Source organism: Candidatus Merdisoma sp. JLR.KK006, assembly GCF_036941035.1.
In the GTDB taxonomy this organism is placed as follows: domain Bacteria; phylum Bacillota; class Clostridia; order Lachnospirales; family Lachnospiraceae; genus Laedolimicola.
In genome coordinates this window covers 1-57,671 of the sequence record NZ_JAYMNS010000023.1, presented here as the reverse complement: position 1 = coordinate 57,671, position 57,671 = coordinate 1, and the positions used below count along the sequence as shown (strand labels likewise).

Sequence of the window (57,671 nt, the reverse complement as noted above, 5' to 3'; positions counted from 1 at the left end):
GTTTCGGAAACTTCTCCTACGATCCTGCTTCCCCGGTCTACTGCCTGAATGGAATTCTCAATCATCTCCTTGGTGGCCTTAGCCGCCTGATCGGACTGGGTAGCCAGACTGCGCACCTCACTGGATACTACGGCAAAGCCCTTTCCTGCCGCTCCTGCCCGGGCTGCTTCCACTGCCGCATTCAGAGCCAAAATATTGGTCTGGAACGCTATATTTTCAATCGTAGCTATAATCTTGCCGATCTCCTGGGACGCAGCGGAAATATCATTCATAGCCGCTACCATCTCTTCCATCTGCTGGCTGCTGACCGTCACCTGCTCTCCCGTAAGCCGGGCATTTTCCTGGGCATCAAAGGCTGCCTTAACATTTCCGGAAGCGCTCTTAGACAACTCCTCCAGAGTAGCATAAAGCTCTTCCACCGCACTTGCCTGCTGTGTAGCTCCCTGGGCCAGGGCCTGAGCGCCGCTGGAAAGCTGTGCCGCATCTCCGGATACCTTCTGCTCTGCCTGATTGATATTGAAGAGAGCCGATGACATGGTAGTCGTAAAGCTGGAAAGGGATTCCTCAATGGAGCGGAAATCGCCGATGTAAGGCTCCGAAACCTGAACATCAAAGTTCCCTGCAGACAACTGGCTCATCATGCGGTTAATATCATTCACATAACTGCTGATCCGTCCCATGGAACGCTCCAGTGTCTCCGCCAACTCGCCCAGCTCATCCTTTGCATGATAATCTATCTCCAAGTCAAGAAGACCCTCCTGAAGAGGTTTACTCTTGTTCGTAATCAAAACAAGGGGTTTTATAATCTTTCCAAGCACATAGAACACTAAGCTTAAGAGGGCAATCAGTGAAATGGAAAGTCCTATAATGGAGGTTGCGTGCATCATCACAAGGGTTTGCTCCATCTGTTCCTTGCTTTCCTCGTTCAGCGCCGTTCCCCTCTCTACCACCTCATCCAAAATTCCTACCAATGTAGTTAAATTGGATTGAATGGTTTCCTGATAATAAGCCTGTGCCTGCTGCGGATTCGTCTCCAAAAGCTCTAATACATATGTAGCCGACTCATGCAGCTCTTTGTGCAGGGGCTCCAGCTGTGATCGCAGAGCGATGATCTCTTTATCTTCCGTGCCTGCATCTCCATAAAGCCACTGACCCAGAACACAGGTAGTGGGATCGATGCTCCCGGTAAATTCTGTTCCTGCATACAATGCGTTGCTTAGGTTACTGGACCACTTATAGTGTGCCGTTTCCGCTCTCTGGGCTTTGTCAAGCAAAGCGTTCGCCTGAGCGCTGGCAGTCTGAGTGCGATCAACACGGAGAATGTTCACCGTCATCATTACACTGAACAGGAGTACGGCGACAAGTGCACAGATCACCCGGATTCCTACCATCATTTTGATGCTTTTGCGCATGAGTATGTACCTTCCTTTTTTGTATTCTTTGCGATAAAATATTATAGAAATACTATCTTGGCTCAACAAGAGCTCACCCAATGGCTCTTGTCAATTGAGCGTATGAGTATAGTGTAACATAGAACCGGATCCTTTTTCAACATTTTCTTCTTATAATTATTAGAAATAACTATCATTCGTTACCGTTCACTCCCATGGTGTTCACAGTAACGAATCCGGCCTATTTAAAGTTGCCTTGCGGCAAGAGGCCTGATTCCGACCCCGGTACTGTTCTGGCCTGTGACCGTGCAGCGCAGTGCACGGTCCAGGAGTGAACAGTAACCATCATTCTTATTATTGTACACATCTTGTTTTAAAAATGCATCTGTCATTATAAAGAATGCTGTTATGAATCACAAAAATGCTCTCTCAACAGGGCAATCTCTTTTGTCCAGCCCTGGTCATCATTGGGAGTTTCCAGAATAAAAGGAAGCTCTCGAAGGGCCGGGTGATTGATAATTCTCACGAAAGCCTCAAGGCCGATGGTTCCCTCTCCGATACGGGCATGGCGATCCTTATGGCTTCCTTGCAGGTTCATGCTGTCATTGATATGAATGGCCTTAAGCCGGGACATTCCGAGGGTCTTATCAAATTTCTCCAACACGCCTTCTAAATCTTCTGCAATATCATAACCGGCATCCCACACATGACAGGTATCCAGGCAAACGCCCATTTTTTCTGAAAGCTCTACCTGCTCCAAAATCTTTTGAAGTTCTTCAAAACTTCGTCCAATCTCACTGCCTTTTCCAGCCATTGTCTCCAAAAGAACAACGGTTGTCTGCTTTGGCTTTAAGCACTCATTGAGCATTTTGGCAATCAGACGGATACCTTCCTCTGCCCCCTGCCCCACATGACTGCCCGGATGAAAATTGTAATAATTCCCGGGAATATATTCCATTCGCTCCAAATCGTCGGAAAAGGTCTCTTTTGCAAAACGACGAACCTCTGGCTTGTCTGAGCAGGCATTCAGAGTATAGGGGGCATGCGCCACAATCTGTCCATATCCCTTCTCCTGCCAGAGCATTTGATAACGCTTTACATCCTCAGGGACAATTTCCTTTGCGCTCCCGCCTCTGGGATTTCTGGTAAAAAACGCAAACGTATTGGCTCCCAGCTTCAAAGCCTGCTTTCCCATAGCCTCATACCCTTTGGAGGAAGAAATATGGCTTCCAACTTTCAACATGAATAAAAACTCCTTTTTCTTTTTATAACACGCAAATCCTACAGAGCCTGTTCCTTTAAAGTAACCGTTACCCAGCCGTTTTCATAATTGAATCCTGCTTCCAGGCCTACTGGTGTATAGAAAAATACCGCCCGTCTGGAATCCTTCAAGATCTCCACAAGTTCTTCCCCTGTCAGATTCTGCACATACTCCACCCCGTCATTCTGAAGCTTATCCTGGGACTGGAAACGCATGGCTAAATCCAGATCAATCTCGGTCATTTCCTCCGGCATAATCTCTTCCCCTGTATCAATCCGGAAGGTGCGTGCCGCAAGGCTTACCTCTGTTACATTGTTTTTATAAAAATTGTGCTTAAATACTATACTAATCTTCTCCTCATCCATAAGCGTTACGTATCCGAAGGTTGACATGCCGCTGTCATATTCCTTGTACGATGCCCGGTAAGCAATGGCCTCCTGACGAATCTTCTCATTGATGGAATCAAATTCATTGGAGTCCCCTTTCTCCAGAATCGGATATGTAGTATAATAAGTACAATCATCATCTGAATCATCCGGATCCACGGATTCTACCGCCCACTGAATGCTATAATCTAAGTCTGTGCGCGTATAGTCTACAATCTCCTGATAATAGGGATCATCCTCATCCGGCTCGTAGTAGCCATAATCATATTCATCATCATATCCGTCGTAATAATCGTCGTAGAAATCATCATAGCTGTCTCTGGAGCGCCGCTCCCCACTGCGTATTGTGTCCCGTGTGGAGTTTGCCACAGAGACAAACACCGCAATCAAAAGCCCCAATACAAGAAACACGGCAGCCGTCACAGCGATTACAATGGCTGCTGTATGACTTTTCTGCTTTACAGGTGAAGCATACACATAAGTCGGCATAGTGCCCGGTCCTCCGGATACGCCTCCCTGTCCGTTTGGCATGCCGGTGCCTCCGGACATCTGTACAGGACCCTGAGGATTCTGCATATGATAGCTGTCAGAAGTCTGGGGCGGTCTCTGAATACCGCGGCCGCAGCTCTGGCACACACCGTTTTGCATCAAAGCCCCGCAACGGGGACAAAAATCAAAATCTCGTTTCTCGCTCATGCTTCTCCTCCTGTCAGTTCATCCAAATTTTTTCCATAAGCATCCATAAAATAGTCTAAAAACAGATTTGTTTCGGGCAGCTCCATCTGCCGGATATGCTTAAGAGTCTGCTTCTTTGCCCGGACAAATTCCAGATTGCCTGTCTGCTCTTCCTCTACACATTTGATATAAGCTGACAGCTTATCGGCTGCTTTTACCAGTCTCCATAGATAAGCGTCCTCCTGCTGCTTTTCAAAAATCTCCCGGTAGGAATCCTGCATTTCTTCCGGAAGCATTCCAAGAAGTGTTCTGGAAGCCTGGTGCTCAATGTCCTTATAAGTGTTCTTAATCTCTGTGTTATAATATTTTACCGGGGTGGGCATATCCCCCGTAATAATTTCCGTGGCATCATGGTAAAGTCCCAGTACAGCGGCTTTTCCTGCATCCAGCTCTTTTCCAAGGCTGGTATTGCCAATCACCGCAAGAGCGTGGGCAATCATAGATACCTCCAAACTGTGCTCGCTTAAGTTCTCATTTCTTGAATTGCGCATCAGGGCCCAGCGGTCAATGTATTTCATCCGGGACATCATGGCAAAAAAACTGTTCATTTCTCTTTCCTCTTTTTCTTCTTCGCCTGAATCCGGCAGATATTGCTGGTAAGGCAGGTACTGTGTTTCTTCACATATTTCTGATATTCCGCCCAGGAAAGGTAGTATTCCTTTCCCCAGGATGAGATCTGCAGGTAGCCGTCCATCATACCTGTCACCACCACGAAATGGGCCTTCGTCTCAACTGCAGGCAGGTATTCACCGTTCTCCTTCCGGTAAAGGGCAACCTTGTGCCTGCCCCAGACAAAAGGAAAATTGGGTCCGATAGACAAAATCACCGGCATATCCTGACGAAGCATCTCTTCAATTCTGGGAAGAATCTTTCCCGTCCGGACACACCAGCTTGCGCGCAGATCAATCCGGTAATGGCGGAAATAACGATTCATAGCCAAAGGAAGAAAAAACCCGGGAACCCCAAAGCCGGGAATAACAGAAAGGTATCTGCGGCGCATCTTCATCAGATAACGCTCATATCTGGGATAAGACAAAAATCCATCCTCACGCAGCATCCCATAGAGCAGATCCGTCTCACAGGAGGTCTGGTGAAGCCCCATATACAGCAGTACATCCGCCATTCCCACCACCCCGCAGCCATACTTCCTCATAATACGGCTGGAAGACCAGGTCTGACTTCCCCCAAAGGAATGATCCGTTTGTGTCTTTATCGAAAAATATGGATGCCTAAGACCATAACGCTTTGTTTCCATATGGTTTCTCCTTTATCTTCATGCCTATTTTACCAGTATACCACAAAAAAAGACGGATGTCATCATACCGCCCCTTTGGAAAGTGTTAATTTTTCATTACAGATTAGCCATGCAGAAAGATAGAGGCAGGCTGTCTGGGGTAGCTGGCTCACCCAGGCGGCCTGCATCTATCTTTCTATAGGGCGAAGCCCTTGAAGCTTGAATCCGCTTCTTTTCAGCGGATTCAAGCTTGCATGGCATCCGGGGCCCCCCGTCTCCCCATAAAATTCACTCTGACGCCCCCTGCGCCTGCTCCACAACCTCCTGAAAGCCCGCTATCACTGCCCCCGAAGTAATCGTAGCCCCGCTCACAGCATCCAAATGAGTACTCACCTCATCAATATAAGCATCCGAAAGCTCCGAAAAAACCGTCTCATTATACTGCGTAATCGCCTTCTGCCCAACAGTAGGCGTCTCAGACTCTCCCTGAGCCGTAAGTTCTCTTATCCGTTCATCTTCAATGGTCAGGCTTATCACCACATCCCCGCCATACCCCTGATTAACAGCTGTATAAGTAATCCCATCCCCCTTACCCGATAACACCCGATAAATGGGATTGGACAAAGCAGTCACAAGAATCATTAAAACAATAATTACAGCAAGAGAAATAATGCCTCGTTTATTAGGTTCTGCCTGTATTGCCATGCTATGCCTCCTTAGAAAAATATCTTCCGTTCCTCTCTAAGTCAGCATACCCCATTTTCCTCTTTTTTAATCCGAAATCAGCAGACCATATATAACAGCACTATTTTAAAACGCCTATACTAGTGTTCCCATATAGTAAAAGCCCTTGCACACCTCCAGCTTTACCTTACGGATCCTTCCAATCAGGGATACATCCCCCGGAAAATGCACCAGAAGATTGTTGCTCATCCGCCCGGTTAAAAGAGAAGGATCGTGCTCATTAACCTCTTCAATCAACACCTCCTGCACTGTACCTGCAAAACGGGCAGTCTGGGATCTGGCATTTTCCTGTACCAGATTCAGCAGGCGGTCAAACCGGGATTTTACCTCTGCTTCCGGCACCTGATTTTCCATAGCGGCAGCAGGCGTTCCTGTTCGCTTAGAATAGATAAAGGTGTAGGCATTGTCATAGCAGACTTTTTTCACCACATCCATAGTCTCCAGAAAATCTTCCTCCGTCTCTCCCGGAAAGCCTACAATGATATCGGTAGTCAGAGAAATATCCGGAATCTCCCTTCGTATCTTACCGGCCAGCTCCAAATACTGCTCCTTCGTATATTTTCGGTTCATAGCCTTCAGAATCCGAGTACTTCCCGATTGAAGCGGCAGATGCAGATGACGGCAGACCTTCTTTGACTCTTTCATTACCTGAATCAGCTCGTCCGACAGATCCTTGGGATGTGAGGTCATAAATCGGATCCTGGCAATGCCATCTATCTTTTCCACTCTGCGAAGAAGCTCTCCAAAGGAAATGGAATCCTTCAAGGTCTTTCCATAGGAATTGACATTTTGTCCCAGAAGCATAACCTCCGACACACCATCCGCCGCCAGAGTCTCAATTTCCCGAATGATATCTTCCGGCCTGCGGCTGCGCTCTCTTCCCCGCACGTAAGGCACAATGCAGTAGCTGCAGAAATTGTTGCAACCGAACATAATGTTGACCCCCGACTTGAAAGAATATTTTCGTTCTACAGGGAGATCCTCCACAATCTGCTCTGTGCCTTCCCAGATATCGATAATCTGCTCTTTGCTGTTCAGGGTTTGATACAAAAGCTCTGCAAATTTAAAAATATTGTGGGTTCCGAAAACCAGATCTACAAAACGATAGCTTTTTTTCAGCTTCTCCACTACCCCCGGCTCCTGCATCATGCAGCCGCAGAGGGCAATCCGCATGCAGGGATTGCTCTTTTTTTCATGCTTTAAAAGCCCCAGATGGCCGTAAACCTTCTGGTTTGCATTCTCTCGCACCGTGCAGGTATTGTAGATCACAAAGTCCGCATGCTCATTCTGGGTTTCTATGAATCCTGCCTGCTCCAGAATTCCGGTAAGTTTTTCGGAGTCCCGGGCATTCATCTGGCAGCCGAAGGTTTGAGTAAACGCAGTCGGACGGCGGCCGTTTTTCTGCTCAAATTCCCGAACCCATTCCCGACATTTTGCCATGAAGTAGTACTGTCTGGCAGGTTCTTCTGCGGGAGGCTCTGCATTCATATCTATTTTATCTAAATCAATTTCTGGATTCATGTTTTATCACCTGCTCCTATTACCGTTTATTTATCATTTGTACATTATAGCGAAGCTTAAAAAGAACTTCAATCTTTTTTATCGCAGCTGGCCTTTTTGCTGCAAAATAAAGGATTCCCCTCCGTCCTCCGTAACATAGATATTTTTCTTATATTGATTGGCTTCCATATCACTGTAAATACCCGCAATTGTTCCGTGGCTTTCATCCTGAAAAGTTATCTCTGCATCTCCGTACAGAGAATCTCCAAAAGGTGTCTCATTTACCAGCGTCCAGCTTTTACCGCCGTCTATGCTTTTGATTAAAATGTAATCATAATTCCCCATAACATAATCAGCCGCTGCCAGCCGATAGTGAATGTCTTCTCCCTCCAAAATAGATTCCGCCGCATAGTCGCCTTCATAATTGTCAATCCATTCCTTCATGACCCTGTCATGGGCTTCTTTTTCTTTCAGAGCTTCCTCACGGGCTCTTTCCTCTTCCAACGCTTTCGGCCTTGGATCATACGGAAATGCCTTGGCATATTCCTTTCTCATCAACTCCGTTAGTTCTTCTGTAAATCGTAAGCCGGGTTTAATCGAACCCCATATTTCAGAAGAATCTATCCAAAAGGCTTTTTTGCCTATCCGCACTTCAAACTGTGAAAAAGAAGCTCTGACAGCATTGGACTTGGTATAATTCCAAAAGTACCTGCTATCCTCTAAGCAATCGTCTATCCATTCACTTATCTTCTCTGCGCAGGCATCCAGATCCTCCCAAGAGTCACAGGAAATGCTTAAATAGATGGGGATTTCCAATTGATATGCTTCCATCCCCTGCTCCAGCGTATAGACTGTGCCTTCATGATTTACAAAATGAGCGTCCCTATCTTCTGTCTCCCAAAATGTCAGCGTATCCCTTTTCATCATCTGTTCTATAAAATTGTTCTCCCATGGATCTTTTCTATCCACCCAGAACAGAACAGGCTCCTCTGGCTCCTGCCGGCTGTAGGCACGGTAAATATACTTGTCTTCATAAGAATTAACAAATTCCGTTTTTTTCCCAAAATAAACTTTCATTTCAGAATCCAAACGCTTTTCTTCCCAAAGAAAACTTCCCAAAAAGAAGATTCCCAGAAGGACCGCCCCTCCAATATTCAAACCAATCAGGAGACGGAACAATTGTTTTTCATTATTCTGCACTTGTTTTTTGTGCAGAAAGGGATACCCAGAGGGTATTTCTTTCATATGATTTATTCCTTTCAAACCAAGTATATTTATAGGCCGGCATTTGTACCTGATTAATCCTTGCTGCTGCAACTACTGTTTTCTCCTGAAGCATTACAAACAGTTCCTCTGCTTTTAGTGCATCCAGTGCCGTCTGCTTTGTGGGATAAATTCCCCGAACCCAGCCTGTGGTCACGGTTCCCTGTTCTTCCTGTTCCAAAATGTTCTCATAGATCCTGGTTATATGTAAGATATCTTGAATGGTTCCTTTTCGAATTATAGGCATCGGTATTCTTTCCCCTTATTTTAATATATCCTTTATTTTAACACATCTATTGGCGCCTGAAAATAAAGACTTTCCCCTTTTCGGCTCCCATGCTATAATTCAATTACCATACTTAAAGGAGGCTCTTATGATACGACATGCAGAAGCCGGTGATTTACCAAGAATATCAGATATTTACAAACATGCAAGACAATTTATGGCGGAGCACAACAACCCTACCCAATGGAACAATAACTTTCCCTCAGAAGAACTGCTGAGAGAATGCCTCCATGACAGACGGCTCTATGCAGTCACAGAGCAGGGTATCATTCATGGAGTCTTTGCCTTTGCCATCGGGGAGGATGCCACCTATCAGGTCATTTATCAGGGCGCCTGGCTCTCTGATGCTCCCTACGGCGCTATCCACATGGTAGCCAGTGACGGAGAAACCCATGGACTGCTGGGCAGGATTGTGGCTTACTGCGAACAGCAGATTGCTCATCTTCGCATAGATACTCATGGGGATAATCATATTATGCAGCATCTCATTGAGAAGCATGGTTTTCAAAAATGCGGCATTATAAATGCTCAGGACGGCACGCCCCGGATTGCTTATGAAAAGCTATAGCCTCTACATTTTTTGTGGCTATAATGTCCACTCCGGTATTGGCTGCATCTGCCAGAATCACATCGCCCATGCGGACGGGAGCCGGAACCTCTATTGTCTTTAATTCCCGGACACAGGCCAGAATCTTTTCCTTGGGAACGGCTTCCCTTGTCTTTACGGACACCACGGGAAGGCTTCCCCCTGTGACCTTCACAGTGGAAGTTACCATCCGGACGGGGGCTGTCACTTCTTTCCCTGCATAAGTCTCTCCTCGTCTGCAGGTATTTCCTTTTACGGAAATAATGGTTTCTCCGTTCATCTCAACCGTAAGGGCACATCCCATGGGACAATTGATACAGATTAGATTTCTTGTTTCCATTTCTGTCACCCCTCCTCAATCATTACGGTTATCTGCTTTAAATCGGGATATTTCAGAAGTTCTTCCTTTACAAGCTTCACTTCTTCCATCTCACCTGGGGCTGCGATTTGGCGTTTCCGATGATGCACTCTCTCGCTGTCAAAGAATACACTGATATAACAGTTTTTGTATACATTGCTGACCCGGAAACGCAGGGTCAGAGTCTCATTCATATAGGCCGGATGAATGATTTCCGGAACAGTGTAGCGCACTCCCTGTCCCGGCTTCAGCAGAATCTCCCATCCAAGCTTCTTTTTCAGGCCCCCTGCTTTCACGTAAGCTGCCGCATTTCGTCCCGCTGCTGCCGCTTCTTCTGATACGAAATCCACCAGATCGTGTACATGGAGGACATTTCCGCAGGCAAAGACGCCTTCTATATTTGTCTCCAGACGCTCATTCACGCTCGGACCGGAGGTGATAGGATTGAGTTTCACGCCCATACCTCGTGACAGCTCATTTTCCGGTATCAGGCCCACAGAAAGCAAAAGGGTATCACAAGAATAAAATTCTTCTGTTCCGGGGATCGGCTTTCCCCGTTCGTCAACCTCCGCCAGGGTGACGCCCTCTACCCGTTCCTTTCCCCGAATGTCCACTACCGTATGTCTTAATTTCAGGGGAATGTCATAGTCATAAAGACATTGGACGATATTTCGCTTTAGGCCGCCGGAATAAGGCATAAGCTCTGCCACTGCCTTGACCTGTGCCCCTTCCAGGGTCATTCTTCTTGCCATAATAAGGCCGATATCACCAGATCCGAGAATTACAACCTCCCGCCCCGGCAGATAGCCTTCCATATTCACAAGCCGCTGGGCTGTCCCCGCAGAATAGATGCCTGCCGGACGATAGCCCGGAATATTTAAGGCGCCTCTTGGCCGCTCCCGGCAGCCCATGGCCAGAATCACAGCTCCTGCCTGAAGCTTGAACATCCCTTCCTTTTGGTTTATTGCTGTCACAAGCTTTTTGGAGCTGATGTTCAGAACCGTGGTATTCAGCCGATATTCAATCTGCTGCTCTTTTACCTGACGGATAAAACGCTCTGCATATTCCGGCCCTGTCAGTTCCTCCTGAAAGGTGTGAAGGCCGAAGCCATTGTGGATGCACTGGTTCAGGATGCCCCCCAGCTCATGGTCTCTCTCTAAAATCAATATATGGTCAATTCCGGATTTTTTGGCAGAAATGGCTGCGGCAAGACCTGCAGGGCCGCCGCCGATGATGACTATATCATAGCTTTTCATATTTTCCTCTTTCTGACGCAGGTGCAGTTCTCCTGGATTCTTGCTGCATCATAACAGCTATATTAGCAATTTCCCTCCATACACTCCTGCTTCTTTCCCATGCCGGATTCATTTATAAGCAAGGTAAGAAGCGTTACAGCATATCCTTGTTCATGCCTGCGATCATCTGGGAATTCCCGCCGGATTTTGTTACATCTTTTCGATCTATGTTTAGCTCTCGTGCCAGAATCTCCATAACTCTGGGGGCGCAGAAACCCGATTGGCAACGGCCCATTCCGGCCCTTGTTCTCCGCTTGATGCCGTCCAGGGATTTGGCTCCTAAGGGGCGGCGGATAGCATCTAAGATCTCTCCCTCGGAGATCATTTCACAGCGGCAGATTATATTGCCATAGGCAGGCTGCTTCTTAATCAGGGCATTTCGTTCTTCCATGCTTAAGGTGCCGGGATTTGTGATTCCTTTTCTTGTGGAAATAAAATTCTCTTTTTCTTTCAGTCCCATCTTATCTTGCAGCAGTTTGGCTATCATTTCTCCAATTGCCGGAGTGCTGGCAATTCCCGGAGATTCTATGCCGATGCAATCAATAAAACCCCTGGCATCCTCCACTTCTTCTATAATAAAGTCATCTCCCTGTTCATGGGCGCGAAGTCCGGCAAAGGAGGTAATGATCTGTTTGACCGGAAGATTCCTTACGCTCTTTCCCGCCCGTTCAAGAACCATGCCAAGACCTTCAGAGGTTGTGTTGGTTCCCTCTTTGTCTTCTGTCCAAATGGCGGTAGGGCCTATGAGAAGATTGCCGTGGACGGTGGGAGTAACGAGGATTCCCTTTCCTCTTTCGTCTGGAAGGGGAAATATTGTCCTTGTCACATGGCTTCCTGCTTCCCGGTCAAGGAGACAGTAATCTCCGCAGCGAGGCTCCAGATGGATTTTCTTACAGCTTACCATATTGTGAAGCTCATCTCCGTAAAGGCCGGATGCATTTACCACATATCTTGCACGAAAGCTTCCCTGTGTAGTGCAAAGCTCATAGCCCTCTGCCAGCTTTTTTATCTCTTTTACTTCTGTCAGGAATTTAAATTCTACTCCATTTGCCCGGGCATTTTCTGCCAATGCAAGATTCAGTTCAAAGGGGCAGATGATTCCGGCTGTGGGAGCATACAAAGCTGCATAAGTCTCCTTTGACAGATTGGGTTCCATGTTCAGAGCTTCTTCCCTGTCTAAGATGCGAAGGTCCAAAACGCCGTTCGCCTGCCCCCTTTCGTAAAGAGCCTGAAGTCTGGGAAGATCTGCTTCCTGAAAACACAGGACGAGGGAGCCGATTCTCTGAAAGGGAATGTCAAGCTCCTCTGCAAGCCTGCCCATGCGCTCGTTTCCGCATACATTGAGCTTTGCCTTCAGAGAGCCTGGTGCTGCATCGTAACCTGCATGTACAATGGCGCTGTTTGCCTTGGAGGTGCCGCAGCAGACGTCCTCTTCCTTTTCCAGCACACAGATTTTTGCCTGATAGCGGGACAATTCACGGGCAGCTGCCGCACCGGATGCACCGCTTCCGATGATTATAATATCATACATGGCTGCAAAAACTCCTTTCCTTAATCTGCACACGGTTTTTGTGCATAAAGGGATGCCCGAAGGGTATTTCCTTAATCCGCACACGGTTTTTGTGCATAACGGGATGCCCGAGGGGTATTTCCTTAATTTGCACACGGTTTTTGTGCATAAAGGGATGCCCGAAGGGTATTTTCGCACTTCTCAAAACATGACTATTTCTTATTGATCTTCTGCTGAATTTCTTCCTCTGCTTCTTCCTTGAAATCCTCAATCTGTTCGGGCGACATCCGGGGCAGATCTTCCATTGATGATACTCCGAAGCTTCTAAGAAAATCCTCGGTAGTGCCGAACAACAGGGGGCGTCCCGGAGCGTCCAGACGGCCCACCTCCTCAATCAATCCATACTCTACCAGCTTGTTCACGGCATGGTCGCACTTTACGCCGCGGATCTTTTCAATCTCCAGCCTTGTCACCGGCTGCTTGTATGCTACGATGGAAAGGGTCTCCAAAAGTACTTCTGTGAGAACATATTTTTTCGGCTGCTTTGCAATTTGAATCAGGCAGTCGTAATATTCGGTTTTTGTACAGAGCTGGCATGCATTTTCCAATTCCAGAAGCCGGATGCCCCGATCCTCTTCCTCGTAGCGCTCCTGCATTTCTCTCAAAAGCTCCCGAACCTTCTCCTGCTCCAGCTTAAGCGCTGCTGCCAGATGGGCAATCTCTACGGAATCCCCCATGGTAAACAATATGGCCTCTATGGCCGCTTTCAATCTTTGGTCTTCCACAATATACTCCTCATTTTTGTTTCTTAATTCTTACCTGAAACATTCTCTCTTGCTTCAATCAGGATCTCTCCGAAGGTTTCCTCCTGCTGCACAGTAACCTTACCTACCTTCATCAGTTCCAAAACCGCCAGAAATGTTACGATGACATGAAGCTTGCTCTTTTTCGCTTCACGCTCCAGCAGATTGCGGAAGCTAAAACGCTTATGCCCTGTGAGATAGGCTTCTACTGAGGACATTTTCTCCTCCAGACTTACTTCCTCTTTCTCAATATCACCGAACTTGCTGCGCACCGGGTCAATCTTGTCCTCCTGCCTGCGGAGGATGGACTTAAAGATCTCATTGAGCTTTTGCAGGGTCAGATCCCCTACCAGCTCTTCCAAGTCCACAGGCTCTATATAGGAGGCCACCTCCTCGGGAATAGTAGCTTCCTTATAGAGAACCTTGGCTGCCAGGCTTTGGCGATCCTTTAGCTCGCAGGCCATGTATTTATACATCTTGTACTCCAGGAGACGCTCTACCAGCTCAGCCCTGGGGTCAATCTCTTCCCCTTCCTCGTCCACTTCTGCCGGAAGGAGCATCTTGGCCTTGATCTCAAGGAGGGTAGCTGCCATTACCAGAAATTCGCTCATCGTGTTCAGATCCCTGGTTTCCATGGCCCGGATGTATTCCATATATTGATCTGTAATTATGACAATGGGAATGTCATAGATATCGATTTTATTGCTCTCTATTAAATGCAGAAGAAGATCCAGCGGCCCTTCAAATATTGGTAACTTTACTGGAATGCCCATAATCCATGTTTCTCCTATGCCTTATACCATTTCTATTCATCATGCATAACTCTGTACTGCTTATTAAAAATCCTCCAGGCACAGATGTCTGCTGTATCTTTCACCGTCTCATTCCTCCGGATGCAGATGAATCACCGAAAGCTCTGCAGGATTGAAAATCCTTATGTTTATGGTGTGGGTGCCAAGCCCTCTGCTTACCACCAGGTCTCTGCCATCCTTTTGAAAATGACCTGCGTCATATTTTGGGAAAAGTCTGGCCTGAGGTGAGATCACCCCGCCGATCCCCGGAATCCGGATGATTCCCCCATGGAGATGACCTGAAACAGTCAAATCTGCCCCCCATGCCGCATAATCATCAAAATATACAGGATTGTGGGCCAGAAGGATATGATAGCTTTCCGGATCCGGATTTCCAAAAACCCTGGTCAATTCTTCTGGACCGAAAGGAGCATGATTCCGCTTCTCATAATATTTCCAGTCCAGCTCAAAACCGTAAATCCGCATAGAAAGTCCATTCTTTTCAAAGGGGATGCTCTGATTTTCCAAAAGGATCACCCCACAATCCCGAAGCCCCTTTGTATACTCCTGATACATGGTTCCATAGACCTCCGGACGGAGCCGCATCCGGTATTCATGATTGCCGTTTCCATAAAAAACGGGCAGCTTTTTCTCCCGAAGCTTCCCGACAAGCTCCAAAGCCGGACAAAAGGATTCCTCGCTGTGGGCGATCAGCATATCGCCCGCTATCAGGACGGCGTCCGGCTTCTGTGCCTCTACAGCCTCCAACAGCAGTCTATTTCCAGGACCGTACACATGGTTATGCATATCGGCCATAAGGATGAACGTGAGATCCTTACTGCCCTTTGGAAGCTTTCTTGTATTCAAATGGTAGTGAAATTGTTTAAATTTTGACATGGGGATAGAATATCATAAAACCTCTAAAAATGCAATTTTATTGTTGCACAGCCAATCGTAACCAATTATAATCACCCTCCAATCATCACTCCCATATTTCCATGCAGCGCAATCCGAAGAATGCCGCAGAGAACCAGATGCAGAGGATAGTAGAGATAGAAAAACCACTTCATACCTTTCCATTTTCCTCGTTCCCCGCTGTAGCACTGTAAAAGAGGAATTGTAAGGGCTGTAAATAACTGGATAAATCCATAAAGGGGATGGATAAAAATAACATATACCAGCGCATACATAGACACACAGACCATCATCCCTGTCATCTGTCTTTTTAAATTCCCACGATGATTGGAGATCTGAAGAATCGCCAGCACAGCAATGCTGCTCCAGTCCGCCGGAAAAGCAAGGATGGTAATTGCCAGAATCGCCAAGGTCTTCTGCCATTGCTTCCACTTCTCATGCTCATTGACATACAAGGCCCCAGTTCCAAGAAACAGAGCCCACAAAACACTTGTCTGATTAAAAACAGAGGTTTGAAACGGAAGAAAGGGAATTCCAAATGCAAAATTGTAAGCAAAATGCCCGACAATCGCAAACAGAAACAGCCGGCCGGCATATTTCCTCCGATTCCGTGTGTAATGCCATCCCTCCGCCACAAAAAACCAGAAAATTGGAGCCGCCAGCCTTCCAATCACATGAATCAGCAGAATCCACCAGTCCGTAGGATAATCAGGCCAGATAACAGCCGCCGCATGATCCAGGGTCATGGCTGTCATGGCAATGATTTTTAACTGGTTTCCGTTTAAGCTCTTCCTCATCTGTGCATTCCTTTCCGCCCCGTCTTTTTCTTATTTTCCTTAAAGAGCCAATGCGGTTATGGCGCCAAGGGGACTTTACGTTGTAAAAGCTGTAACGCTCTCCTATAGAACCTACTCCTGAGTAAGTCCGCAGGTGCCGCATACCCCCGTCTGGGGCGAGATATCCCCTCCGCAGGCCGTGCAGACCGTATCAGAGAAAAATCCGGCTCCCGTCTCCTGATTTAAGATCCCATAACAGCCCAGCGCTTTTTGTGTCTCCCCGTCCCATTCATAGCGGTCGGGCCACCAGCTTAGGAATTCCTCGGACAGATCCAAAACAGATGTCTGGGGCGTATAAAAAACAAATTCCTTTCCGCTCTCCAGTCCATAAGGCTCCGAGCCAACATACAGAATCTCATCCCGAATCTCTTCCACACCTGCTTCCGGTTCATAGGTAAGGTTCTCTAAGGTCATGGAAAATGTATTTTCGTCTATTTTCATAAAATCTCCGAATTTTCCCTGGAACTCACAGTAATAATGCTTTCCGTGAGGATATCCCTCCCCGCTGTCTCCCATATCGGAATCATTATATCCGCCTGTAAAAGAACCATCCGCTTCCAAAGTGAGAAAAGTTCCCCATGCGCCTGCGCCGCTGGAGAAAACAAAATTGCGGGGGTAAGTACCCGGAAGTGCGGTCAAACCCGAGGTCTCTCCTGCCTCTGCCCCATCCCCTGTGTCCTCCGGTTCCTTTGTGTCTGCCGGATTTTCCGTTTCCGCCATAGGATCTGCTTCTGCCGGATTTTCTGCCTCCGACTGCTTTTCTCTTTCCGTCACATTCTCTGCTGCCGATTCCGGCGCAATCTTCTCTTCCTTTTTGGAACAGCCGGACACTGCCAGCAATAACAAAAGCAGAATTCCTATCACTCCTGTTTGATATCTCTTCTTCATAGTTATCCTCCCATTTTTTATCCGCATCTCTTTACAAGGACAACAACACATTCGTATACCATCACTGCCTGTCACTCTTTTACATAAGCTTCATACTGCTTCTTCGGCCCGCCGCATACCGGGCAGCGCTCCGGGGCCTTGTCCCCGGTCATCACATAACCGCATACAGGACAGACATAAATCACATCCCTGGAAAATCCCTCCATGTCCGCCGCCTCCTTTAAGAGTACCGTATGCTCCTTTTCCGCCGCCGCAGCACCGGCATAAGCCTGCTCCGCAAGGGGAAATGCATGCTCCTTTGCATAATCCACAAGCATCCGGTAGAAATATTCCTGCTCAAACTCTTCCCCTGGAATATAGATTTCCACCGTTTCCAGAAAAGGCGCAGGCTGGTCCAGTATGGAATAAAAGTTTCGAGCATGATAATACTCGGAAGCCGCCAGCGCCCGGAACAGGTTGGCAATCCGCTTCATCCCCCTTCGCTCTGCCCGATCCGCAAAGGTCATATATTTGAAATGAGCCATCAACTCTCCCTCTACTGTCTCTTCAAGCTTCTGTCTCAAAACACCGTCCGCACGCTCACGTCCGTAGCAGTCCTCCGAAAGATTCACAATCTGATGGCACAAACTTCCATCCCTCTCATAGAAATGCACCACATGATGCTCTACATCACTGGCACGGATATCCTTTGACACATCCTCAATCATGGCTCCGCCGCCACCGGTACAAATCAGAGGAATTCCGTCCACACAATCCTCAAATCCGGAATGAACATGGCCGCAAAGAAGATATTTTACTTTCTCTTTCCACGGCTCATAGGCTTTTTTCAGACAGGCAAATTCCTCTTCAGTCACACAGTTTAATATAAAATGATTGGGCACAGGAATGTGAAATGCAATGATTGCCTGCTTCACATCCTCCATGGCAAGCACCCTGGATAAAAGTCGGATGCCCTCTTCCTCAAAGGTACGCTGTGCATTGTCCAGTACGACCACAGCGAAGCTCTCTGTAAGGATGGCATAATTCTTTTCTCCAAAATACTCCGTATAAGCTCCCGTATCGTGATTTCCCCGAAGAGCATAGACCTTATTTCCTGCCAGAATCTCCGTAAGCTCCTGTATTGTCTGATAGTGATGCCTGGTTCCCGCCGGCACCAGATCCCCCACAACCAGGGTAATGTCATCTCTGCCGCATTCTTCCAAAGCTCCTGCATATACTTTCATATTGTAGGTTCCAAGGCCCTCGCAGCCCGGATCGCCGATCACTCCCATAGAGCGAACACCTTTCAGCCGGATCACAGGATCGGATACCTTTTGAATTTTCTTCTTTTCCATTCTTGCTTCCCTTTCTCTGTTTTTTTACAAGGCTTTCTATACCCGAAGGTACTTTGTCCGTTCATGCATACCCCCTATGGGTACAATGTAATGCATGCCCTTTTGGTTTGACGGGCTTTTCTCGTTAAGGTAATAATTCTAGTATAACCGCTTTTCTGCACAGTGACAAGGCGGATTTCCTAAAAAGGAAATCCGCCTTTATTATGCGCTTTGTAAATGCGTTTCATCTTATAGCTTTATCTATATGTTATATAGCACGGACGACGACATCTTCGCATTATTCCTCCGCAGCTCTCGCTGCCACTTCCTTCTCCTGTACATCGGACGGAGCCTGCTCGTAACGTGCAAACTCGTACTCATAGACACCGCTTCCTCCTGTCATGGAGCGCAGATCTGTGGAATATCCGAAAATCTCGGTCATGGGCACATCCGCCACAACCTCCTGCTTGCCGCCTGCTACGGGATTCATGCCAAGCACACGGCCACGGCGCTTGTTCAGATCACCCATAACATCGCCTGTATATTTATCCGGAACGGTTACTGTCATAGAGCAGATAGGCTCCAGAAGTACCGGACTTGCATCCATAAAGCCTTTCTTGAATGCCTGGATGGTAGCCGTCTTAAATGCCATCTCCGAGGAATCTACCGGATGGTAGGAGCCGTCATAAAGCACTGCCTTCACACCCACAACAGGATATCCGGCCAGGGGTCCCTTGGTAACGGATTCCTGTACGCCCTTTTCCACTGCCGGGAAATAGTTCTTGGGAACGGCTCCGCCAACTACAATCTGATCAAATACATAAGCCGTCTCCAGATCTCCGGATGGCTCAAAGGTCATCTTTACATGACCATACTGTCCGTGTCCGCCGGACTGCTTCTTATACTTGGAATCCACATCGGATTTCTTGCGGATGGTCTCACGGAAAGCAACCTTGGGACGACTCAGCTCTACGGCAACCTTAAACTTCTCTTCTAACTTGCTCACAACCACGTCAAGGTGCTGATCGCCCATGCCGTAAAGCAGGGTCTGACGGTTCTCGGAATCATTCACGGTCTTCAGGGTCAGATCCTCTTCCATCATCTTGGTAAGAGCCTGGGAAATCTTATCCTCATCTCCCTTGTTCTTTGCCTTATAGCACATATATGTATATGGCTTGGAAACCTCAGTCTTTCCGAATGCTACCGGCGTAGCCTTGGTGGACAGGGTGTCGCCTGTCTTAGTGCTTGTAAGCTTGCCGATGGCACCGATATCGCCCGCATGGAGCTCGGAAATCTCAATGGGTTTATTGCCCTGCATCACATAAAGCTTACTCAGCTTCTCCTCTGCTTCCTTATCCTGATTGTAAAGGGTATCGTCGGACTTGATAACGCCGGAGGACACCTTAATCAGAGAATACTTTCCAATAAAGGGGTCTACGATAGTCTTAAATACATAAGCAGATTTTGCCTTGGAGAAATCATAATTTGCCTCGAAGATCTCGTTGGTCTTGGTGTTGATACCGTTGCACGCCTTCTTGTCCGGGCTTGGGAACAGCTCTACAATGTCATTCATCAGATTGTGAATGTTCCGAAGCTCCATGCTGGAACCCATGGATACGGGAATCACGGAACCGTCGCTTACATTAAACTTCATAGCCGCACGAATCTCGCTGACGGTAAATTCCTCACCATTGAAATAGCGCTCCATGAACTCATCGGAGGTCTCTGCTACCGCATCTAACAGCGCCTCACGGCAGATAGCCAGATTTTCCTTGGAATATTCCGGAATCTCACAGGGCTCACGCTTGCCGATATCCGTAAACCGGCGGCCTTCCATCTTGCACACGTTGATATAGCCTACAAACTTCTCGTCCTCACGGATAGGCTGATAGAAAGGAGCAATCTTCTTGCCGTAGCGCTCGGTCAGATCCTCTACCACCTGGCGGAAGGATGCATGGTCCACGTCCATCTCAGTTACGAAGAACATCCGGGGCAGCTTGTACTTTTCGCACATCTCCCATGCCTTCTCCGTTCCTACCTCCACACCGGCCTTGCCGGATACCACGATAATAGCGGCGTCCGCAGCGGCAACTGCTTCCTCTGCCTCTCCCACAAAGTCAAAGTATCCCGGTGTATCTAAAAGATTTATTTTGCAGTCCTGCCAAATCAGCGGAATCACGGAAGTGCTGATTGAGAACTTTCTCTTGATCTCTTCCTTATCGTAATCACTGATGGTATTCCCATCGGTTACCTTACCGATTCGGGTCGTAAGCCCGGATACATACGCCATGGCTTCCACCAGACTGGTCTTGCCACAGCCGCCGTGTCCCAAGAGCACTACGTTGCGAATCTTGTCAGTTGTGTAAATATTCATGCCTATTCCTCCGATATTTTTTTTGCGTCTCCACGCCTTATTTCCGCCCTGGAGACTGCCATGTATATATTCTACTAAAAATCAAAGGAAAGTTCAAGTGTTTTATACAGTTTTGACAAGTTTTTGACAAAGAATTTCTGGCATCTGCTTTGTCAGAATGCATAACAGAAAACCTATTAAACTATGCTTTTCGGCATTTTGTCAGCGCTCATTCATACGATGCCCCAAACAGCCAAGTCTGCCTGCTCTGTAAAGGTATCCTCTACAGGCGCCGCATTATGCACATCCCTTTGGGCGGGAAGCAAAAAATATCCTCGAAAATCTCCACAGAAATTTCAGGTACGAACTACCGGAAGATGTCATTTGGTTGTGAAATCTCATAAACCGGAAGCTCAGAACTTCCGAAAAATACATGGTTTCACCGGCTGAATCCGTAATATGGCCATCCTCCAATATCTGCAGAAACTTATCTAAAATCGACGGATGCGCCTTATTGCTGCAACTGTCCGTTAAGCTCTGCCAGCTTATTTCGATAGGCGCCCTTCAGCGTCTGTCCGTAGATCTGCTCCGCCAGCGCCTTGGCCTGTTCATAGTAAGCCTCCCGCTGTCCCGGGTCGCTCTCCTGGGCAATCTTAAGAATCAAGGCATCAATTTGATCCGCCAGGGCGTGGTCATCCCGGTAATTCTGTACCGTGTAGCCCGGTGAAAGGACCTCCGATCCGTCCCGTCCCGGATAATATTTCTCATCCCCGTTTACAATCTCCGTAGTCGTCTCAAAGTGCTCATGCTCCGTGTCCTGCACCAGCATTTCCATGGTATCCTTCCAGATCTGGGCCGGATAGCTCCCTCCGTAGAGATTGCTGAGCTCTCTCGGCATATCGTAGCCCACCCAGACGGCCATGGAATAATCGGGGGTAACTCCCACAAACCAGCCGTCCTTGCTGTTGTTGGTGGTTCCCGTCTTACCGGCGGCCTCCACGGTGCTCTTCCAGCCCATTTTCCTTGCAGTTCCCTTTGTGATTACCCCCTTTAAAATGTCAATCATCAGCTCCGTCTGCTCGGATACATACACCTGCCTGGTTTCATAGGGCTCATAGAGCTCCTCTCCATATTTATCCAAAATGGATACAATACAGTCTGTCTGCTGAAAACGCCCGTGATTTACCATACAGGAATAGGCATTTGCCATCTCTACCGTTGTAACTCCATAGGTAAAGCCCCCTAAGGATGCCGCAGGATAAAAATCATCCGGAACGATTCTGGCAAAGCTCATTTCCTGGAGATAGTTAAGTCCTGCTTCCGGCGTAATCTCGCAGAAAAGCCGCCAGGCTGCGCCGTTCTTGGAATTCTCCACAGCAGAGCGCAGGGTCATCTTTGTTCCGTACATCTCCAGTACCTTTTCCGGCTCCTCCTTTGCTTTTTCCACATTAATCTCCGTCACCGTGGAGCGATCCGTATATCCCCGCTCCAGCGCCGGAAGATAGACGATCAGGGGCTTTATGGAGCTTCCGGGCTGACGGTAGGACTGGTAGGCTCGATTCAGGGTATAGGTGCTGCTGTTCTGGGTTCTTCCCCCCACAATTGCCTCCACCTTTCCCGTCTCGTTGTTGATTACCGTAGCCGCCCCCTGAAAGGCATACTGTCCGTTCTCCGCAAGCTCTTCGTCAAATGCCAGGGCATTGTCAACGCTTTCCTGAAGCAGGGTCTGCTTTTCCTTATTTAATGTAGTCGTGACAACATAGCCGCCGATATACAGTTCCGCCCGTATCCGCTCATATGCCTGATTGTAGGTTTCCATATAGAAGTTATAGTCCTCCATGGTGGCAAAGGAATAGCGAAACAGGAAGCCGTCCAGCTTCATCAGGTAGCGTATGGCACAGTCGATGGCATAGGTAGTCTCATAGTCCTTGATTTCAACAGGCTTCTTTTCATTCAGAACAAGGTCCTCACGAAGAGCCTGTATCCGCTGGGTCTCTGTGATAAATTCACATTCCTGCATGTCCTTTAGTACCTTATCCCGCCTTGGAAGGGCATTGCTGCTGTTTTTCAGCGGGTCATAGTAGGCGGGGGAATTTGGAATGGCACACAAATAGGCTGTCTCATTTAAGGACAGCTCTTTTGCTGGCTTATCAAAATAAAATTGTGCCGCAGCCTCTATTCCATAGCAGTTGTTTGCGAAATAGATGTTGTTTACGTAGAACTCCATGATTTCTTCCTTGGAGTACTTTTTCTCTACCTCCAGGGCATAGCAGATCTCTTTTATCTTCCGCTCTATGGTTACTTCCTTTGAAATAAATACATTCCGCACAAGCTGCTGGGTGATGGTGCTTGCTCCGTGAACGGTCTCTCCTTTGGAGGTAACAAACTCCAGGCTTACCCGTACAATGGCCTTTGGGTCAATGCCTTTATGGGTCCAGAAGGTTCGATCCTCTACGGCAATAAAGGCATTTATTACATTTTCCGGGATCTCCTCAAAGGTAAGGTAGATTTTGCTTCCGTTTCCTGACAGCTCTGTGAGAAGGTTGCCCTCATGGTCATAGAAGTAGCTGGTCAGGTTTCTTTTGAAGGTGTTTGTGTTGGAATCCTCTATCGCCTTCTTTGCTTCCTGACTGTATTCCTCGTACATGGGGTAGATTTTATAGATGACTGCTCCGGCGATCACCAGGGCAGCTATGATGCCTAAGAGAAACAGGATTTTAAATAGTCTCTTTATAAATTTCAGCATATTTTAACCGATAGGCCTCCTTTATGAAAACATCATTGGTACATATCTGTGTTTCATCTGCATAATCTTTTTCAGCTCTATCGCAATCGTGATATTTCACAGGATATTCTATTGGGATTCCTTTGAATATATTCTTGTCCATACAGCTCACAATTCCTGCATTCATGCTCTTTCATACAGCTTAGACTAAGCATCTGTTTCCTATTCACTCCCTTTATCAGTATTTATCAATACCATTTTGCTATTATCAAACAAAATTGTCAACTATATCCTGCGGAAACAAAACATAGTATCCCAACTGCCCAATGTCATTAAGTTAAGCACCAAAAGGCTTGTGAAGGCTTCGGGCAAGAACCGCCACCCCTCGTCGGGGCGGCCCTCCTCCCCTACGCCGGTCATTATTTGAAGCTTAACTTAATGACATTACCCAACTGCCGCTATCATTTAACGGAAAATTTATCACTTTAAAGCGAAACAGTATTGACATTCCGCTCAAAAAAAAGTAAACTGATATCTGTGCGTCATACATGCACAGCTATTTTTTGTTGTTTAAAAAAACTAAGTCGCAAGAAGCATTTTCTTTGAGACAGCAATCCATTTTAAGGAAATGAGGCATTTAATATGATTATTGTAATGAAACCAAAGGCACCCAAGTCTTCCATTGAGCATGTGGTAGAGATTATCAAGTCCAACGGACTGGAAACCCATCTCTCGGAAGGAAAAGAAGTCACCATTATCGGCGTTGTAGGAGACAAAACCCGTCTCAATCTCTCCAATCTGGAGATTGCGCCGAATGTAGATAAAATTGTACCCATTACCGAAAGCTATAAGCTCAGCAACCGGAAGTTCCACCCGGAGCCGACTTCCATTCAGGTAGGAAATACCTCCATCGGCCCGGACAATCTGACCGTTATGGCAGGTCCCTGCGCCATTGAATCGGAAGAGCAGCTGATTTTAATTGCCAAATCCGTAAAAAAGGCCGGAGCTGCCTTCCTTCGGGGCGGCGCTTACAAGCCCAGAACCTCTCCCTATTCTTTCCAGGGGCTTGAGGAAGAGGGGCTTCGGTATATGAAAAAAGCCCAGGAGGAAACCGGTCTTGCCACCATCTGCGAGGTTATCAGCGAGGCTTCCATTGAGGCTGCGGTTAAATACGTGGATATGCTTCAGATCGGCGCCCGGAATATGCAGAACTTCCAGCTTCTTCGGGAAGCCGGACAGTCCGGTCTTCCGGTACTCTTAAAGCGGGGGCTCTCTTCCACCATTGACGAGTGGCTCAATGCGGCGGAATACATCATTGCCGAGGGCAACCGAAATGTGGTGCTCTGCGAGAGAGGTATCCGTACTTACGAGACGGCCACAAGAAACACTCTGGACATCAGCGCCGTTCCGGTACTGAAATCCAAATCCCATCTTCCGGTTATCGTGGATCCAAGCCACGCCTCCGGTGTTCGGGCTTATGTGGCACCCCTTGCAAAATGTGCGGTTGCCGCAGGAGCGGACGGCCTGATGATTGAGGTACATAACAATCCTCCCTGTGCCCTCTCCGACGGTCCCCAGTCTTTGACTTTTGCCCAGTTCGATGAGCTTGCAAAAGAGTTAAAGGCTTATGCTGCCCTTTCCGGGCGGAATTTTTAAATAGGAAAACAGGAGAACATTATGAACATTAAAACCGTGGGCTTTGTGGGCCTGGGGCTTATCGGCGGCTCCATTGCAAAGGCAGTCAAAGCCTTTCACCCGGAAATTCAGATTATGGCTTACATGCGGACTGCCGACACGCTGATTGAGGCGGCTAATGAGGGGACGGTAGATATTGCCTGCACAGCAGTAGATGACCAATTTTCAGCCTGTGACTGCATTTTCCTGTGTGCACCCGTCTCTACCAATGCCAGCTACTTGGAAGCTCTGAAGCCCGTCATCAAAGAGGATTGTATTCTTACAGATGTAGGAAGTACGAAAACGGATATCCATGAACGGGTGACTGCCCTTGGTCTGGAAGCACACTTTATCGGCGGTCATCCCATGGCCGGTTCGGAGAAAACCGGTTATGCCAACGCCAAGCCCCATCTGATTGAAAATGCTTACTATATTATTACCCCATCGGCTCAGGTTCCAAAGGCGGCTGTGGATGCCTTTGTTCCATTTATTGCTTCCTTAAAGGCGCTGCCCCTGGTGCTTGATTACCGGCAGCATGATTTTATTACGGCTTCTGTCAGCCATCTGCCTCATTTGATCGCTTCCTCACTGGTCAATCTGGTACATCAGCTTGACGGGGAAGAAGAACTGATGAAGCGGATTGCGGCCGGGGGCTTTAAAGATATCACAAGAATCGCTTCTTCCTCACCGGAGATGTGGCAGCAAATCTGTATTACCAATAAGTCAAATCTTATTCAGGTTTTAGATCGCTGCCTGGAGCAGCTTGCCGCCGTGAGGGTACAGTTGGAAACGGAGGACGCCGACGGTCTGTACCGCTTTTTTGAAGCATCCAGAGATTACCGCAATTCCATCCCCGATTCCTCCTCGGGGCCTATCAAAAAAATGTACGCCTTTTACTGCGATATGGTGGACGAAGCAGGTGGCATCGCCGCCCTTGCCACAATCCTTGCCGCCGGGGGAATCAGTTTGAAAAATATCGGAATTATTCACAATCGGGAATTTGAAGAGGCAGTATTGAAAGTGGAATTGTATGATGAGGATTCCTACAAGAAAGCCGTTGAACTTCTTCGGAAATATCGTTATACCATTTATGAGCGCTGAGCCAATGATTCCGTCACCCCATTGGTTGGATACGCAAAACGAATACAGGAGACATACGCCATGAAATTTACACGTTCCAAAGCTTTAAAAGGAGAATTAACCGTTCCCGGCGACAAGTCCATTTCCCATCGGGCCGTTATGTTCGGCGCCCTGGCCGAGGGGCTTACGGAGGTTGAGGGATTTCTTCCGGGAGCTGACTGTCTTTCCACCATAGACTGCTTCCGGCGCATGGGGATTGCCATTGAAGAAAAGGAATCAACCCGGATTCTTATACAGGGAAAGGGGCTGCATGGACTTAAAAAGCCTTCCCAGGTTCTGGATACGGGCAACAGCGGCACTACTACCCGCCTGATTTCCGGCATTTTAAGCGGACAATCCTTTGAAACCACCCTTACCGGGGATACTTCCATTCAAAAACGGCCTATGGGACGCATTATAGAGCCTCTTTCTCTCATGGGCGCCTCCATTGAAAGCCTGAATGGAAACGGCTGCGCTCCTCTTAGGATTCTGGGGCATCCCCTTCACGGCATCCACTATACCACAAAGGTTGCCTCTGCTCAGGTAAAGTCCGCCATCTTACTGGCCGGATTGTACGGGGACAGCCCTACCAGCGTTACGGAGCCTGCCCTTTCCCGCAACCACACGGAGCTGATGCTGAATTCCTTTGGAGCTAAGGTTCAAACAGAGGGAACTACCGCCGCCATCGAGCCTCGCCCTCACCTGATTGGCCAGAAAATTCTTGTGCCTGGAGATATTTCTTCCGCTGCTTATTTTCTTGCGGCCGGATGCATAACTCCCGGATCTGAGATTTTAATCCGGAATGTGGGGATCAATCCTACCCGTGACGGCATCCTCCGTGTCTGCCAAATGATGAAAGCAGATGTACGTATTCTTCCCATAGACAGTCAGACGGATGAGCCTATGGCAGATCTGTTGGTGAAAGCCTCCGATTTGCAGGGCTGCATCTTGGAGGGAGAACTGATCCCTGCTCTCATTGACGAAATTCCTGTTATCGCTGTAATGGCCTGCTTTGCAAAGGGAACTACGGTAATTCGGGATGCTGCGGAGTTAAAGGTAAAGGAATCTAACCGAATTGATGTGATGGTAAAAAATCTGTCCGCTATGGGCGCACATATCACTGCTACAGAGGACGGTATGATTATTGAGGGGGGATATCCCCTTCACGGCGCCGTGATTGACAGCCATCTGGATCACCGGATTGCTATGTCCTTTGCCGTCGCAGGCCTGAATGCGGATAGGGAAACTAAGATTCTGGGAGCTGAGTGTGTGAATATCTCTTATCCCGCTTTTTATGAAGATTTGAAGTATTTGCAGCAATCTTAGCTGTATCATAAATCCCAAACAGAGCTGACACCCTAACAAATATCAGCTCTGTCAAACAGAGTGAAATGTATTCACCAAATTAAATCTGTGAGGAAACAGCATATGAAAAGTTTTTTATCACGTACATCGTCCTTTGACTTTGAACTTCCCGTCCCACAGCTTAAAAACCTCCTTGCTGCCGCAGTTGCCCCTGAACTTTCCGGATTCACCTACAACGGCGCATATCTCTGGTATTCCCCTTGGAAAGACCACTGCCGGAAAGTAATCCAGGCATACCCTCTTAAAGGAGCTTCTTATATCTTCTTGTGGGGTTTATGCTTTGACTTTTTACCTGTCTTTGGTGAGACTGGAAGCTATCGCTACCAGCGGACGGATAAGTCTGTGGGCCTGCACTTGTTCTGCTGGCCCCCAGGCCATTGGGATTCTGCATCAGGGCAGAGTGTCTCCTGCCGATTCAGCCGTTTTGGTCAGAACCCTGGCGAAGTGGAATCCCGTCTTCTTCAGGCTTTTCATGAGGCACAGGGACTTTTTGGCCCTTGGTTCTTAAACTGCTGTGACCTGCACAGTGCTCTGACTGAGGCCAAACGCCAGCGCACAGCTCCCGCCTCTCAATATAATTGGCCTAGTCCTGACTATGTGACTGCCTTTCTCTTAGCGGCCAATGGTGATGCTCAGATGGGGATGAAAGTTCTGGACGAGTTCTGGACTCAATATGGTTCACGTTTTCCTTTAGCCCTTTATGATAAACTCAAGGAAAAACTGCTGGCTTGCGCCAATGGAGACGGCATTGTCTGTCCCTAATCATGTGAGTAAGAGGGGAGCCGGATTAATTTCGTTTAATCACATATCTCTTTTATGGGTCGTCAAATGATAATGCTAAATGGAAAGAATACAGAAATTAAAAAGGCGTATTCCCTATTTATAGCAGAAGTACGCCTCTTTCAAATTCCTTTTAATCTATTTAGTTGCCAATCCCCACATCAAAACAGTTTAACGTAACGCATACAAAAAATCCGTCCCCCTTCTACTCTTTCAATCGCAGCCTCAAAAACCTCTTCTTAAGCTGCGTCAAATTTAACGGAAACAGCGGATAAATATAACTCTTCCCCGCAATGGTCTTATTCCCGGCAATCGCCACAATGGTAATCAAAAGCCCGGCCAAAAATCCCCACAAATCAAACATCGAAGTAAGCACCAGCATAATCAGCCGCATAAACTTCAGGGCATAACTCAGCTCATAACTGGACTGGGTATAATTGGCAATGGCCACAAAAGCCATATACATCATAATCTCTGCATTAAACCACCCCGAATCCACCGTAAACTGTCCCAGCACAATACCTGCCACCACACTAAGGGGCGTACTCAGCATACTGGGCGTATTAATAGCCGCAAGCCGCAGGCCGTCAATGGCCAGCTCCAGCATCAAAAACTGCCAGACAATGGGAACATTAATGGGATCCTTAATCTGAATAAACGAAAGCCAGGGCGGAACCCACTGAGGATTCTGAAACAGCAGCAAAAAAACCGGCGTCAAAAACAGTGTAATTAACGCAATCAAAAATCTGGTCAGCCGCAGATAAGACCCTGTCACCGGAGGAAAATAATAATCATCCGCCTCTTCCACAATGTCAAAGATCGAAGTAGGTACCACCATAGCCTGAGGGGAATTATCCACCAAAATTATAATATTCCCCTCCAAAATCGCCGCCGAAGCCGCATCCGGACGCTCCGTAAACTTAAACTTCGGAAACGGATTAAACCATTTCCGCTCATAAATGCACTCCGCCAGGCTCTCCTGGTTCATAGTCAGAGCATCCACCTTTATCGTATTGATGCGCCCTCGAATCTCTCGAAGGAGCTTCCGGTCCACCCGATCCTCCATATAGCATATTACAATATCCGTCCGGGAGCTTTTTCCTGCCGACATAATTTCCATAGAGAGCTTGGGGCTTCGAATCCTCCGCCGGATCAGCGCCGTATTGAACACCACCGTCTCCACAAATCCATCCTTAGACCCCCGAAGAGCCTTATCCTTCGACGGCTCGTCCACCCCACGCATAGGGTAAGATCGGCAGTCCAGGCCAATACAGGTATCATAGCCGTCAATCAAAAGACAGGTAATGCCGGAAAGAAGACTTTGAATCAGCAAATCCTCCTCCTCGATGGCAGTAACCTCCACATAAGGCACCACATGATCAATCATCTGCTTAGCCGTCTTGGGCAGCTCCTCCGGCTTCAGTTTATAGAAAAACTCCAACAGCTTCTCCATAATAGCCTCTTCCAGAAAACCGTCAATAAAATAAATGCAAGCCTGCTTCCCTGCTATGGTAATTCCTTTACGGATAATGTCAAAATTGGCATCCAAATTCAGGATCTCATTCAAATTCATCACATTCTCATCCAAATGTTCCGAAAGCTTGATTCCCATATTTCGGTCACCTCCTGATTCATTTTTTTGATAGTATGAGAAAAAATGAGAAAAACTATTCTTTATGTATGAAATCATCTGCTTTGCTGCAATTCAGACAGGATATGGAAGCCAGCAATACAACTTTCTATAGCAAGCCAGGAAAATTTCTGCTATAATCAAGCAAGGACAGGGAAAACACAGCTTGCAGCAGCACACAAGAATTTCCTTTTGTCAGGATACTTGATATGATGACGCCGTATTAATTTTTTTAACTTTACATAAAAGAGGAGTATACATGATGGAAAAGAAAATTCTATTTCTGGATTTGGACGGAACCTTATTGACGGACCAAAAAGAAATCACACCCGAGAACCTTGAAGCGATTCAGAAAGCGACCAGCCTTGGACATGCTATCGTAGTTTGTACCGGCCGTCCCCTGATCAGTACGGCCCGGCAGGTAGAAAAGCTGGGGCTGACAGCCCCCGGCTGTTATGCCATTACCTCCAACGGCGCCCTTATCTACGATGCCTATGCAAAAGAAACCATCTTTTACCAGGGAGTTCACCGGGACTGTATCCGGGAAGCCTTTGACGAAGCCTACAAGTTTCACCTACATCCCCAAACCTACAATCAAGCCGGAGCTCTGTGTGAACACGATACGGAAGAAATGAAATACTACTCTTCCTCCACGCTCCTGCCCTATGAAGTCGTAGAAGATGTAACAAAAGCTCTGGATAAAGATCAGGATCCCATCAAACTGCTTTTTATCGACCTCCACGACAGAAACCATCTGGACGCTTTCCGCCAGCATATGGAGCCCTGGGCAAAGAAAAATCATCTTGACATGTTTTTCTCCTGCGATCAATATCTGGAATTTCTTCCGGAGGGCATCAATAAGGGAAGCGGCGTCCGCTTTATCAGCGAATACCTGAATATTCCTTATGAGAATACCCTTGCCGCCGGAGATGCGGAGAATGATATTACCATGCTGCAGGCGGTAAAGACCCCCTGCGTCATGATAAATGCCCGGTCGGAAATGTATCCCTACGGCACCTACATCACCGAGCACGACAACAATCATTCCGGAATTGCCGAAATCATTGAAAAGTTCATGCTGTAATCTAATCCATGTAAACTAGTAGTCCGTATCGGAAATCCTTGTGCATATTTCTGAGGATATTTTTCCGAGAGTGCAGGTCAAAAAACGCAGACGTAGTGGTGCTACGGCGAGGCTTTTTGACCTGTGCTATCGGAGAAATAGACCGGAAATATGCACAAGGATTTCCGGTACGGACTACTAGTAGTCTTAACGATTAAAAAGGAGCACCGACATCCGGTGCTCCTTTTGCTTATTGATTTCTTATGTACCTGATTACTCAACCTTTGTGTATCCGCCTGCTTCCAGAGACTCACCGGTAGCTTTCAGAGAAAGCTTGCTTCCGTTTCCTTCAATCTCAAGAAGTCCCTGAGATGCCAGTGTCTCTACTGCATCACCAGTAGCATCAATGGTAATGGAGATGGTATAAGTACCTGTTCCCGCACTGCCTGTACACTCAACACCCTCAACAGCCTTATACTGCTCAACCATTGCATCATAAGCTGTGTTCATCTGCTCCTGTGTAGCCTCATCGAAACCGGACATATCCATCTCAATCGTCTCGGTGATCTTCACAACCTTGTCACCCTTTGCATCCAGAGTCATGGTGTCCACCATCTTCAGACCACTCTGCTCCTGCTCGGAACGATAGCTTACTGACTGCTCCTTGCCGCCGCATGCTGCCAATGCCAGTGTCATGCAGAGAACCATTACTACACTTACAATCTTTTTCATTTTTCCTTTTCTCCCCTCTATCAGGTAATAATATGGTACATCCTTTACGCTGTGTACCATAAGAGATTATACTCCTATTTTTCTTTTATGTCCAGTCGGTTTTTCTGCCTCTTTATTAAAATTTTCTTAAATTTTCCTGCACTTTTTTGCAATATTCTGCTATGCAGTCTGCATAAGAATACAAAACACCGCACCAGCACAACGAATATAAATGATTCGCTGTACTGGTGCATAAACTGTCGTCTTAAATTGTAAAATTTCTATTCCACCGGCTCCTCCGGAATAAACACCCGCCCGGTATAAGCGGAATGCTCCACCTTCACTTTCTCCCGTGCTTCCTCCACAAAATATTCCTGAGAATTCACAGAAGCCTTTCCTCTCCGATCCGCTTTCACATAGGTGTCGTCGGGCTGCAAAAGATGGGCTTTCACATTATCTTGGAATTCCACATTCAGAATGTGAATCACTTTCTTTTTCAGATTCTCCTGCTCAATGGGGAAGAGAATCTCCACCCGCTTCTCCAGATTCCTTGGCATCCAGTCCGCACTTGCACAGTAGACCTCCTCCTGTCCGCCATTATGGAAATAGAAAATCCGGCTGTGCTCCAGAAAATTTCCTACAATGGATCGAACGGAAATATGCTCGCTGACACCGGGAATTCCAACCTTAAGACAGCAGATTCCACGAATCAGCAGTTCGATCTTCACCCCTGCGGCGGAAGCCTCGTAAAGGGCCCCAATCACATCGGGATCGCACAGGGAATTCATCTTGGCCATAATATGCCCCTCTCCGCCCTTTTCCACGTGTTCCTGCTCTCTGTGAATCAGCTTTAAGAACCTTTCCTTTAACCAGATGGGAGCAAGGGAAAGCTTGTTCCAGCCCACAGGCTCCGAATAGCCTGAGAGCATATTGAACACCGCAGTGGCATCCTCGCCAATGGGTGCGGAACAGGTCATAAGGCCCAGATCCGTATACAGCTTCGCCGTGGAATCATTGTAATTGCCCGTCCCCAGATGAACATAGCGGCGGATTCCGTCATCCTCCCTGCGTACCACCAGAGTAATCTTGCTGTGAGTCTTTAAGCCCACCAGTCCATAGATAACATGACAGCCCGCTTTCTCCAGCATCTTTGCCCAGAGGATATTATTCTCCTCGTCAAACCGGGCTTTCAGCTCTACCAGAACAGATACCTGCTTGCCGTTTTCCGCCGCCTGGGCCAGGGCCGCAATAATCGGAGAATTGCCGCTGACCCGATACAGAGTCTGTTTGATGGCAAGTACCTTGGGATCGGATGCAGCATCACGGACAAACTTCACCACCGGATCAAAGGTCTGGTAGGGATGATGAAGCAGCACATCCCCTTTTCGAATCTCCTCAAAAATATCACAGTCTCCGGGAAGTTCTTTTACCCCTGCCGGCACATGCTTGGAATACTTTAGGGAATCAAAGCCGTCCATACCGTACATCTTCATTAAAAAAGTCAGATCCAGAGGTCCGCTGATCTTGTAAATGGAATCCTCTTTGATATTCAGCTCTTTCCGCAGAAGCTTAAGGAGACGCTTATCCATCTTATCCTCTACTTCCAGACGGATGGCCTCGCCCCACTGACGCTTCTTCAGCTGCTTTTGAATCTCCTTTAAAAGATCGGACGCATCATCCTCATCAATGGTCAGATCTGCATTACGCATGAGCCGGTAGGGATGAGCACATACAATGTTGTAGCTTAAGAAAAGCTGCTGCATATTCCGTTCAATGATCTCCTCTAAGAGAATCACTACTTTTGTTCCATCCTTGGCATCGGGAAGCCGGACGATGCGGGGAAGTACGGAGGGTACCTGCACTGTTGCAAATTCCAACTCCTCCGTCTTCTCGTTCTTCTTGGAGAGCAGTGCTCCGATATTCAGGGATTTATTCCGAATCAAAGGAAAAGGCCGGGAGGAATCCACTGCCATAGGTGTCAGCACCGGATAAACATTTTCCCGAAAATAGCGATCTGCATACCGGGCCTGCTCCTCGTCAAGATCTTCATGTTCCTGCACAACCGTAAGGCCATGCTGGCGAAGCAAAGGCAGCAGGGATCGGGAATAGGTTGAATACTGGGTACTTACCATTTCCCGGGTTACTTTTGTAATCTCATCCAACTGTTCCTGAGGAGTCAGCCCCGCAATGTCTTTCTTCGTATACTTTGCATGAACCATATCCTTTAGAGACGCCACCCGAATCATAAAAAATTCATCCAGATTGGATGCCGTAATGCTCAAAAACTTCAGGCGTTCAAAAAGTGGGATATTTTTATCCCTCGCCTCGCTTAATACCCTCTCATTAAAGGCCAGCCAGGAAAGCTCCCTGTTCCGGTAATATTCATTTTTGGTAAATTCTTTCTTATCCATTTTCTACACCTGCCTTTTCTGCCGGATAACGGGCCGGATACTGAAAATTGTTTCGAAAAATTCTGCTTTGTGGGAGAAAAGTCCCTGCTCCAAAGTAATGTCCTCCACCGTATCTACCACCACAATCAGCTCCCTCTCCTTTAAGGTAACCTTTACATTCTTAAACTTCTGATTATGGCTCCGATCCATGGAGTTGGCCACACGAAGAATGGCACTTATCTTGGCCGTCAAAAGATAATCCTGCTGATCCAGCGGAGATCCTATGGCAAATTCCTCAAAGGAAACAAATTCTTCCGTATTAAAGCGAATGGCACTGGCGATAATCTCTCTCTCCCGGTGAGACAATCCGATGATCTCCGTGGACATAACAATCTCATAGGAGCATTCGGCCGTGCGGTTCATGCTGATGTATTTTCCGCAGTCATGAAGCAGTACCGCAATCTGCAGAAGAAGCCGTTCCCGTTTTCCCATGCCATGGATTCGCTTCATCTTATCAAAAATAGTCAGGGCCAGATATTCCGTTCCCGCCAGATGCGTCTTGTTGCTCTGGTAACGCTTGGCAATGTTCTTGGCCGCCTCTACAATATCGTTTTCAAAATTGTGGCTGGACTTAAAGATCTTTTTCCTCTCCGCATAATCGTAGGCCAGGCCGTCGCTTAAGTTCAGGCCGGGGATCCAGATGGTCTCTGCTCCCGTCTCTTCAATAAGCCGCTTGTAGATAATCATGGCCGGCATAATAAGGGACACATTTTCCGAAACCATGCCCATACGCTGTACCATTTCCTGAGGTGTCCGGGTCACAATCTCCTGATAAAGCTGGAAATATTCCTCCCGGCTCAGCATCAGGCTGTGCTCCATGGCATTCCTGTGCATGAATTGTGTAATATAGTCTCCCACGAGAATCATGTTTTTAATCTCACGATCCTTTAAGTACAGCCGCTTATAGCTTTTCAGCTCATTATTGATCATTTCCTCAATAATATCGCCAAAATGGTTGGTGCGGCTCTCTACCTCCGCCAGACGCTCCCGAATCCGCATGGTACCCAGACGCAGATTCTGGGTGGAAACCAGTGCGTCCTTGTCAAAGAGGGATATCTGTATGCTTCCCCCTCCCACATCCACGATAGCCGTTCCTTTCTGAATAATCTTCTGAAAGGATTCCTCATTGGATGCAATGGATTTGTAGCCAAGAAAACGCTGTTCCGAGTTGCTCAAGATCTCTACGTCAAGGCCGGTGCGTACCCGAATCTTGTCCAGGATCAACAGGCAGTTGCTGGTCTCCCGAATGGCACTGGTAGCACAGGCCCGATAGTCATCCACCTGATACTCTTTCATGATCCGTGTGAAATCCTCCAGAATTCTGCACAGCTCCTCTAAGAGTTCATTGCCAATCCTGCCCTTATTATAGGCATCCCGCCCCAATTCAATTCCGTGGCGTATATAATCAATCTCCCGGATTCCACTCTTTGGAACCAGTTCAAAACTCTTCATTCCTACCTCGTAGGAACCAATGTCAATTGCCGCAAAGGTTATAATCTGCATATTCTCACGCCTTTCCCGTACTGCCAAGTCCGCCTCTGTCCGCACTTTTAAGTTCTTTTACTTCTTCAAAAGAAAGTTCCGGCTGATGCTCCATAATCCGAAACTGGCAGATCCGGTCATTTACATGGATCTGAGTGTCCCTGAGGGCATAGGCCGGCATAAACCATTGATCGTTGTCGCCGCAGTAGGTCTCGTCTATGATACCCATATGGTTGGTCTGAATAATTCCAAAGTTTTTAAAGGTGCTGCTTCTGGGAACAATATGAGCCTCATAGCCTTTTGGCAGCTCCATGGCAACACCCAAGGGAATCAGGTGAAATTCTCCTGCTTTTAACTGCACGTCCTTTGCCGCCCGGAGGTCGATCCAGTCAGATTTTCCCCCTATATAAGTCAGTTTTTCTATTTTGTCCGTAAAATACTTTACCTGTATGGTCTGCTTTTGTTCCGGCATGCCTTTTTTGCTCCTTAAATGTTACTTTTTAAAATTTGATGGTTTCCAGGATGCTGGTGCGAAGAAGCGTCATAGCCGCCACCACGGCACTTTCCCGAATCTTTGCCCGGTTTCCGGTAAAATGGTATTCTTTCACACGCATCTCTCCCTTTACGGATACGCCAATATAAACCAGTCCCACAGGCTTTTCCTTGGTTCCCCCATCCGGCCCGGCGATTCCGGTGATGGAGACGGCCACATCCGATCCGGTAGTCAGAATCGCACCCTTTGCCATTTCCTTTGCTGTTTTTTCACTGACAGCACCAAATTCTTTCAGAGTCAGCTTTTTTACACCGATAAGCTTCCGTTTTGCCTTGTTGGAGTAGGTAATAAAGCCCTGCTTTAAGACCTCGGAAGCCCCCTGCACGTTCACCAGGCGTCCGGTAAAGAGTCCTCCGGTACAGGATTCTACCGTGGTCAGGGTAAGACCCTGCTCCTTTAAAAGCTGGACTACGGATTCCTCTAACGTCATCATTTCATCGGTGGTATAAATATAACCCCCAAAACGTACCTTTAATTCCCGAATCACGGGCTTCATCAACTTCTTCGCCGCCGCCTCATCCGCCGCCTTAGCGGTCAGACGCAGATGAACCTCTCCAACCTTTGCATAGGTTGCTATGGTGGGGTTGGTCTGATTCTGAATCAGATCGGCAATCATATGCTCCACCTTGCTCTCTCCCATACCGCAGATCTTAACCATCTCCGAAACAATGATTTCCGGCTGTTTTTTGTTCAGATAGGGAAAAATATCCTTTTCGAACATGGGCTTCATCTCTCCCGGCGGTCCCGGCAGCAGAATCACGATCTTTTCATTTTCCTCCAGAATGAGTCCCGGAGCCGTGCCGTTGTCATTGTCCACCACAATCGCACCCTCAGGAACGAGAGCCTGCTTCCAGTTATTTTCCGTAATCTCAGCAATCCCCCGAGTGTCGAAAAACCGCTTGATCAGTTCCCGGGTGTGAGGATCCTCCTTAAGTTCCTTTCCCAGAACCTTTGCCGTGATCTCCTTGGTCAGGTCATCCTGGGTTGGTCCCAAGCCCCCTCCCAGGATCACCACATCGGCTCGGCCAAGGGCCAGCTTTAAGGTCTCCGTGAGACGCTCCGGGTTGTCCCCGACTACAGTCTGATAATAGAGGGAAAGGCCAAGCTGGGCACATTTCTCAGAAAGATAGGCTGCGTTGGTGTTCACAATGTTTCCAAGTAAGATCTCGGTTCCCACGGAAATCAGTTCTACAATCATATTAGATATCTCCTTCCAGCAATACACCTTTATTTTTCACTAAATAATCCACAAGGGAAATGACGGTCAGAGCCAAAGCAATCCATACGATAATGGTCTCCACTGTCGCAAAAACACCTTTCAAATCCAAAATCAGCAAAATGATCATAATCATCTGAAAGGTTGTTTTAAACTTTCCCCAATAGCTTGCCGCAATTACCACCCCATTATCCGAAGCCACCAGACGAAAGCCGCTGATGATGAATTCCCGGGCAATGATCACGATGACAATCCATGCCGCCAGCCGCTTCATCTCCACCAGGCAAATCATGGCGGAACACACCAGAAGCTTATCCGCCAGGGGATCCATAAATTTCCCAAAATTGGTAACGAGATTGTATTTTCTGGCAATCTTGCCGTCTAACAGATCCGTAAGGCTTGCAATGATGAAAATGGCCAATGCATAATATTTTCCATAGCTGCCCCCCAGATCCGTCAGCATAAATACCACAAAAAAGGGAATCAGTATCACACGCAGTATGGTTAGTTTGTTTGGAAGATTCATATCAGCTCTCCTATCAAATCATATTCCAGGGCTCCGGTTACCCGTACTCTTGCAAAGTCGCCGCTTATGAGCGTTTCTTCTGTATTGATGAAAATGTAGCCGTCCACATTCGGGGCATCCCGGTAGGTGCGTCCTATATAGGCGTTTTCTCCGGCCACCTGTCCCTCAATCATAACTTCCAGTTCCCGGCCTACCATAGACTCCGCTTTGTCAAAGGCGATCTCCTGCTGCAACTCCATCAGCTCCGCCTGACGGCTTTCCTTTACTTCCTCCAGAATCTGATCCGGCATCTGTGCCGCCGGGGTATCTTCTTCCCGGGAGTAGGTGAATACGCCGAGACGGTCAAATTCACAGGTGTCTACAAATGCCATCAGTTCTTCGTGATCTTCCTGTGTCTCTCCCGGGAATCCGGTGATCAGGGTGGTTCTCAGACAGATATCCGGAATCGCTTCCCGCAGGCGTGCAATGATCTGTTCCAGATCCTTACGGATGGTTCTTCTTCCCATCCGCTTCAGGATGCGATCGGAAGCATGCTGGATGGGCAGATCCAGGTAATGGCACAGCTTTGGTTCTTCTTTTAAGACTTTTATCAGTTCTTCCGTGATTTCCTCGGGATAACAATATTGTACCCGGATCCAGCGAAGTCCCCGAATCTGACAGAGTTCCTTAAGAAGCTTCGGAAGCCGCTTTTCACCGTAGAGATCCATGCCGTAGAGGGTGGTTTCCTGGGCTACCAGAATCAGCTCTTTTACTCCCTGTTCAGCCAGTTCTTTGGCTTCTTCAAGCAGCTGCTCCATGGGGACACTTCGATAGCTGCCCCGAATCCTCGGGATGATGCAGTAGGTGCAGTGCTTGTCGCAGCCCTCCGCTATCTTTAGATGGGCATAATGTCCGCCAGTGGTAAGCTGACGCTTTGCTTTTGTCCGCACGAGACGGTTCAGTTCCTCTGTCTTCAGTTCTTTTTTACCCTGAAATACCTGTTCCAGAATCTCCGGGAGGGCATCATAGGCCGTGGTGCCGATGACGGCATCCACTTCCTCGATCTCTTTTAAGATCTCCTGGCGGTAACGTTCTGCCAGGCATCCGGTGACGATAAGGGCCTTGCAAGGACCGGACTTTCGGTACTCCGCCATCTCTAAGATGGTGTTAATGCTTTCTTCCTTGGCATCGTTAATAAAGCAGCAGGTGTTGATTACGATGACCTCTGCTTCTGTCTCCTCGTCAGTAAACGTGTAGCCCTTTTCCTCTAACATGCCAAGCATATGCTCGGAATCTACCAGGTTCTTGTCACAGCCCAGGGATATGAATAGTAATTTCATATTAAGGATTGTCCTTTTGCTTTTTCTTGTTCTATTATAGTGGATTGGAGTGGAAAATTCAACCAGGTCTCGCCCTAATTGGTGAATTCCGCAGCTTTCGATGTAATAATGAAGCCGTTCTCATTTTCTGCCGGCTCCAGGGTGAAGCTTACGATTCCTGCATCACTTTCGTCTTCATATTGGATGCTATATCGCACCGTGATGGTGTTATCGGATTCTTCATAATCTGTGAATGTGTACTGGACATCCGGGAAGTCGGATACGCCTATGTAATAGAAGCCGTCCTCATAGTAGCAGGCTGTCTGGCCCTCTTCCATTTCTTCAAGGGCTGGTTTTGCTTCCTCCGGCAGTTCCGTGCCGAATACCAGCTTTGCGTAGGCCTCCGCTTCCTGCTCGGGCACCTTGACAACGGTTTCTTCGATTTGCAAATCTTCACGATATATCTGTTCCGTTTCCATACCCTCGGGTACGCCGGTATAGGAATAGAACAGAAAGTCTCTATAAAATGCCTTGTCTTTTTCCGTCTGTGAATCGAAATCGTTTAAGGTTCGGCACATTTGCTCCAAAAATGCTTTTCCCTGGTCGGTAAGCTCAAAGGCTTCTTCTGCCTGGGACTGTGATTCCGGTTCGGCGGGAGTGAGGGCTTCTGTTTCCTGGGATTCTTCTTGTTGGTTTTCGTTTGTATCCGCCGTATTTTCAGAGGGTTCCGAAAGTTCCTTGTCTTTTGCTCCTTTGCATGCGGTCAGGCACAATAGCATAGTCATAAGCAGGTACATACATATCTTTTTCATTTTTTCGTTTCTTCTCTCTTTGTGGTAATATTTTACTGTCGGTTTTTCAGATACAGAATCTTGGTTCTCAAGACTCAAAGACCTCTCTTCCCTTTTTTCGTTTTCTGCGGAATCTGGGCCAGGATGATTGCGGCGAACATAAGGGTACATCCTAACAACTCCCTGCTTGTCAGGTGCTGATTCAAAAGCAGCATGCCTGCCAGAACGGACACTACGGATTCCAGGCTTAAGATTAGGGATGCCACGGTCGGGTTCATGTCTTTTTGACCTACGATCTGCAGGGTGTAACCGGCCCCGCTTGAGAGTACACCTGCATAGAGAACAGGCTTCCAGGCGGCAAGGAGCTGGCCAAGTTCCGGTTTTTCAAAAATCAGCATGGCAATTCCGGATACGATTCCGCAGACAAAGAATTGGATACAGGACATCTTTACGCCGTCTGCATATTGGGTGAAGTAATCGATCACCAAGATGTGGATGGAGAACAGACAGGCACAGATGAATACCAGGATGTCCCCCGTCCCCAAACGCAGGCTTTCGGTCATACACAGGAAATAGAGCCCTGCCAGTGCCAGCAGGACACCTATCCATACGAAAGGACCGCATTTTTTACCGAAAAACAAGCCCAATACAGGGACAATGATGATGTAAAAGGCGGTAAGGAAGCCCGCTTTCCCTACAGAGGTATAGAGGATTCCAAATTGCTGGAAACAGCTTGCAAAGCAGAGAGCCAATCCACAGCAGATACCGCCCCACAATAGCTTTCCTCTGTCTTCTTTTGCTGATTTGCAGTCTGTGGATGCTTCTTTAGCCTGGACTTTCCATTTATTCAACAGAGCGATGCAGGGAATCAATACCAGGCCGCCGATGAGGGAACGTACGCAGATGAACGTGAATGGACCTACATAGTCCATGCCTACGCTCTGGGCCACAAAAGCCACGCCCCAGATGATGGCGGTTAGAAGCAATATAAAAGATTGTCTTATCTGTCGTGAGGTCATGTGAATGTATTCCTTTTCGTTATTTTACAGATTCATGTGGCTGTCGGGACATAAGACAGCCACACCTATCCTTCATCGAAACGCAGGGTGGACAATATGCTTTCCTGTATTGCACCCAGGCTTTCATAAGCTTCTACAAAGCAGTCCATCTGAGCCACATAAAGCCTTTCATTATAGCGGAAAATATAGATGTCGCAGGTGCGGCTCCCAGAATCTGTTCCTTCGGAATAGCTGATCCAGGCGGCCGGATATTCGCCCTCTCCTATGGTCACCTCTTCTACCATGCATTCTTCATTGCTGTCAGCCACGTATTGGTCTGCCAGGGTCTCTGAAGATTCTTCTTCTGATTCCGTAATCTTTACAAATACGGGTGTCTCCGAGTCCGCCCCATAAGAATGGGAATAAAAGCACAGTTCATTATTGGCAGTCTCAAGGGTAAAGCTTTCCGGATCATAGGCTATGGTAAAGTCATTGATGCCCTGTATCCTGTTATAGGGTACACTGACGGTCTCTCCCTCCCGCATCAGGACAACCTCTTCTTCCCCTAAAACACTTCCAGGCTCTTTTCCTACCACAATCGGCTCCGGCTCCTGAACTTCCTCTTCCTCTATTCCCGCCTGCCCTATATCCTGCACCTCAGGTACTGACACCTCTCCCGTCCTGGTTCCGCTGCAGCCACACAGGACCGCTATAGCCACCAGACAGAGCAGTGTCAGACGCTTACGCAAGAATTTCTCCTACTAATTTATTAACCAGGGCACCGTCTGCCTTTCCTTTTACCTTTGGCATCAGCTCTTTCATGATCTTTCCCTTATCCTTGCCCGTAGGTTCCGTAATGCCAAGGCTGTCCATTACTTCTTTAATGACCGCCCGGATAGCCTCCTCACTCATCTCCTCCGGTGCAAACTCAGAAAGCACGGCAAGGCGAGCTTTGCATTGTTCTATGATATCCGTCCTATCTGCCGGGGCCAGATCCATCGTTTCTTTTGTCTGCTTCATTTCCTTTTTGATAACCTCATACTCCTCCTCCACGGTCAGATCCGCCCGTTTGTCTATGGCTTTGTTTTTCAAGGCTGCCAAAAGCATGGACAGGGTTTCCTTTCGTTCCTTTTCCTTATTTTTCATGGCTTTCATCATTTCTGTGCGAATTTCGTCAATTTTACTCATATTATTCTCCTTTATTCATAGTTGCGCAACAGCCCCTTTCGGCGCTGTCAGGCTATCGCTGTTTTTATCCGGTTCCGCATTTGCGAAATCTTTATTTATTTTAATCGTATTTGGAATAGATTTCAAGGTTTTCGAGTAATGAAAATTCATGTTTCACTTTTACAAAGGATATCCTTAAAAAAATATAAAAGAAATATTAAAAAAGAATAAAATATTTTGCCGCAAACACTTGCTTTTTATTTGATAAACAGGTATTCTGTAATTGTATCTCACTCAAATACACTTTTGGTGGTTTTGTCTGTTTGCAAAAGACAAATTCTTTCCTTGGCGGACATTGCATTTTTGAGAGGAAAGAACACAAAAAACTTATGGAGGGTTGTAACATGGAGAAAAAGAAACTGGGCCTTGTGCCAAAACTCATCATTGCCATTATTCTTGGTATTTTATTCGGGCAGTTCCTGCCTGAGAGCATCTGCCGGGTGGTTGTTACCGCTTCCGGTTTGTTCAGCACTTTCCTAAAGTTTATAATTCCGCTGATGATTGTTGCCTATGTCACTATGGGAATTGCGGACTTAAGCCAGGGAGCCGGAAAGCTGCTTGTGATTACCGTCTGTCTTGCCTACGGCTCTACTCTGATTGCCGGAACCTGTTCTTATCTGGTGGCCAGCGGATTATTCCCAAGCTTTATGAGTCCGGAGGCCATGGAGCAGATCGCCGCAACAGCGGACAATTCCTTAAGCTCCTATTTCAGCATTTCGCTTCAGCCCCTTCTGGATACTTTATCCGCAGTGGCCCTTGCCTTTGTTCTCGGACTGTGCCTGTCTACTATGAAGGGAAAAGAAATGGGGAACAGCCTTTATAACGGCATGAAGGATTTTTCCAGTGTCATTGACAAGGTGCTCCATACGGTTATTATTCCCCTGCTTCCTCTTTATATCTGCGGAACCTTTACGGATATGACAAAGTCCGGCAAAACCTTTGCAATTTTAAGTATTTTATGGAAGGTATTCCTGGTGGTGATTCTCATGCATCTGATTTGCATCACCATTCAGTTTATTATTGCCGGAACCATCAGCAAAAAGAACCCTGTTATGCTTATTAAGAACCAGATTCCCGGGTATACTACCGCTTTAGGAACGCAATCCTCAGCTGCTACGATTCCGGTCAATCTGGAGTGTGCAAAAAATGACGGCGTATCCGAGCAAATCCGCAATTTTGTAGTTCCTCTGTGCGCCAATATTCATATGGCAGGCTCCATGATCACTATCACAGCCTGTGCTACGGCCGTATGTCTGATGAATCAGCTTCCCATCAGCCTTGGTACAGTGATTCCTTTTATTATGACTCTTGGAATCGCTATGGTAGCTTCTCCCGGCGCCCCGGGCGGATCCATTATGACCGCACTGCCCTTCCTTTATATGATCTTCGGTGCGGAAGCAGGCAACCCGGACGGACCTATCTGTGCAATCATGGTTGCACTGTACATTACACAGGACTCCTTTGGAACCGCATGTAATGTATCCGGTGATAATGCAATCGGCGTTATTGTAAATACAATCTACGAAAAGTGGATCAAGAAATAGAAAACCGAGGACTATTATATGAATGTATTTGATATTATCGGCCCTGTAATGATTGGCCCTTCCAGCTCCCACACGGCCGGAGCTGTGCGCCTGGGGCGTGTGGCATGGAAAATCCTTGAAGAAAAAGCAGTCTGGGCAGATATCCGTCTGTCCGGCTCCTTTGCTCAGACTTACCGGGGACACGGTACGGATAAGGCGCTGATTGCAGGCATCATGGGCATGCATTCCTATGATGAAAGAATCCGCCGTTCTCTAACCATTGCCAATGAAGAAGGATTGGTTTATTCTTTTCATGGGGAAGATATTCCCGGAGCCCACCCCAATACGGCACGAATCCATTTAAAGGGAGAAAATGGCGGGGAATGTGTTGTGCAGGGTGCCAGCATCGGAGGCGGCAATATTCTGGTTACGGAGATTAATGGTATGGAGGTATCCTTTACCGGACAGTATAACACTTTGATGGTACTGCATCACGACAGACCGGGGACGATCGCCGCCGTAACCAATTTTATGGCTTATTCGGGAACGAACATCGGCAACTTCCGTCTGACCCGACCAAGAAAAGGCGGAGAAGCGGTTATGACCATTGAAGTGGATGGGGATGTAGCGGAAAATCTCATTCAAAGCCTGCGTATCCTTCCCAATATTATTAATGTGGTTTTGATTCGTGCTATTTAAAGATCTGTTACCAATTAAACAGGAGTAAATGTATATGCTGGACTATGATTCCATTGCGGCTATCTGTGATGCCGCAGAACAAAATAATATATCCATATCTGCTCTGGTGCTGTCCGATCAGGCTGAGCAAATGGAGTTATCGGAAGAAGAATTATATAATCGTATGAAGGACAGTCTCCACGTCATGCAGGAAGCCGTGAAGGAAGGCAAAAACCCCAGGCTTCGTTCCACCTCCGGTCTTACCGGCGGCGATGCGGCAAAGGTAGAGGCTTATGCCAATACAGGAGGCATTACGGGAAATTTCTTAAATCATGCTATGGCCCGCGCAATTGCCGTATCGGAATATAATGCCGCCATGGGAAAGATTGTGGCCTCTCCCACTGCCGGTTCCTGCGGTATCCTGCCTGGAACCCTTGTCTCTATGCTGGAGGAGGGACGCTGTAATGAGCATGCCGCTGTTATGGCGCTTTTTACGGCCGGAGCCATGGGAATGGTGATTGCCAACAATGCCTCTATTGCCGGCGCCCAGGGGGGATGTCAGGCGGAATGCGGTTCCGCCTCTGCCATGGCAGCGGCAGCCCTTGTAGAGCTGGCAGGGGGAACGCCTGGGCAGGCTGCTCATGCCTGTGCTATGGCTATCAAAAACCAGTTGGGCCTTGTGTGCGATCCCGTAGCCGGACTTGTGGAAATCCCCTGTATCAAACGGAATGTCTCAGGAATCGCTATTGCCTTCACCTCTGCGGAAATGGCTCTTGCCGGTGTGGAAAGCAAGATTCCGGTAGATGAATGTGTACTTGCCATGAGACAGGTGGGGGATATGCTTCCCTGTTCTTTAAAAGAAACCTCTCAGGCGGGCTTAGCCGCAACGCCTACGGGTATCCGGTTGAAAAAACAGGTATTCGGAGAGACCTAAGTTCTCATAAGTATTGATAAATATGGTGATAAAAATCATATTACGTAATTGAAAAAATGCGGAACCTTTTATGGCTCCGCATTTTTTTAGGTCTTTCCATTCATTAAGCATATGATAACATCCTCTTTTGATGAAGCTGCTTCCATAGATCTTCATTTTGCCTTCTCATTGCCTTACACTGGGGGAATTCTTCCGAATTGTCTTACTTCCGTTCCTCCAGTTCCTCATAAGCCACATGATGCCCTACATACTTGTAAGCCGGCCGGACAATCTTGCCTGCATTTGCCAGCTCCTCGATCCGGTGGGCACTCCATCCGGAGATACGTGAAATAGCGAAAATCGGAGTGAACAGCTCTGCCGGAAGCCCCAGCATACTGTAGACAAAACCGCTGTAGAAGTCCACATTGGCACATACGGGCTTTAAAAGCTTTCGCCCTGACATGAGACACTCGCCTCCGATTCGCTCCACCCTCTCATATAATTCAAACTCTCTGGTCAATCCCTTTTCTTCGGAAAGCTTTCTTGCATATTCCTTTAGAATCACTGCTCTTGGATCGGATTCCGTATAAACAGCATGTCCGATTCCATAGATAAGGCCGGCTCTGTCAAAAGCTTCCTTACGCAGAATACGCACCAAATACGAACGAAGCGCTTCTTCATCCTTCCAGTTGCTCACATGGGACTTAATATCCCGGAACATCTCCTGTACCTTCAGGTTTGCACCGCCGTGTTTCGGCCCTTTCAGGGAACCAAGAGAAGCTGCTACCGCAGAATAAGTGTCTGTGCCTGTAGAAGAAACTACATGGGTGGTAAAGGTTGAGTTATTACCGCCGCCATGCTCCGCATGAAGCACCAATGCCACATCCAGAACTTTCGCCTCCAATTCCGTATAGGTTCCGTCTTTCCGGAGAAGACGCAGGATATTCTCTGCTGTGGAAAGCTCCGGCTTTGGATTGCGGATAATCAGGCTCTTATCCAGATGATAATGGCGGTAAGCATGATAGCCGTACACGCAGAACAGAGGGAACTGGGCAATCAGCTTTAAAGACTGCTGCAGCACATTGGAAATGGAAATGTCCTCTGGATTCTCATCATAAGAATAGAGGGTCAGCACGCATTTCTGCAAGGTATTCATCATATTAGAGCTTGGGGCCTTCATCACCACATCCCGGACAAAGGTATCCGGCAGGCTTCGGAATTCCCCTAAAAGTTCTATAAACTCATCTAACTGCTCCTTCGTGGGCAGCTTTCCAAACAGCAAAAGGTAGGTTGCTTCCTCAAATGCAAAACGCCGGTTGGCAAATCCCTTTACCAAATCCTGTACATTGACGCCCTGAAAGTAAAGCTCCCCGTCAATGGGAACCTTTTCACCGTCAACATAGCCAAAGGACACTACATCGGAAATCTCCGTAAGGCCTGTCAAAACACCCTTACCAGAAGAATCACGCAGGCCCCTCTTTACATCATATTCCTCATAAAGCTTTCCGTCAATTCGGCCGGAACGCATACTGTATTCCACCAGCTTTTCCAGTCTCTTATCTACTTGTATTTCTTTCTTCATAATGTTCTCCTCTCGTACTTCGGTTCCAATCCAGTATCACTAAGTAAGCTCGAAAAATTCCCCTAAGTTAAACTCTTTTCAAAAGCCTATATCCTATCCCATGAGCCATCCTATCAATATACCAAGGATAGCCCCCATCAACACCTGCAAAGGCGTGTGGCCTACAAATTCCTTCAGCTTTTCCTCTGTCAGCTTTTTCCCCTCCAAGGTCTTAAAGCTGTCCAGTATCTGATTGAGCAGCTTTGCCTGCTTTCCCGTCTCCAGGCGCACTCCCATAGCATCATGCATCACAATGATTGCCAGAATCGCCGTCACCGCAAACACCGGGGATCCGACACCGTATTCTTTCCCTGCGGATACGGCCAGAGCGCAGACCGTGGATGCGTGGGAGCTCGGCATACCGCCGGAGCCAATCAGACGCTCCAGATCAAAGCCTTTGTTTACCCATGCATGTATCAGGGTCTTTAGCACCTGAGCTACAAACCAGCCCGTTACTGCGCTTATTAAAAGTGTATTTCCTATTAATGCTTCAAAGCCGCTCATCCCTTATGTATTCCTGCCTCTCCTTTTGTCTCGTGGATTTTCCCGGAACTAAGCAAAAATCACAACCGCTCCTGTTCCCGCTATGTCAAAAACATCTTTGTCCATTATAGCGGATCTTTTTCTGTCTGGCAAGCACAGGTAAATAATACCTTTTGAAACCAGGCAACTATTCGTTACTGTGAACACCATGGGTGTGAACGGTAACAACTATTCTATTCTTTTTACATACCCATACAGTATGCATTTTAGGCTTTGTATTAAATTTCATTCATAATTTAGAGCATCGAACCTGATTTCCACTGAAGATCGTCAAAAAAAATGCGATTTTTCAGAATTAGATCGTCAAATTCAGTGCGATTTAATATATTATGATACTCAAAAAAGATGCAATTTTAATAAATTGAATTGTCAAATTCAATGCGTTTTTTATTGACAGCAGTACATACTATTATAATAAAGAAAAACAGAGCGTCCCAAACTGGGACGCTCAAATCATACTTCATAAAGCTTCAACCCGTATGCATTCTCTTAATTACCTTAAGCCTTGTAAACTCCTCCCGCTCTTTCTCCTCCAGCGCATTTGCAATGTCTTTCGCCAAAGTTTCATATCTGGGAATCGTAATATTCTGCAAGGCATTGGCCCTCTTCTGGGCCTTCTTAATATTCGTTGCCAGAAGATAAGCGGAGTTCTCCACCATGGCAAGCTTTAAGGTCAAATCCTTCACCTTCTCAAAGCACACACGGGCAATATCCAAAGACTCTCTCGTACTGTAAAAGGCATAAGCCGGCTTACGGGTTGCCGCATCGTAACGCACCAGGGGAATCTCCGTTCCCATAATACTCCGAAGCTTCACCTCAATGGTGTCCTCAATCGGCACATTCCGGGCAATATCCGAAACGAAATTATTGCCAAGCTCGATATTGGCCTTCTGCAGCGCCTCATAAGCCGTCTTGAAGGTAGTACGGATCTCCATCTGAATATCCTTTGCCTGCTCCACCAGACCCATCAGCTCCCGGATAAGAATATTCCGCTTCTTATCCATCAGCTCATAACCCAGGCGGGCCAGTACCAGAGAATTCTTAGCCAATATTAAATTGCCTTTTGTAGGAAATGATTGATTATCCATCTATCTGCTCCTGTGACTTATAGTACTGATTCAAAATCTTCGTATCAATTCGATCCAGCTCTTCTCTCGGCAGCATTCCAAGAAGCTCCCAGCCAATATCCAAGGTCTCCTGGATCGTCCGGTTATCGTCTGCGCCCTGGCCTACAAAACGCTCCTCAAAAGCTTTTCCAAAGAGCAGATACTTTTTATCAATGGGCGACAGCTCATCCTCGCCGATTACAGATGCCAGCGCTCTGGCGTCTCCCACCTTTGCATAGGAGGAAAACAGCTGATTTGCCAGGTCCTGATGATCCCCTCTTGTATAACCCTCGCCGATACCGTCTTTCATCAAACGGGACAAAGAGGGAAGCACGCTGATAGGCGGATACACACCCTGACCATGAAGAACACGATCCAGTACAATCTGCCCCTCCGTAATATATCCCGTCAAGTCCGGAATGGGATGGGTAATATCATCGTTGGGCATCGTCAAAATAGGAATCTGGGTCACGGAGCCATTTACTCCCCGCACAATACCGGCACGCTCATAGATGGTAGCCAGTTCGCTGTACAGATAACCGGGATAACCCTTTCTGGACGGAATCTCCCCTTTGGAGGAAGAAACCTCACGCATAGCCTCCGCAAAGGACGTCATATCCGTCAAAATAACCAGAATGTGCATGTTGCACTCAAAAGCCAGATATTCCGCCGCCGTCAATGCCACACGGGGCGTAATCAGACGCTCCACCACCGGATCGTTTGCCAGGTTCAAAAACATCGTTACATGCTCTAATACGCCGCTCTCTTCAAAAGCACGGCGGAAGAATTCCGCCACATCATGCTTCACGCCCATGGCCGCAAACACAACGGCAAACTCTTCATCCGAATCATCTCCCAAGGAAGCCTGCCGCACCAGCTGGGCTGCAAGCTGATCATGAGGAAGTCCGTTACCGGAAAAAATCGGAAGCTTCTGTCCCCGGATCAAAGTTGTCAGACCATCTATGGCAGAAAATCCCGTCCGGATATAATTCCTGGGATACTCACGCATAACCGGATTCAAAGGCTGGCCGTTTACATTCCGATGAATATCGGAAACCACCTCTCCCAAACCGTCAATAGGCTGGCCAATCCCATTAAAGGTACGCCCCAGAATCTCCGGAGACAGGGTAATCTCCATAGGATGGCCCGTAAGCTTGGTGTGGGTATTCCGAAGTGATATATTATCCGTACCGCCGAATACCTGAATCACAGCCTTATCCTCATAACACTCAATGATTCGTCCCAGCTCTTTTTTCTTACCGTCTATGGTAATTTCCACAATCTCTTCATAGGAGGCATCCTGTACACCCTCCAATGCAATCAGAGGGCCATTGATTTCACTTAAGCCTAAATATTCAATTGACATTTAAATTCTCCTATTCCAGTTCCGCAGAATCCGGACAGTACACGGGGATCTAAAAGAATTTCCGGCCACAGGTACATGTGTCCGTAAATCCTTTTGTGCACTGACCGAATTCTGCTGTTTTTATTCCAGTTCCGCAGAATCCGGACAGTACACGGGGATCTAAAAGAATTTCCGGCCACAGGTACATGTGTCCGTAAATCCTTTTGTGCACTGACCGAATTCTGCTGTTTTATGCATTCTTTTCCAAAACTCTGTCATAAAAAGCATCAATCTCTTCCCGATAGCCCTCAAAATCCTCCAGCTGGTTATTGGGCACATCATACTTGATGGCAATCACTCGCTCGAAGATGTTTTCTGACTTAAGTACGGACATAGGCATATTGAGAGCAATCAAGGCTCTCGCCTTATCGTAAAGATACAAAATGATCTGCATCATCTTCATCTGCTTTTCCATAGGTACACAGGTATCATCCGGATGGAAAGCATTCTGCTGAAGGAAGCCCAGGCGCACCACCCTTGCAATCTCCAAAACCAGCTTCTGATCGTCCGGAAGCACATCACTGCCGATTAGTTTTACAATCTCCATAAGGCTGCTTTCCTGATTAAGCAGCACCATCAGACGGTTCCTTAAATCCACAAAGTCCTTGGAAACATGATCCTTATACCATGGCGTCAGATCCGAGATATACTCACTGTAGCTGCTCAGCCAATGAATGGCCGGGAAATGCCTTGCATAAGCCAAAGACTTATCAAGTCCCCAGAAGCAACGGACAAACCGCTTGGTATTCTGAGTAACAGGCTCAGAGAAATCACCGCCCTGAGGAGAAACGGCCCCGATAATGGATACGCTTCCCTCCGTACCATTTAAGTTCAGCATCAATCCTGCACGCTCATAGAATGCAGACAGACGAGATGCCAGATAAGCCGGGAAGCCTTCCTCCGCAGGCATTTCCTCCAGACGTCCGGAAAGCTCACGGAGAGCCTCTGCCCATCGTGAAGTGGAATCCGCCATAATCGCCACATCGTAACCCATATCCCGATAATATTCCGCCAATGTAATTCCGGTATAGATACTCGCTTCACGGGCCGCCACCGGCATATTGGAGGTATTGGCAATAAGCGCCGTCCGATCCATCAGAGGATTGCCTGATCTGGGGTCCACAAGCTCGGAAAACTCTTCCAACACCTGGGTCATCTCATTGCCACGCTCACCGCAGCCAATATAAATAATAATATCCGCATCGGACCACTTTGCAATCTGATGCTGGGTCATAGTCTTTCCGGTTCCGAAGCCTCCCGGCACGGCCGCTGTTCCGCCCTTTGCAATGGGGAACAGGGTATCCAGAATCCGCTGTCCTGTAATCAGAGGCTTAGACGCCGGATAACGCTTTCTGGTAGGACGGGGCACTCGGATAGGCCACTTCTGCATCATGGTAAGCTCTTCTTCCGTTCCGTCGTCATGCTGCAGCACGGCAATGGTATCCTTAATGGTATACTCGCCGTCCGGCATCACCTTTACAATCGTTCCCTCCATGTCCGGCGGAACCATAACCTTATGCAAAATAGCCGTTGTCTCCTGAACCTCACAAATAATGGAGCCGCCGCTTACGTGTGTTCCCGGCTCTACCGTCATATGAGCCTTCCACCGTTTGTCCATATCCAGAGAATCCACCACCGTACCGCGGCTGATATAAGCGCCGCCCTCCTTGGCAATCTCATTTAGGGGACGTTCAATTCCGTCATAAATATTATTCAAGATTCCGGGAGCCAGTACCACGGAAATAGGCGCTCCGGTCCCCTCCACAAGCTCGCCCGGCTTAATTCCGGTGGTTTCCTCATACACCTGAATGGTGGTCTGAGCCTTGTTCAGACCGATAACCTCTCCCACCAGCCGTTCTTTTCCCACATAGACCATCTCGGCCATCTTAAATTCCGTACTGCCTTTCAGGTACACGACAGGTCCGTTGATTCCGTAAATAACACCTGTTTTATTCATTTGCCGTGCCTCCTCTAAGCTTAAAGTTTTCTTTTGCCTCCGCAAGCTTCGTCTCAAAGGAATTGTCAATCAGAATATTTCTCTTGGGAATCACGGCCCGGGTTCCTCCTAAAAAGGAATAGCTGCTGACCGTGACATGAGCTCCTGCTTCTACCTCCAGACTCGTTCTGCGCTCTGCATCAGACGGGTCAATATACAAAATGACCTCTTCCTCTCTGGCAAATGCAACAGCCTCCCGAAGCTGCTTCACCAAAAGCTGATGATATTCGGTGCTTTCCGCAAAGCGGGCCAGACGATCCTTCATCTCCACAAATAATTTCGCCTTCAATTCCTCCTGAAGACTGCTTATAGTCCGACGGATCTTTACCTGTTCCTCCGAAAAACGCTTGTTATTCTCACGAATCAGTCGCTCCGTCTCCGCCTTAATCTCCAAATTTTCCTGACGCCTTCTATTTTCCTGGTATTCCTGAAAAATCCCCTCCATGGTATCCGTATATTCCTTAATCTCTCTGTCATAGCGGCCCCTGGCCTCTTCCATGGAATACTCCATAAAATGCTGCAACTTCTCTTCGATTGTCAAAGGCTTCACCTTCTTTCCAAACTGTTTAGTAACTGTTCCCTGTCTTCACAGCTACAAATTATATTACACTTTTAAGCCTATGGCCTCATTTACATAAGAGGTAATAAAATTCTCCCCTCTCTGCGTACCATGACGGTCAGGAATCTCTATGAGCAGAGGAAGACTTCGGCTCAAACGTATCTCATCAATCAACTCCGGATATTCACGTCCAAACTTCTCGGTCAGAACCACAATGGCAATCTCCTTATCCGCCATTACCCGTTCAAGAGCAGCCTTTAATTCCTCTTTTCCCTGAACCACCGTGCCCTCAACACCAGCCAGACGCATACCCGTGCAGGTATCTATATTGTCGCTTATCAAATACATTTTCATAGGATTGATTTTCTGCCTTTCTTCTTATACTGCCATTGCATCAGGCAATACCGCAAAGAGCAAATGTCCCGTCAGCTTACTGAAAGGTATTTGATTTTACAGCTTACCTAAGATCATAAAGGAAATAATCAGACCGTAGAGAGCAATACCCTCTGCCATGGCTACGAAAATCATGGACTTACCAAATATGCTCTGATCCTCGCTGATAGCTCCAAGAGCCGCACTTGCGGAAGATGCAACGGCAATACCGGAACCGATACCGGAAACGCCGGTTGCCAAAGCTGCCGCAATGTAGCCAAGTCCTGTTGCAAAACCGGAATTTGCAGCCGCTTCCGCCGTCTCAGCCGCATGAACATTGCCGCCGTAAGCCAGAATCGATGCCAAAATCAGAGTACTGAAAAAGAAAAAGCAATTGCAGGCCAGAGAAGTTTTATAACGCTTCCGGCTCTTCTCTCCCAAGAAATATGCTCCAAAGGGAACCACAATACTTAACACCAGTGCTGCAACCAACATTACCTTAACTAACATAGACATAACTTATTCCTCCTATTTTTAGTTCCGTAACTTTCACTCTGTACACGGAACAAAATGTGCTGTTTTTAGTTCCTAATTTCATTTCAGGCTTCTTTCGCCTTTTTCATCTTATAAGGCACAAATTCCTGGCCCGTTCCTTTATAATAACGGCTGAACAGCTCGTAATACTGAAGTCTTAATACCTGGATTCCAACAATCAGTCCCTCCATGGCGCAGACAAAGATGTTGCCCAGGATGATAACCAACCAGTTGCCGCTTCCGCCCTCAAAGCCTGCCAGCATAAGGACTACCTCCATCATGGCCGCATGGCTGACTGCAAAGGCTCCCACACGGACAAAGGAAAGGGTGTTGGAGAAAAAGCTTAGAAGTACCTCAAACATCTCAAAGAAAGACTGTACCAGATACATTCCCACACCGCCCTCAATGCCTTTTCCCTTTTTCTCAAGCATTGCCGTCAAAGGCTCCTTAAAAAACATAGCCAAAAGGGGAATTCCGAACACTACCCCAAGCACAATGCCTGCCGGAAGCACATGGCCGCTCATTACCATGAACAGTACAACCGCCAGAGCGCCGTAGAAGATAAATCCGGCCACACCGTTTTGATCAAACCAGCCCTCCGCATCCTTATTTCGGATGCTCACACGTATGTGAAGCACCATAGCCGTTAAAATCATAAACATACCGAATACAACAGCCACTACGAAGACCGTATTCATCTGTCCGATGATCGGAAGGGTCATCATTGCCTCTTTGGGGCTCAGCCAGATATGGTGAATCACCGTATCCTCAAATCCAAAGAAGCTTCCATACATAAATCCAAACAAAGTGGAAAAAATGCCTGCACAGGAGACTATGGCCGCCAGATCCATTCCCTTTAGCTTATATAGAACGGCTCCGCCTATGAGAAGTACCAATCCCTGCCCCACATCTCCGAACATGGCTCCGAAAATAAAGGAATAGGTCAGGGCTACAAATATGGTTGGGTCCATCTCATTGTAAGCCGGAAGCCCGTACATTTTAATATACATCTCAAAGGGACGGAACAGCTTGGGGTTCTTTAGCTTCGTCGGAGGGGAACTAAACACGTTGTCATGGTCGTCCTCCACCACCACGAAGATTTTTTCATCCTGCTCAATCTCCGCCTGGAAAGCATCCGCCTGTTCCTCCGGCATCCAGCCGCACAAAATGTAGAACACCTGATTTTTTTCTTTGGTTATGGCCGCATACTTCCGAATTTCGAAGGTTTCCCTGCGGTATTCCAGCAGGTCGCAGGCCGCCGCCAGCTGATCTCCGTGATCCGCCACTACCCGGTTCATTTCCTGTTCTACTGCCGCAAGTTCCTTATCTAAGCTTTCCAGTCCCTCTTTCAGCTTCTTGAGGGCATCCTTCGGCGTTCCCACATATTCATCCGGCATAAAGAAATGCTCAAAATGCATGGACGCATACACGGCATCAATCTTCTCCGCAAAAGAAGCCGGTACAAAATAAACGCCCCACACATAGCTGTCATCACACTGGCATTTATAAAAAATTGTATCCAGGGTATCATATACATACCGTTCAAACTTTTCAAAATACTCCCTGGAAATACGTCCGAATCGGTATTTTACATGATGAAATCCCAAAAGCTCATGGATATCATAGGGAATCTCCTGAAAGGGCACGATCTTATTCTGGGAATCCCTGCATTTCTCCTTCTTTTCCAAAAGCTTTGCTTTCTTCTCCTGCAGATCCTCAAGCTCTTTCTCGGCTTTCTTTAAGAGGTCTATGGCCTCCGTTACCGTCATATCCGGAAAGGTCCGGCTGGTTTTCAGATCCTGGGGCAGATATTCTTTTGCCTGCTTTAAAACCTCATCATAGGGATTCTTATCTGTATAAGGCCTTAAATTCTGCACAGTCTTAAGCTCAGTCAGTGCATTTTCCAACTGTATTTCATATTTGGAAAGGTACTGCTCGGCCATCCGTTCAATGTCATCCTTCGGGCCGGTGATGCTTAAGAAATTCATTTTAACAATCACTCTTCCCATACCTCCTATCTATAGTTCCACAGCATCCCATGACATCCTTAACTTAGAACAATCCCCGTTCGCAGGACAGGCGACCGTAAATTGTTCTCATGTCTAAAGGAATACTGCTGTATTATTCCGGCACCGCTTATATTAAGCTTTAATATATGCCAAAGTTTCCCGGGGTTCCAGCCCATATCGCACTCCCTCCAGCACGGTAGTCAGCTTATCAATCTCTTCCTCCTTATCGTGAAGATAGGCTGTCACAACTGCCAGGGAATAAGGATTCTTCCGCCGTTCCTCCCCGTAAACCTGTCCGAGGAACCCCCTATACAGCTTTTCCAGTTCTCCTTCGGTCAATTCTCCAAAATGTCTTCCATAGTAAGTGCGTGCCAGAATTTCCCGAAGCTCCTTTTCATCGGCAGCCGTTGCCATGGCGCGTATCTCCTCATGCCGGAGCCGATACACTACCGGGATGACCAAAGAATAGATGGAAGTAAGAGGAAGCTGATAATACTTTTTGGCCCGGCATAGCCAGGTAAGATTCAGCAAATCAATCTGGCTTCCGAAGGTGCGGTTCATCATCTCCAAATCCGCTCCCCTTAAAATCTTGTCCTTTTGCTTCCAAATCTCAGAAAAATAGTACAAATCCAGCGCCATCTCATAGTCAAAAAGTGTCAGCTCATTTCCATTGTCAAGGCCGGAAAGTATCTTTTTATAGCTGGTATCCCGCAGTGCCGTAAGAAGATCCGGAATCGTCTCCGCCTGAGACAATTCTTCCATATGAATATTGGACAGCTTCTGGAAAAAGCTTCGCAGCTCTCTTGACTCCCCCGTCCGATCCCCGTGATTGAAAATACGCCGAAGAGCACGTTTAATTACGGAAATCTCAAACTTTCTAAAATAGCACTCCAACAGCTTTTTCTGTCTCTTATCACAAAACCGATAAAGCTTGGAAAAATCGTAATACAGCGTTCCCACCACCAGACGCTCCAGCTCTCTTTGTTGAAGCTTTGACTCATCCTGTCCCTCCAGCACGATTCGGTAAGAGGGGATCTGCTTCAAATAGGATATCGCCTGGGAAACATTCTCCATCTGAGCCAGATTCCGAAAATCCTTTTCCTTTAACAGATAGCTTTTCATGGCACGGATCTTGGTGGCAAGAGCACCATAGCTCATAACTCCGCCCATATTACTCTCCTATAATATAATGAAACAGCTTGTCTGCAAGCTCTGCATGATTCTGATCATATTCCCTTTTCATGGATTCCAATTCCTGCTCAGTCTCCTTACGCATCTTCAAAAGCTCCTGCTCCGCATCCGCTTTCAGCTTTTCATTTATCTCTTTCAGCTTTTCTTCTGTCTCCGCATCAAGCTGCTGATCAAAATCTATGGTTTTCTGCTCGTATACCTTGGCAATCCGTCTCTTTTCATTGGCTGCCTCTTTCTCCACATTCACAGCCGCAGTTTCAATCTCAGAAAGCCTGCCCAACACAGTCACCATCTGTTCCATGCTGTTCCCTCCTATTCCAGTTCCGCAGTACCCGAACAATACACCCCATTATAGAAGTATTTCCGGCCGTAATAACATCCGTCCGTAAATCCTTCTGTGCATTGTTCGTGTACTGCTGTTTTTAAATTCCAGTTCCGCACTACCCGAACAATACACCCCATTATAGAAGTATTTCCGACCGTAATAACATCCGTCCGTAAATCCTTCTGTGCATTGTTCGTGTACTGCTGTTTTTAAATTCCAGTTCCGCACTACCCGAACAATACACCCTTATTTAGAAGTATTTCCAGCCGCAGATGCTTGCGTCTGTAAATTCTTCTGTGCACTGTCCAGATAATGCTGTTTTAATTCCAGTTCCGCATCATCTGATTCCATCTTTTACATTCACTGATATACTATACTCTTTTATTAATAAAATCTATAGTAAAAATGACAAAAAACACAAAAAAACCAGATATTTTTTTTAATAGTATCCTGCAACGGCGCAAAAAATTCCCCGGCTGAAAAGCCGGGGAATAATTGCTTTTGCACAATTAATTAAATTTACGTTTTCTGGCTGCTTCAGATTTCTTCTTACGTCTTACGCTCGGCTTCTCGTAATGTTCTCTTTTACGAATTTCCTGCTGAATGCCTGCTTTGGCACAGTTTCTTTTAAAACGGCGTAAAGCGCTGTCTAAAGTCTCATTCTCTTTTACGATTACATTCGACATAGTATCACACCTAACCTCCCTCCAGTTGTATATTGTGCATGAGACACAACTGTCTGGGTTCTTCTTACTGCACACATACGATTATAGGGGTTTATGGAGGTTCTGTCAACACTTTTTCTGCTTTTCTTACAAAAAATAACCAAAATTTGTCATA

Annotated in this window: 54 protein-coding genes (1 of these 54 running past the window's edge); 9 read left to right on the top strand and 45 right to left on the bottom strand. The window is 47.3% G+C overall.

Annotated elements, in window-relative coordinates; all coding sequences use genetic code 11:
• The 9 genes from VSQ61_RS16250 to VSQ61_RS16210 all read right to left on the bottom strand — a co-directional run.
• On the bottom strand, positions 1-1,412 hold the 5' portion of the coding sequence (locus VSQ61_RS16250) for a methyl-accepting chemotaxis protein (protein WP_334345443.1). The gene continues 244 nt to the left of window position 1, outside the view; the window shows 1,412 of its 1,656 coding nt (coding positions 1-1,412); its start codon is at positions 1,410-1,412; its stop codon lies beyond the left edge, outside the window.
• Positions 1,413-1,797: 385 nt separating this feature from the next.
• Positions 1,798-2,634 (bottom strand): deoxyribonuclease IV, encoded by an 837-nt coding sequence (locus VSQ61_RS16245; RefSeq protein WP_334345442.1) that lies wholly within the window; start codon positions 2,632-2,634, stop codon positions 1,798-1,800.
• 38 nt (positions 2,635-2,672) lie between these two features.
• Entirely contained in the window at positions 2,673-3,734 is a 1,062-nt protein-coding gene (locus VSQ61_RS16240) for a zinc ribbon domain-containing protein (protein WP_334345441.1), read from the bottom strand.
• Positions 3,731-4,321, bottom strand: coding sequence for a 5'-deoxynucleotidase (gene yfbR / locus VSQ61_RS16235; RefSeq protein WP_334345440.1), 591 nt, complete (start codon positions 4,319-4,321; stop codon positions 3,731-3,733). The genes VSQ61_RS16240 and yfbR overlap by 4 nt, the downstream gene beginning before the upstream one ends.
• A complete protein-coding gene (locus VSQ61_RS16230; RefSeq protein WP_334345439.1) occupies positions 4,318-5,028 on the bottom strand; it encodes a hypothetical protein in 711 nt (236 codons plus the stop codon). The genes yfbR and VSQ61_RS16230 overlap by 4 nt, the downstream gene beginning before the upstream one ends.
• A gap of 267 nt (positions 5,029-5,295) precedes the next feature.
• Entirely contained in the window at positions 5,296-5,712 is a 417-nt protein-coding gene (locus VSQ61_RS16225; protein ID WP_334345438.1) for an FMN-binding protein, read from the bottom strand.
• A gap of 114 nt (positions 5,713-5,826) precedes the next feature.
• Positions 5,827-7,272 (bottom strand): tRNA (N6-isopentenyl adenosine(37)-C2)-methylthiotransferase MiaB, encoded by a 1,446-nt coding sequence (miaB, locus tag VSQ61_RS16220; RefSeq protein ID WP_334345437.1) that lies wholly within the window; start codon positions 7,270-7,272, stop codon positions 5,827-5,829.
• Positions 7,273-7,350: 78 nt separating this feature from the next.
• Positions 7,351-8,496 (bottom strand): WD40/YVTN/BNR-like repeat-containing protein, encoded by a 1,146-nt coding sequence (locus VSQ61_RS16215; RefSeq protein ID WP_334345436.1) that lies wholly within the window; start codon positions 8,494-8,496, stop codon positions 7,351-7,353.
• Positions 8,441-8,761, bottom strand: coding sequence for a hypothetical protein (locus VSQ61_RS16210; protein ID WP_334345435.1), 321 nt, complete (start codon positions 8,759-8,761; stop codon positions 8,441-8,443). The genes VSQ61_RS16215 and VSQ61_RS16210 overlap by 56 nt, the downstream gene beginning before the upstream one ends.
• Before the next feature lie 127 nt (positions 8,762-8,888).
• On the opposite strand from VSQ61_RS16210, the gene VSQ61_RS16205 reads away from it, so the two are divergent.
• Complete coding sequence (locus VSQ61_RS16205; RefSeq protein WP_334345434.1) at positions 8,889-9,368, top strand: GNAT family N-acetyltransferase; 480 nt, start codon at positions 8,889-8,891, stop codon at positions 9,366-9,368.
• Here VSQ61_RS16205 and VSQ61_RS16200 read toward each other — a convergent pair.
• The 12 genes from VSQ61_RS16200 to VSQ61_RS16145 form a co-directional block, all read right to left on the bottom strand.
• A complete protein-coding gene (locus VSQ61_RS16200) occupies positions 9,319-9,726 on the bottom strand; it encodes a DUF1667 domain-containing protein (protein ID WP_334345433.1) in 408 nt (135 codons plus the stop codon). The genes VSQ61_RS16205 and VSQ61_RS16200 overlap by 50 nt on opposite strands.
• A 5-nt stretch (positions 9,727-9,731) precedes the next feature.
• Positions 9,732-11,000 carry an NAD(P)/FAD-dependent oxidoreductase gene (locus VSQ61_RS16195; protein ID WP_334345432.1) on the bottom strand — a complete coding sequence of 423 codons (1,269 nt, stop codon included), beginning with the start codon at positions 10,998-11,000 and terminating at the stop codon, positions 9,732-9,734.
• A gap of 133 nt (positions 11,001-11,133) precedes the next feature.
• Positions 11,134-12,570 (bottom strand): NAD(P)/FAD-dependent oxidoreductase, encoded by a 1,437-nt coding sequence (locus tag VSQ61_RS16190; RefSeq protein WP_334345431.1) that lies wholly within the window; start codon positions 12,568-12,570, stop codon positions 11,134-11,136.
• 191 nt (positions 12,571-12,761) lie between these two features.
• Entirely contained in the window at positions 12,762-13,334 is a 573-nt protein-coding gene (scpB, locus tag VSQ61_RS16185; RefSeq protein ID WP_334345430.1) for an SMC-Scp complex subunit ScpB, read from the bottom strand.
• Between the two features lie 23 nt (positions 13,335-13,357).
• Positions 13,358-14,125, bottom strand: a complete 768-nt coding sequence (locus VSQ61_RS16180; protein WP_334345429.1) for a segregation and condensation protein A — start codon at positions 14,123-14,125, stop codon at positions 13,358-13,360.
• Positions 14,126-14,233: 108 nt separating this feature from the next.
• Entirely contained in the window at positions 14,234-15,040 is an 807-nt protein-coding gene (locus VSQ61_RS16175) for a metallophosphoesterase (protein WP_334345428.1), read from the bottom strand.
• Positions 15,041-15,111: 71 nt separating this feature from the next.
• Positions 15,112-15,855 (bottom strand): TraX family protein, encoded by a 744-nt coding sequence (locus VSQ61_RS16170; protein ID WP_334345427.1) that lies wholly within the window; start codon positions 15,853-15,855, stop codon positions 15,112-15,114.
• A 111-nt stretch (positions 15,856-15,966) separates the two neighbouring features.
• Positions 15,967-16,782: a hypothetical protein gene (locus VSQ61_RS16165; RefSeq protein ID WP_334345426.1), complete on the bottom strand. Its 816-nt coding sequence runs from the start codon at positions 16,780-16,782 to the stop codon at positions 15,967-15,969.
• A 71-nt stretch (positions 16,783-16,853) separates the two neighbouring features.
• Positions 16,854-18,116 (bottom strand): rubredoxin-like domain-containing protein, encoded by a 1,263-nt coding sequence (locus VSQ61_RS16160; protein ID WP_334345425.1) that lies wholly within the window; start codon positions 18,114-18,116, stop codon positions 16,854-16,856.
• Positions 18,117-18,393: 277 nt separating this feature from the next.
• Positions 18,394-20,469, bottom strand: a complete 2,076-nt coding sequence (locus VSQ61_RS16155) for an elongation factor G (RefSeq protein WP_334345424.1) — start codon at positions 20,467-20,469, stop codon at positions 18,394-18,396.
• Positions 20,470-20,959: 490 nt separating this feature from the next.
• Positions 20,960-23,194 (bottom strand): transglycosylase domain-containing protein, encoded by a 2,235-nt coding sequence (locus VSQ61_RS16150; RefSeq protein ID WP_334345423.1) that lies wholly within the window; start codon positions 23,192-23,194, stop codon positions 20,960-20,962.
• The gene (locus VSQ61_RS16145) at positions 23,166-23,336 is read right to left on the bottom strand and encodes a hypothetical protein (protein WP_334345422.1); all 171 of its coding nucleotides are present in this window, start codon (positions 23,334-23,336) and stop codon (positions 23,166-23,168) included. Before VSQ61_RS16145 ends, VSQ61_RS16150 begins: the two co-directional genes overlap by 29 nt.
• A gap of 479 nt (positions 23,337-23,815) precedes the next feature.
• Here VSQ61_RS16145 and aroF point away from each other — a divergent pair, with 479 nt between their 5' ends.
• The 4 genes from aroF to VSQ61_RS16125 all read left to right on the top strand — a co-directional run bounded on the left by aroF (position 23,816) and on the right by VSQ61_RS16125 (position 28,093).
• Positions 23,816-24,829, top strand: a complete 1,014-nt coding sequence (gene aroF, locus VSQ61_RS16140; RefSeq protein ID WP_334345421.1) for a 3-deoxy-7-phosphoheptulonate synthase — start codon at positions 23,816-23,818, stop codon at positions 24,827-24,829.
• 21 nt (positions 24,830-24,850) lie between these two features.
• Positions 24,851-25,948 carry a prephenate dehydrogenase/arogenate dehydrogenase family protein gene (locus VSQ61_RS16135; RefSeq protein ID WP_334345420.1) on the top strand — a complete coding sequence of 366 codons (1,098 nt, stop codon included), beginning with the start codon at positions 24,851-24,853 and terminating at the stop codon, positions 25,946-25,948.
• A 60-nt stretch (positions 25,949-26,008) separates the two neighbouring features.
• Positions 26,009-27,292 (top strand): 3-phosphoshikimate 1-carboxyvinyltransferase, encoded by a 1,284-nt coding sequence (gene aroA / locus VSQ61_RS16130; protein ID WP_334345419.1) that lies wholly within the window; start codon positions 26,009-26,011, stop codon positions 27,290-27,292.
• 102 nt (positions 27,293-27,394) lie between these two features.
• Positions 27,395-28,093, top strand: coding sequence for a hypothetical protein (locus tag VSQ61_RS16125; RefSeq protein WP_334345418.1), 699 nt, complete (start codon positions 27,395-27,397; stop codon positions 28,091-28,093).
• Positions 28,094-28,316: 223 nt separating this feature from the next.
• Here VSQ61_RS16125 and VSQ61_RS16120 read toward each other — a convergent pair whose 3' ends face one another.
• Positions 28,317-29,717: a spore germination protein gene (locus tag VSQ61_RS16120; protein WP_334345460.1), complete on the bottom strand. Its 1,401-nt coding sequence runs from the start codon at positions 29,715-29,717 to the stop codon at positions 28,317-28,319.
• Between the two features lie 283 nt (positions 29,718-30,000).
• Between VSQ61_RS16120 and VSQ61_RS16115 the strand changes: the two genes are divergently transcribed.
• On the top strand, positions 30,001-30,825 hold the full coding sequence (locus VSQ61_RS16115; RefSeq protein ID WP_334345417.1) for a Cof-type HAD-IIB family hydrolase: 825 nt from the start codon (positions 30,001-30,003) through the stop codon (positions 30,823-30,825).
• A gap of 252 nt (positions 30,826-31,077) precedes the next feature.
• On the opposite strand, the gene VSQ61_RS16110 is transcribed toward VSQ61_RS16115, so the two are convergent.
• From VSQ61_RS16110 to VSQ61_RS16060, 11 genes are all read right to left on the bottom strand, one after another.
• Entirely contained in the window at positions 31,078-31,596 is a 519-nt protein-coding gene (locus VSQ61_RS16110) for a DUF1307 domain-containing protein (protein ID WP_334345416.1), read from the bottom strand.
• A gap of 200 nt (positions 31,597-31,796) precedes the next feature.
• On the bottom strand, positions 31,797-33,926 hold the full coding sequence (locus VSQ61_RS16105; protein WP_334345415.1) for an RNA degradosome polyphosphate kinase: 2,130 nt from the start codon (positions 33,924-33,926) through the stop codon (positions 31,797-31,799).
• Between the two features lie 3 nt (positions 33,927-33,929).
• Positions 33,930-35,468: a Ppx/GppA phosphatase family protein gene (locus VSQ61_RS16100; protein ID WP_334345459.1), complete on the bottom strand. Its 1,539-nt coding sequence runs from the start codon at positions 35,466-35,468 to the stop codon at positions 33,930-33,932.
• A 4-nt stretch (positions 35,469-35,472) separates the two neighbouring features.
• On the bottom strand, positions 35,473-35,919 hold the full coding sequence (locus tag VSQ61_RS16095; RefSeq protein ID WP_334345414.1) for a dUTP diphosphatase: 447 nt from the start codon (positions 35,917-35,919) through the stop codon (positions 35,473-35,475).
• A 28-nt stretch (positions 35,920-35,947) separates the two neighbouring features.
• Positions 35,948-37,198: a competence/damage-inducible protein A gene (locus VSQ61_RS16090; RefSeq protein ID WP_334345413.1), complete on the bottom strand. Its 1,251-nt coding sequence runs from the start codon at positions 37,196-37,198 to the stop codon at positions 35,948-35,950.
• 1 nt (position 37,199) lies between these two features.
• Positions 37,200-37,742, bottom strand: coding sequence for a CDP-diacylglycerol--glycerol-3-phosphate 3-phosphatidyltransferase (gene pgsA / locus VSQ61_RS16085; RefSeq protein WP_334345412.1), 543 nt, complete (start codon positions 37,740-37,742; stop codon positions 37,200-37,202).
• Positions 37,739-39,061 (bottom strand): 30S ribosomal protein S12 methylthiotransferase RimO, encoded by a 1,323-nt coding sequence (gene rimO, locus VSQ61_RS16080; protein ID WP_334345411.1) that lies wholly within the window; start codon positions 39,059-39,061, stop codon positions 37,739-37,741. Before rimO ends, pgsA begins: the two co-directional genes overlap by 4 nt.
• 74 nt (positions 39,062-39,135) lie before the next feature.
• On the bottom strand, positions 39,136-39,852 hold the full coding sequence (locus VSQ61_RS16075) for a hypothetical protein (protein ID WP_334345410.1): 717 nt from the start codon (positions 39,850-39,852) through the stop codon (positions 39,136-39,138).
• A gap of 74 nt (positions 39,853-39,926) precedes the next feature.
• Positions 39,927-40,850 (bottom strand): DMT family transporter, encoded by a 924-nt coding sequence (locus VSQ61_RS16070; RefSeq protein ID WP_334345409.1) that lies wholly within the window; start codon positions 40,848-40,850, stop codon positions 39,927-39,929.
• A gap of 65 nt (positions 40,851-40,915) precedes the next feature.
• A complete protein-coding gene (locus VSQ61_RS16065) occupies positions 40,916-41,578 on the bottom strand; it encodes a hypothetical protein (protein ID WP_334345408.1) in 663 nt (220 codons plus the stop codon).
• Positions 41,571-42,017, bottom strand: coding sequence for a GatB/YqeY domain-containing protein (locus VSQ61_RS16060; RefSeq protein ID WP_334345407.1), 447 nt, complete (start codon positions 42,015-42,017; stop codon positions 41,571-41,573). The genes VSQ61_RS16065 and VSQ61_RS16060 overlap by 8 nt, the downstream gene beginning before the upstream one ends.
• Positions 42,018-42,400: 383 nt before the next feature.
• On the opposite strand from VSQ61_RS16060, the gene VSQ61_RS16055 reads away from it, so the two are divergent.
• The 3 genes from VSQ61_RS16055 to sdaAA are packed head-to-tail and all read left to right on the top strand — an operon-like array spanning position 42,401 to position 45,191.
• The gene (locus VSQ61_RS16055; protein WP_334345406.1) at positions 42,401-43,600 is read left to right on the top strand and encodes a dicarboxylate/amino acid:cation symporter; all 1,200 of its coding nucleotides are present in this window, start codon (positions 42,401-42,403) and stop codon (positions 43,598-43,600) included.
• Between the two features lie 18 nt (positions 43,601-43,618).
• A complete protein-coding gene (sdaAB, locus tag VSQ61_RS16050) occupies positions 43,619-44,278 on the top strand; it encodes an L-serine ammonia-lyase, iron-sulfur-dependent subunit beta (RefSeq protein WP_334345405.1) in 660 nt (219 codons plus the stop codon).
• A 34-nt stretch (positions 44,279-44,312) separates the two neighbouring features.
• Complete coding sequence (gene sdaAA, locus VSQ61_RS16045; RefSeq protein ID WP_334345404.1) at positions 44,313-45,191, top strand: L-serine ammonia-lyase, iron-sulfur-dependent, subunit alpha; 879 nt, start codon at positions 44,313-44,315, stop codon at positions 45,189-45,191.
• A 202-nt stretch (positions 45,192-45,393) separates the two neighbouring features.
• Here the strand turns inward: sdaAA and VSQ61_RS16040 are convergent, their stop codons facing one another.
• The 12 genes from VSQ61_RS16040 to rpsU form a co-directional block, all read right to left on the bottom strand.
• Positions 45,394-46,752, bottom strand: a complete 1,359-nt coding sequence (locus VSQ61_RS16040) for a citrate/2-methylcitrate synthase (protein ID WP_334345403.1) — start codon at positions 46,750-46,752, stop codon at positions 45,394-45,396.
• 93 nt (positions 46,753-46,845) lie between these two features.
• The gene (locus VSQ61_RS16035) at positions 46,846-47,295 is read right to left on the bottom strand and encodes a divergent PAP2 family protein (RefSeq protein WP_334345402.1); all 450 of its coding nucleotides are present in this window, start codon (positions 47,293-47,295) and stop codon (positions 46,846-46,848) included.
• Positions 47,296-47,804: 509 nt separating this feature from the next.
• On the bottom strand, positions 47,805-48,422 hold the full coding sequence (locus tag VSQ61_RS16030; protein ID WP_334345401.1) for a V-type ATP synthase subunit D: 618 nt from the start codon (positions 48,420-48,422) through the stop codon (positions 47,805-47,807).
• Positions 48,415-49,806 (bottom strand): V-type ATP synthase subunit B, encoded by a 1,392-nt coding sequence (locus tag VSQ61_RS16025; RefSeq protein WP_334345400.1) that lies wholly within the window; start codon positions 49,804-49,806, stop codon positions 48,415-48,417. Before VSQ61_RS16025 ends, VSQ61_RS16030 begins: the two co-directional genes overlap by 8 nt.
• A gap of 229 nt (positions 49,807-50,035) precedes the next feature.
• Positions 50,036-51,802: a V-type ATP synthase subunit A gene (locus tag VSQ61_RS16020; RefSeq protein WP_334345399.1), complete on the bottom strand. Its 1,767-nt coding sequence runs from the start codon at positions 51,800-51,802 to the stop codon at positions 50,036-50,038.
• The gene (locus VSQ61_RS16015; RefSeq protein ID WP_502877052.1) at positions 51,795-52,391 is read right to left on the bottom strand and encodes a V-type ATP synthase subunit E; all 597 of its coding nucleotides are present in this window, start codon (positions 52,389-52,391) and stop codon (positions 51,795-51,797) included. The genes VSQ61_RS16020 and VSQ61_RS16015 overlap by 8 nt, the downstream gene beginning before the upstream one ends.
• Positions 52,392-52,445: 54 nt before the next feature.
• Entirely contained in the window at positions 52,446-52,754 is a 309-nt protein-coding gene (locus tag VSQ61_RS16010; protein WP_334345397.1) for a V-type ATP synthase subunit F, read from the bottom strand.
• Positions 52,755-52,850: 96 nt separating this feature from the next.
• Positions 52,851-53,288 (bottom strand): ATP synthase subunit C, encoded by a 438-nt coding sequence (locus VSQ61_RS16005; protein ID WP_334345396.1) that lies wholly within the window; start codon positions 53,286-53,288, stop codon positions 52,851-52,853.
• A gap of 83 nt (positions 53,289-53,371) precedes the next feature.
• Entirely contained in the window at positions 53,372-55,306 is a 1,935-nt protein-coding gene (locus VSQ61_RS16000) for a V-type ATP synthase subunit I (RefSeq protein WP_334345395.1), read from the bottom strand.
• 141 nt (positions 55,307-55,447) lie between these two features.
• Complete coding sequence (locus VSQ61_RS15995) at positions 55,448-56,485, bottom strand: V0D/AC39 family V-type ATPase subunit (RefSeq protein ID WP_334345394.1); 1,038 nt, start codon at positions 56,483-56,485, stop codon at positions 55,448-55,450.
• Position 56,486: 1 nt separating this feature from the next.
• Complete coding sequence (locus VSQ61_RS15990) at positions 56,487-56,807, bottom strand: hypothetical protein (RefSeq protein ID WP_334345393.1); 321 nt, start codon at positions 56,805-56,807, stop codon at positions 56,487-56,489.
• Positions 56,808-57,340: 533 nt separating this feature from the next.
• The gene (gene rpsU, locus VSQ61_RS15985; RefSeq protein WP_006864570.1) at positions 57,341-57,517 is read right to left on the bottom strand and encodes a 30S ribosomal protein S21; all 177 of its coding nucleotides are present in this window, start codon (positions 57,515-57,517) and stop codon (positions 57,341-57,343) included.
• Between the last annotated feature and the right edge of the window lie 154 nt (positions 57,518-57,671).

Bases quoted from the DNA above. Each gene is read 5' to 3' on its own strand.
- VSQ61_RS16245 (WP_334345442.1), bottom strand. From the start codon at position 2,634: ATGTTGAAAGTTGGAAGCCATATTTCTTCCTCCAAAGGGTATGAGGCT.
- VSQ61_RS16240 (WP_334345441.1), bottom strand. From the start codon at position 3,734: ATGAGCGAGAAACGAGATTTTGATTTTTGTCCCCGTTGCGGGGCTTTG.
- yfbR (WP_334345440.1), bottom strand. From the start codon at position 4,321: ATGAACAGTTTTTTTGCCATGATGTCCCGGATGAAATACATTGACCGC.
- VSQ61_RS16230 (WP_334345439.1), bottom strand. From the start codon at position 5,028: ATGGAAACAAAGCGTTATGGTCTTAGGCATCCATATTTTTCGATAAAG.
- VSQ61_RS16225 (WP_334345438.1), bottom strand. From the start codon at position 5,712: ATGGCAATACAGGCAGAACCTAATAAACGAGGCATTATTTCTCTTGCT.
- miaB (WP_334345437.1), bottom strand. From the start codon at position 7,272: ATGAATCCAGAAATTGATTTAGATAAAATAGATATGAATGCAGAGCCT.
- VSQ61_RS16215 (WP_334345436.1), bottom strand. From the start codon at position 8,496: ATGAAAGAAATACCCTCTGGGTATCCCTTTCTGCACAAAAAACAAGTG.
- VSQ61_RS16210 (WP_334345435.1), bottom strand. From the start codon at position 8,761: ATGCCTATAATTCGAAAAGGAACCATTCAAGATATCTTACATATAACC.
- VSQ61_RS16205 (WP_334345434.1), top strand. From the start codon at position 8,889: ATGATACGACATGCAGAAGCCGGTGATTTACCAAGAATATCAGATATT.
- VSQ61_RS16200 (WP_334345433.1), bottom strand. From the start codon at position 9,726: ATGGAAACAAGAAATCTAATCTGTATCAATTGTCCCATGGGATGTGCC.
- VSQ61_RS16195 (WP_334345432.1), bottom strand. From the start codon at position 11,000: ATGAAAAGCTATGATATAGTCATCATCGGCGGCGGCCCTGCAGGTCTT.
- VSQ61_RS16190 (WP_334345431.1), bottom strand. From the start codon at position 12,570: ATGTATGATATTATAATCATCGGAAGCGGTGCATCCGGTGCGGCAGCT.
- VSQ61_RS16180 (WP_334345429.1), bottom strand. From the start codon at position 14,125: ATGGGCATTCCAGTAAAGTTACCAATATTTGAAGGGCCGCTGGATCTT.
- VSQ61_RS16175 (WP_334345428.1), bottom strand. From the start codon at position 15,040: ATGTCAAAATTTAAACAATTTCACTACCATTTGAATACAAGAAAGCTT.
- VSQ61_RS16170 (WP_334345427.1), bottom strand. From the start codon at position 15,855: ATGAGGAAGAGCTTAAACGGAAACCAGTTAAAAATCATTGCCATGACA.
- VSQ61_RS16165 (WP_334345426.1), bottom strand. From the start codon at position 16,782: ATGAAGAAGAGATATCAAACAGGAGTGATAGGAATTCTGCTTTTGTTA.
- VSQ61_RS16160 (WP_334345425.1), bottom strand. From the start codon at position 18,116: ATGGAAAAGAAGAAAATTCAAAAGGTATCCGATCCTGTGATCCGGCTG.
- VSQ61_RS16155 (WP_334345424.1), bottom strand. From the start codon at position 20,469: ATGAATATTTACACAACTGACAAGATTCGCAACGTAGTGCTCTTGGGA.
- VSQ61_RS16150 (WP_334345423.1), bottom strand. From the start codon at position 23,194: ATGCTGAAATTTATAAAGAGACTATTTAAAATCCTGTTTCTCTTAGGC.
- VSQ61_RS16145 (WP_334345422.1), bottom strand. From the start codon at position 23,336: ATGGACAAGAATATATTCAAAGGAATCCCAATAGAATATCCTGTGAAA.
- aroF (WP_334345421.1), top strand. From the start codon at position 23,816: ATGATTATTGTAATGAAACCAAAGGCACCCAAGTCTTCCATTGAGCAT.
- VSQ61_RS16135 (WP_334345420.1), top strand. From the start codon at position 24,851: ATGAACATTAAAACCGTGGGCTTTGTGGGCCTGGGGCTTATCGGCGGC.
- aroA (WP_334345419.1), top strand. From the start codon at position 26,009: ATGAAATTTACACGTTCCAAAGCTTTAAAAGGAGAATTAACCGTTCCC.
- VSQ61_RS16125 (WP_334345418.1), top strand. From the start codon at position 27,395: ATGAAAAGTTTTTTATCACGTACATCGTCCTTTGACTTTGAACTTCCC.
- VSQ61_RS16115 (WP_334345417.1), top strand. From the start codon at position 30,001: ATGATGGAAAAGAAAATTCTATTTCTGGATTTGGACGGAACCTTATTG.
- VSQ61_RS16110 (WP_334345416.1), bottom strand. From the start codon at position 31,596: ATGGTACACAGCGTAAAGGATGTACCATATTATTACCTGATAGAGGGG.
- VSQ61_RS16105 (WP_334345415.1), bottom strand. From the start codon at position 33,926: ATGGATAAGAAAGAATTTACCAAAAATGAATATTACCGGAACAGGGAG.
- VSQ61_RS16100 (WP_334345459.1), bottom strand. From the start codon at position 35,468: ATGCAGATTATAACCTTTGCGGCAATTGACATTGGTTCCTACGAGGTA.
- VSQ61_RS16095 (WP_334345414.1), bottom strand. From the start codon at position 35,919: ATGCCGGAACAAAAGCAGACCATACAGGTAAAGTATTTTACGGACAAA.
- VSQ61_RS16090 (WP_334345413.1), bottom strand. From the start codon at position 37,198: ATGATTGTAGAACTGATTTCCGTGGGAACCGAGATCTTACTTGGAAAC.
- pgsA (WP_334345412.1), bottom strand. From the start codon at position 37,742: ATGAATCTTCCAAACAAACTAACCATACTGCGTGTGATACTGATTCCC.
- rimO (WP_334345411.1), bottom strand. From the start codon at position 39,061: ATGAAATTACTATTCATATCCCTGGGCTGTGACAAGAACCTGGTAGAT.
- VSQ61_RS16075 (WP_334345410.1), bottom strand. From the start codon at position 39,852: ATGAAAAAGATATGTATGTACCTGCTTATGACTATGCTATTGTGCCTG.
- VSQ61_RS16070 (WP_334345409.1), bottom strand. From the start codon at position 40,850: ATGACCTCACGACAGATAAGACAATCTTTTATATTGCTTCTAACCGCC.
- VSQ61_RS16060 (WP_334345407.1), bottom strand. From the start codon at position 42,017: ATGAGTAAAATTGACGAAATTCGCACAGAAATGATGAAAGCCATGAAA.
- VSQ61_RS16055 (WP_334345406.1), top strand. From the start codon at position 42,401: ATGGAGAAAAAGAAACTGGGCCTTGTGCCAAAACTCATCATTGCCATT.
- sdaAB (WP_334345405.1), top strand. From the start codon at position 43,619: ATGAATGTATTTGATATTATCGGCCCTGTAATGATTGGCCCTTCCAGC.
- sdaAA (WP_334345404.1), top strand. From the start codon at position 44,313: ATGCTGGACTATGATTCCATTGCGGCTATCTGTGATGCCGCAGAACAA.
- VSQ61_RS16040 (WP_334345403.1), bottom strand. From the start codon at position 46,752: ATGAAGAAAGAAATACAAGTAGATAAGAGACTGGAAAAGCTGGTGGAA.
- VSQ61_RS16035 (WP_334345402.1), bottom strand. From the start codon at position 47,295: ATGAGCGGCTTTGAAGCATTAATAGGAAATACACTTTTAATAAGCGCA.
- VSQ61_RS16030 (WP_334345401.1), bottom strand. From the start codon at position 48,422: ATGGATAATCAATCATTTCCTACAAAAGGCAATTTAATATTGGCTAAG.
- VSQ61_RS16025 (WP_334345400.1), bottom strand. From the start codon at position 49,806: ATGTCAATTGAATATTTAGGCTTAAGTGAAATCAATGGCCCTCTGATT.
- VSQ61_RS16020 (WP_334345399.1), bottom strand. From the start codon at position 51,802: ATGAATAAAACAGGTGTTATTTACGGAATCAACGGACCTGTCGTGTAC.
- VSQ61_RS16010 (WP_334345397.1), bottom strand. From the start codon at position 52,754: ATGAAAATGTATTTGATAAGCGACAATATAGATACCTGCACGGGTATG.
- VSQ61_RS16005 (WP_334345396.1), bottom strand. From the start codon at position 53,288: ATGTCTATGTTAGTTAAGGTAATGTTGGTTGCAGCACTGGTGTTAAGT.
- VSQ61_RS15995 (WP_334345394.1), bottom strand. From the start codon at position 56,485: ATGGGCGGAGTTATGAGCTATGGTGCTCTTGCCACCAAGATCCGTGCC.
- VSQ61_RS15990 (WP_334345393.1), bottom strand. From the start codon at position 56,807: ATGGAACAGATGGTGACTGTGTTGGGCAGGCTTTCTGAGATTGAAACT.
- rpsU (WP_006864570.1), bottom strand. From the start codon at position 57,517: ATGTCGAATGTAATCGTAAAAGAGAATGAGACTTTAGACAGCGCTTTA.